Origin of the sequence: Sphingobacterium faecium, assembly GCF_003054045.1 — a bacterium.
Taxonomy (GTDB): domain Bacteria; phylum Bacteroidota; class Bacteroidia; order Sphingobacteriales; family Sphingobacteriaceae; genus Sphingobacterium; species Sphingobacterium faecium.
Genome location: NZ_QBKH01000007.1, coordinates 115,344 through 173,014, shown reverse-complemented (window position 1 = coordinate 173,014; position 57,671 = coordinate 115,344). Strand labels below are relative to the sequence as shown.

Sequence of the window (57,671 nt, the reverse complement as noted above, 5' to 3'; positions counted from 1 at the left end):
TTGCTGATGATATCTTTATTGGTTTCGATATTGCTCACCATATTTCTGTAGATATGGTATTGGTCTACAATCTTGCCTAAATCTTTGTATTCTTTATTTAATTTAGCAAAACGCTTCATATCTTTGATGGTATCTGGATTGCCTAATTCAGCCTCCACTTCTTCCCATCTTTCTTTTATCGCCTGTAATTTTTCTAACATAATTCACATTATTCAAACCCAGCGTCATGCGCATGAGCTTTTAAGCTTACAAAAGTAAAGAAATTTTGTCGTTTTTATAATAGTTCTATCGCTTAATGTGAAGAAACTGCCTTCAAGCCTACAATAGATGCGATAAGAGTGAAAATGAAGAATATGCGCCAGAAATCTGCTGGTTCTTTAAAGAAAAATATACCAATTAATACGGTTCCTACGGCACCGATTCCTGTCCACACGGCATAAGCTGTACCTAGTGGTAAGGTTTGCGTTGCTTTGATTAATAATCCCATGCTTAAAAATAAAGAAAGTACAAATCCAAAGTACCAAAGGTACATGGCAGAGCCTTCACTCTGTTTCGCTTTTCCTAAGCAAGTCGTAAATCCAATTTCGAATAGTCCGCCTAATATTAATAATATCCAGTTCATAACCTTATTTTTTTACAAAGATGGCTACAATTGATGAAATTATTTTTTACCAATGTTAAAAAATTAACGAATGGAAGCTCGAATACGACTTAGGGTTACTTGAGAAATGCCTAAATAGGATGCGATATAACCCAATTTGATGCGGTTGATATAAGTCGGGTATTTGGATAGGAGATCCATATATCTACTTTGAGCAGTATTAAAAAGTTTGGACATTGCTCTTTGTTCGATTTTGATGAATTCATATTCCGCGATTTTTCTTCCCAGATTAGCAATTCGGATATTTTCTTCATATAGCTTAAATAGTGCTGTAGAATTTATTTTGAATAAAATAGCATCTTCCACTATAGCGATATTCTCATAGCCAGGTTCATTACGTGCATACGTATTGATGGACATGAGCATGCATCCGGCATCATTAAAATCTAATGTTATTTCGCGATTAGGTACTTCATAGTAAACACGAGCTAATCCAGAAGATAGGAGGTAGATATCATGTTGTAGCTTGTCTTGTTGGATGATGATCGTATTGCGAGGGATATTCACTTCAGTAGTGATTGCTTCGATAGCATCGATATCCTCTTCCTCAAGCGGATAGTAACTCAACAAACAATCGCGTAAACTTTTTTTTAATCCGTCCATTTTTCAAGTAGGAGTTCGTGACCATTCCAAACGGCATACGTATGCTCATTCATCCATTCGCCCAAATTTAAAACACGGCTTTCTTCGGAAAGTTTCCTGTCATAGGGTAAATGACGGTGACCGAATATATAAAAATCATGGTGCTGTTTGGCTTCTATCTCCTGAGCATAACCAATTAACCATTCTTTATCTTCGCCTAAAAATTGTTCATCTTCGTGATTAGCAAGTCGGCTGTGCTTTGACCAACGGGAGGCGATACCAATACCTAAATTGGGGTGTAGACGAGCAAAAAGCCATTGACAGATGGTACTTCGGAAAAATCTTTTTAAGATTTTATACTTATAGTCGCCTGCTCCTAAACCATCGCCGTGATGAATGTAGAATGATTTGTTATCTCGTGTTATCAGGAGTTCATCATCAATGATAGTAGCTTGTAGTTCTTCTTTAAAGTAATCGAACATCCACATATCATGATTACCTTTAAAAATGGTTAATTTGATTCCTAAATCAACTAACTCTGCCAGTTTTCCAAGAAAACGTATATACCCTTTTGGAACGACGGTTCTGTATTCAAACCAAAAGTCAAAAATATCGCCCACCAAATAAAGTTCTGATGCATCTGCTTTAATATGGTCGAGCCATGATATGATCAGACGCTCTCTTTCTTTAGATTTACTTTGGGGATAAGAACCCAAATGAAAATCCGAAGCGAAATAGATATTTTTTGCTGTTGACATGTGGTCAAAACTACCTAAATCACTTCGGATTTCAAACTGAGATCTGTCTGTTTATTTACAATTGACGTGACAGGGTCTGTGAAAACACGTGCATTCGTTTTAGTTTTTTACTCGATACTTCACAAGGCTATAGGTGCGATCCATGTATCCTGACTATGCAGACGTCGTTTGCAGTGGAAGTACCGAAATGTAAATCTTCTTTTTACGAATTGTTTTTAAGTTTTTTGATCAACGTGGCTAAATATATTTTTGCCTCTGAATCGAGAGCAGCAATGGAGCGGTCTAATTTTGATGGCGCTAATTTTTTAATCGCATATAAGGAAGCACTTATGACAGCATATGATTGTTCTTTCAATCCCTTCTCAATTACGGCTAAATTTTTTTGATTTCCACTGTTCCCCAAAGCAAATATGGCAGATGCACGAACTTTTGTTTTACTATCCTGCTGCGCCATGGCTATAATCTTTGTTTCCACCATTTTCTTGATGATAGGATCAGATAAATCCAAGCCCTGAATAGCAACTGCTCGAATATCTTCCTCTTGATCATTTAATGCTGATACCAATAGTTGTGTTGTCTCCGGATTTTTATGGTATAAGGCATAATCGATTGCTTTGCTTCGGTTGTAATAGGTCGGTGCATTTTTATATTGATAGCAATAATCAGCTTGTGTTTTATTGTCCTGAACTTCGCCTACTAATATCTTTGCGGGGTCAAAATCTATAAAATCTGGTTTTTGAGCAAAAGGGAAGCTAAATTCCTGAGCACGTTGATTCATCACAATAGCCTTAGTCTCTTTGCCATTTGCAGTATAAAAATCAATATGTAAAGGTAAAGTGAACGTTTGTACTGTACTATCTTGCACCTGTTTTATTGCTATTTTTTGCATGCCATGTTCATAGGTGTATTGAATGTCAAGGATGGGGTGGCCACCTTGATAATACCATTGATTAAAATAGGGACTCCAATCTTTTCCTGTGATTTCTTCCATGGCGAGTCTTAGCTGATGTGTTTCTCCTGTTTTATGCGCATTGTCTGTCAAATATTTTTGTAGCGATTGATAAAAAGCGGCATCACCCATCTGATTTTTTAATGCATATAAAATTACAGAACCTTTAGAATAAGAAACATTATCAAACATATCCTCTTTATCATGATAATAAAAACGTGCCAGTGTTTGACTTTTACCATTTTTAGAAGATCTTAAATAGCTTTGCAGTTTTTCAAAACGTGATTTATCTTCTTTGTCCTGACCTCCATCATGACCATGCCAGATGACCTCACCAAAGGTTGCAAAAGATTCATTCATCGTGAGATTTGACCATGACTCAGCTGTCACAAGATCACCAAACCATTGATGAAAGAGTTCATGTGCAATGGTTCCTTCTTCATTATCATCTAATAATTCTCGGGTTGTCTTTTGAACAGGTTCACCATGTAATGTGGCGGTTGTATTTTCCATTGCTCCAGAAACATAATCCCGAGCGACTACTTGTGCATATTTATTCCAGGGGTATTCTACGCCTAAAACTTGGCTGTAGTAAGCCATCATGGCTGGTGTTTTTCCAAATATTTCTTTAGCATATGGGGCATACTTTGGTTCCAAATAATAGTCTACAGGAATCGATTTGTAATGGTCATTTGTGATTTTGAAATCACCAACAGCCATCATAAATAAGTATGGAGCATGAGCTTGTGTCATTATCCACGTATCTGTTCGCGTTCCATCCGCATGCTTTTGCTGGTTTGTTAATGCACCATTGGATAATGTGGTATATTGATCTTGGACAGTAATCGAAATATCCGATGTCGTTTTTTGAGCCGGCTTATCTATTGTAGGAAACCATGCGGATGAAGCTTCTGTTTCTCCTTGTGTCCATATCTGGATCGGTTTATTGGGATCTTTTCCATCTGGATTAATAAAGTAAAGACCTTTGGCATCACTAATGGCAGCACTTCCTTTTGCTTTTAGTTCATCCGGTTTAGCTACATATGATATGTAGATCGTGTATTGATCTGTGGATTGAAATGTTTTTCCTAGATTGATCAGTATCGACTCACCATCATAGGCATATTTTAAGGCTGTTTTTTGCTGATCATGCAGTAAAGAAACTTCTTTAATATCCATTCCTTTTGCATCCAAGCGGAGAGAATCTGTTGGATAAAAGTGCGGTTTTAGTGTTACCCATTCTTGTCCATACAGGTAACGTTTGGCATAGTCAAACTTAACATCCAGTTTGGTGTGAATCAAATCATTGATTTTTGTTTCTGTAACTCGGTATTGATGGATGGGTAACGCTGTATGACTTTGTGCATATGTTGTCGTGACTTGGATACTAGCCCATAAGCTTAGCGTAAAAAATAATTTATGTATCATTCGGTATTTCGTTTTTGCTTCCGTAAAATCGGGTATTTTTTGCAATAAACGAATTTAGATTGTAAAAAGTTTGAAGAATCTAATTCTTTTTTAATCAGGCTAAACATGTGATAAATTTATTAAATTTGTTTATAACCTCATTTCAAAAAATATGAATAAAAAACTGAGTTTAATTTTAACAGTAATCGCTATGTCGTCCGCACATCTAGGAAATGCCCAAGAACTGAAATATCCCGAAACAAAGAAAGGTCAAGTAGTCGATCAGTATTTTGGAGAATCAGTTCCTGATCCTTACCGTTGGTTAGAAGATGATTTGGCTAGTGACACCAAATCTTGGGTTGTTGCACAGAATAAATTGACCTACGATTATTTGGCTCAGATTCCTTATCGTGATCAGTTGAAAAAACAATTGACAGATATCTGGAATTACGAAAAAGTGGGTACACCATTTGTAGAGGGCGCTTATACCTATTTCTATAAAAATGATGGTTTACAGCAACATGCTGTCTTATATAGGAAATCAAATAAAGGTGGTCAAGAAGAAATTTTCTTAAACCCGAATACATTTTCTAAAGATGGGTCAACATCGTTATCGGATGTGAGTTTTTCAAAAGATGGGAGCTTGATGGCCTATTCGATTTCAGAAGGTGGTTCTGATTGGAGAAAAGTCATCATCTTGAATACCGCAGACAAAAAACAGATCGGTGAGACTTTGATCGATATTAAATTTTCAGGTATCTCGTGGAAAGGAAATACCGGTTTTTATTATTCTAGCTATGATAAGCCTAAAGGCTCGGAATTGTCTGAAAAAACAGATCAGCATAAGGTATACTTCCATCAATTGGGGACTGCACAGTCTACGGATAAAATGATTTTCGGAGGTACAGAAGTTCCCCGTCGTTATATAGGGGCATATCTGACTGATGATGAGAAATTTTTAATTATTTCAGCTGCCAATACAACTACGGGCAACGAACTGTATGTACAGGATCTATCTAAGCCGGGCAGTAAAATTGTGAATATCTTAAGTGGTTTTGGGAGTAGTACCAATATCATCGATAATGATGGGGAGACTTTTTATGTACAGACGAATTTAAATGCACCTAACAATAAATTGGTGAAAATGAATATTCGTCAACCGGAATCTAAAAACTGGGTTGATGTGATTCCGGAGACGGAGCATGTATTAAATGTATCTACCGGAGGTGGATATTTATTTGCGAATTATCTAAAAGATGCGATTTCAGTTATTGAGCAATACGATTACACAGGTAAAAAGATCCGTGAGATTCAATTACCCGGTGTAGGTAGTGCTGGTGGATTTTCTGGTAAGAAAAAAGAGAAAACGATTTATTATGGTTTCTCTAATTATATCACCCCATCGACAAGCTTTAAATTTAATGTGGACAATGGACAATCTGAGGTTTATATTAAGCCAAAAGTAAAGTTTAATTCGGATGAATTTGAGTCTAAACAGGTGTTCTATACGTCAAAAGATGGCACTAAGATACCGATGATCATCACTTATAAAAAAGGTTTAAAGCTTGATGGAAAAAATCCAACTATTGTCTATGGTTACGGTGGGTTTAATATCAGTTTGACTCCTGCGTTTAGTGTATCAACAGCCAACTGGATTCAAAATGGGGGCGTCTATGCTGTTGCTAATTTACGTGGCGGTGGTGAATATGGGCAAAAATGGCATGATGGTGGTCGCCAGTTCAACAAGTTAAATGTATTTAATGATTTCATTGCTGCGGCTCAATATCTGCAAAGTAATGGTTATACATCACCAGATTATACCGCTTTATCTGGCGGATCAAATGGCGGATTGCTTGTCGGTGCTACGATAACGTTAAATCCTACGATTGCAAAAGTAGCGTTACCGGCAGTAGGGGTATTGGATATGCTTCGTTACCATACTTTTACTGCAGGTGCAGGATGGGGTTATGATTACGGGACTGCTCAGGATAGTAAAGAGATGTTTGATTACTTAAAAGGTTATTCGCCGGTCCACAATGTAAAAGATGGCATTTGCTATCCCGCAACATTGGTTACAACTGGAGATCACGATGACCGCGTAGTCCCTGCCCATTCTTATAAATTTGTCTCCGAACTACAGGCAAAACAAAAATGTGACCGTCCTGTGTTGATTCGGATCGAAACGAAGGCTGGACACGGTGCAGGACGCTCCACAGAGGTGGTGATTAACGAAACTGCCGATAAATATGCATTTACCTTGTGGAATATGGGTGTCAAAACACTGAAATAAATATCATATCAAAGTAAATCCACTCTCAACAGGAGTGGATTTTTTATGAAAAGCTTTATTTTTACTTAAAATAGAAGAGCATGAGTACAAAAGCATATGCAGCCTTTTCAGAGGCTGAAGATTTAAAACCACATCAAATCCAACGTCGCGATTTGCAGGATAAAGATGTTTTTATTGATATTGAATATTGTGGCGTTTGCCATAGCGATATTCATACAGCAAGAGCAGAATGGGGACAACCGCATTATCCTGTGGTTCCAGGACATGAGATTATAGGTCGTGTATTGGAGGTTGGTCCAAAGGTAACCAAGTATAAGGTCGGAGATCTTGTTGGTGTTGGCTGTATGGTCGAGTCTTGTAAGCATTGTCATCCATGTGATGAAGGATTGGAACAATACTGTGAAAGTGGTATGATCGGCACCTATAATAGCTCTAAATCGAAGTACGGTGGTATTACTTATGGCGGATATTCGGAGAACATTGTGGTGGAAGAAGATTTCGTCTTGAGTATTCCGACAAATATTGATGTAAAAGCAGCTGCACCATTATTATGTGCGGGTATTACAACATGGTCACCTTTACGCCATTGGAATGTGAAAAAAGGGGATAAAGTTGGGGTTATTGGTCTTGGTGGATTGGGGCACATGGGCGTTAAATTTGCTAAAGCCATTGGAGCTCATGTTGTGATGATCACGACATCACCTGAAAAAGGAGAAGATGCAAAAAAATTAGGTGCTGATGAGGTGTTGATATCAAAAGATGCGGAACAGTTAAAGGCTCATACGAATAGCTTTGATTTTTTATTAAATACGATTCCTGTCGGACATGATGTCAATCCTTATTTGAATTTGTTGAAATTGGATAAAACGATGTGTATTGTGGGAGCAGTTGAACCTCTTCCTGCTGTTCATGGTGGTTTATTGATCGGCAAGCGTAGAAACTTAGCGGGATCATTGATTGGTGGTATTCAAGAAACACAAGAAATGTTAGATTTCTGTGGTGAGCATGGAATCGTTTCGGATGTAGAAGTGATTAATATTCAAGATATCAATACAGCATATGAACGTATGATTAAGTCTGATGTGAAATATCGATTTGTAATTGATATGAAATCTTTAAAAAATAGTTAATCACGAATCAGCTTGTCATTAAAAAGGGTTGAAAATTATTTATTTTCAACCCTTTTTAATGCTTAATACAAACGCTATGATTACAATTCCCAAGTAGGAAGATCACTTTTCATTTTCGATAGTGTATCAGAATAATTATCTTGTTCGTCATCATTCGCCAGTGACAATGCTTGTTCTTGCCACTTTATCGCATTTGTTTTATCGCCCTTTTTATATAATAAGTTGGCGTAAGTATCTAAATATGCACTTCTAGCATCTTGCTCAACAGCTTTCTTACTCCATTTTAAAGCTGCATCAAGGCATGCTGCATCGGTACTATTTTCAAAGATTTCCCATGCAAAGCTATTCAATTGATTTGATGTGAGATCTTCTGATGTTAAGTAACTGTTCACGATATCTGTTAAGGATGACCAATCACGCGATTGCACATAATACTGTGCTTTCATCAGTTTGAATATAGGGTCAAAATTGATGTTGCTGTATTTGCCGGATATTTCAGCTTTTAAAGCTTCCCAATTAGGTTCTGTATTAAAGTCAATTTTTGTTCCTAATACTTCGTTGATTGCTACTGTAGCAAGTACCCGATTTGCAGAGCCATTTTTCTCTAATAAGGCATCAATTTTTTCAGGATTGTCACGCAGTAATTCAAAAGCTTTCGACCTAGATGTACGTGTATTTGCAATCAGATAGGCTGCGCATTCTTTTGTTAAATTTTCAGGTTTGGTATGGGAGATGATGATATCTTCCGCTTGTGTCACAGTGGCTTCGTCGTAAGCCGTGTTTGCTGCTCTAACCATTCGATGTGCTAGTGCTAGATCTGTTGGATTATCGTGAAATGCTTTTAATAACGAATAATACTGAGTCTCGGGTCTTAATGCGTCTTTGCTACGTTCAATAAATTCATCGGCATCACCACCTCCAACCATACGGTGGACAAGTTCTCCTTGTGGGTTGAAAATCAGGAAAGTCGGATATGCTGCTATGTTATAATCTTTAGCAAAGCGCTCTGCTTCTTCATACCAACTTTTGATTTCTTCGTTATCTTTATCCGTTTTATCCATCTGGATTTTAGTACTTACGAATTGTGCATTGAAGAAATCGCCGACTTTTTTTTGAGGGAATACAGTCGATGACATGTATTTGCACGGTCCACACCAAGTTGTAAATATATCAACGAAAATATATTTATTTTCTTTCTTTGCCTTTTCTTTAATTTGGTTCCAGTTCAGCCCCTGCTCAAATGTTATCCCTTTCTCTTGCCCTATCGCGATGAAAGGTAAAATTAGGAGGAACAATAATATCTTTTTCATAACCAATTAGTAGATAGTGTTATTAATTAATTTGTAATTATACTAAAGTTATGTAATAAAATTGTAAAAAAAATAGGTTGCAGAAATTTATTTCTGCAACCTATTTTATAATCTTCGTTTATGTGGGATTAGATCTTCATTTTAGACTTTAAATCTTTTTGAATACCGTCTTTATGAACTAAAAGTGATGTTGTTTTGTAACGAACAAATTCTTTTGTTACGTACAAGTAACCTTTATAATCGTTGGTTACACCCCACGAGTTTTTAACGATATAGTATTCTTTACCTGTTTGATCTTTAGCCAATCCAACGATGTGCATACCATGATCATCCGTTGTTTGGTAGTTATCAAATGCTTTTTGTCTTTCTTCAGCTGTAATTTTTGCTTCCGGTTTAGGACCAACAAACATTTCTTGTTGTTCTTGTGGAGTCATCTGCTCGTATGGTTTTGCAGGTACATATGCCACACCATTTTTCCAGCTAAAGCTTTTCTCAGAGACATCTGTTGCCCAAGCTACTGTATATCCATTATTCAATGCATTGTCAATGATATCAGTCAAATCATTGATTTGAACATTATAAAAATTATCAAATGACCAGTTATCAGGAATCAATAATACAAATTTATTGTAGTAAGGTTGATCGGTAACAGAGGCTATACCTACGTATTCGTCTGGTTTGATACCAATCACTTGATCAGCAAATGTACGAGGAGTATAGCTTTTACCTTTGTATTGGAAGTTTTTAGGGACTTCACCTAAATACGAGTCCATTGCCGCAGTATATGCCTTTTCCCAGTTTGGCGTTAATGTTTTGCTCTTTACAAAAGTAGCTAACATAGCATCCAACATATTGGTCATCTCGCCGAAGTTATTTTTATCAGATCCATAGTGTAGACCTGTGTACTCTGTCTGTGGCAAAGCACCGTAGTGACGGAATGCATTTAAAACATCATGAAATTGACCACCTTCACCTAAAGACAATCCACCGTGTAAACGAACGTAATTTTTGGCTTTACCTAAATAGGTATTACGAGCAGAGAAAATCTGTGAAATCTCAACGGGCTCTTTTCCCATTCTGATCATTTCTGACTCTAAAAACGAGTTGCCCGAGTAAGACCAACATGTACCGGAAGAACCTTGATTTTTAACAGAAGTATTTTTTAAATTAATGATTTCAGTAAAAGTAAATCCTGCTTTACTGTTATCATTTTGATTTGTTTTTAGGGCATTAATTAAATTGTCCTGAGCCTGTACTACTTGTAATGAAGCCGCAAATAGGGATGCTGCTAATACGAGTGATTTATTCCAATTCATTTTTTAAATGTTAATGATTTTATAATGCTAAATTAAAAATAAATTCAGTTATCAGTGTGCGAATCGTTCAAATTGATTGTAATAAAATTGTGCTGAACAAACAACGGGGCTTTTAAAGCCCCGTTGTTTGTTAATTTTCTATTTTGAGATCTTGTTTCTTCGGAAACATTAAGGATGCAACTACGCTAATCACTAAAATGCTAACGATGATGATCAACGAATGGGATGTGGAGAAACCAATTTGTACTAGCCAATGGTGAAGTAACATTTTCAAACCGATAAATATTAATAAAAATGCTAATCCTACCTTTAAGTAATGGAACTTGTGGATGATATTGACCAATAAGAAGAACATAGAACGTAAACCCAGTACCGCAAAGATATTGGAGAAAAATACGACGTAAGCATCTTTTGTCACGGAGAAGATTGCAGGGATTGAATCTACTGCGAAGATCAAATCTGTAAATTCGATCACCAGTAAAACCAAGAATAATGGAGTCATATATTTCACTCCGTTTTCTACGTGGAAGAAGTGTCCTCCATCTAGTTTTGGTGTTACTTTAAAATATTTCGAGGCAAATTTTACAACAGGGTGATTTTGTGGATCTACTTCATCTTCTTGATTTCTATTTAAGAACATCTTGATGCCGGTAATCAATAAGAATCCACCGAAGATGTATAAGATCCAACCAAATTTTGTTATCAAGGCAGCGCCTAGGAAAATGAAGATAAAGCGCATGAGTACGGCTCCAATAACTCCCCATACCAATACTTTATGGTAGTAACGCTCTGGTATACCGAAAGATGAAAATAGGAGTACCATGACGAAGATATTATCAACAGATAGTGCATATTCGACCACATAGCCTGTGATAAATTCTAAAGCAAGGTTATTATTATATAATGCGATGCTTCCCTCTAGATCCCCAGGAATGATTTTAACATCATGTAGATGGGCTTTGATGACTTGTTGTAAGTGATCTAAATCATGAATATTGTGCAGTTCGTGGCCATAGTGACGTAATACCCAGTAAAATCCTAAGGCTAAGAGTACCCAGATAAAACTCATGATGGCGGCACTTTTTAGGGATACAGTTTTGTCTCCTTTTGAAAACACACCTAAATCGATCGCTAACATTAAAATAATGAAGATTAAAAATCCTCCAAAAAACATGATCTCGTGACTCATTTTCTATTTTTTTCTTTCAGTTGTAAATTTGACAAGTTCTAGTAATCCTGTTTTATATTGATTATCAGGAAATTCATCTAATATTTTAAAAGCATCTTTTTGGTAATCCAACATTTTTTCAGTTGCATATTCCAATCCTCCACTTTGTCTTACGAAGGCAATGACTTCTGCTACTTTTTTGTTGTCTTCACTATGGTTTTTTACCAAATTGATAATTCTTCTTTTTTCCGATTTATCGGATTGATTCAAAGCATATATGAGCGGCAAAGTCATTTTTTTCTCCTTGATATCATTACCGAGTGGTTTGCCTACATCATCTATTCCAAAATCAAATAAATCATCTTTTATCTGAAAAGCGATTCCGATTTTTTCACCAAAAGTATGGAGCTTTTTTACTGTTTCTGCATCAGCTCCAGAAGAAGAAGCTCCGCAAGCACAACAGGACGCAATCAATGAGGCTGTCTTTTGACGGATGACTTCAAAATAAATTGACTCTTCGATATCTAGTTTTCGTGCTTTTTCAATCTGTAATAATTCGCCTTCACTCATTTGTTCGACAGCCTCTGAAACAATTTTTAGCAAATCGTATTCCTGATGTTTTACCGAAAGTAGTAATCCTTTTGAAAGTAAAAAATCTCCAACCAATACGGATACTTTGTTTTTCCAAAGCGCATTTACAGAAAAGAAGCCTCTACGTTCATTGGCATTGTCCACGACGTCATCATGTACTAATGAAGCGGTATGCAGTAATTCGACTAATGAAGCACCACGATAGGTTGAGTCTTTTATACCGTTACAGAGACCTGCCGAAAAGAAAACAAACATTGGACGCATCTGTTTTCCTTTGGTTTTTACAATATATCCTGTAATACGATCTAACAGAGGAATGGAACTTTTCATTGAAGCTTTAAATTCAGTTTCAAAAGTTGCCAATTCCTTGAGGATGGGACGTTGTATTTCTTTTAATTTCAGCATGAAAGATGGTTAAAAACCACTGTTATCTCCTTAAATGTCTATAAATATAAGCAATAGATTATAATGAATCTACGGCATTTTCTAATTTTTGGTACCATTCGTCACCATACTCGCGGATCAATGGATCTTTAAGGAACTTGTACACAGGGACCTGTAGCTCTTTGCCGAATGTACAAGCGTCTTTGCAAATATGCCATCTGTCATAATGAAGTACATCAAATTCAGGATAGTTGGTCGTACGGATAGGGTAGAGGTGACATGAAATTGGTTTTTTCCAATTGATATCTCCTAGCTCATAGGCTTTCTCGATGGCACATTTTGTAATTCCGTTTTCCCATGTGACATACGCACATTCTTTATTTCCATCCACACATGGCGTGGTTAAATCACCATCCATATCGATCACATGTGTCCCTTGCTCTTCTATTGCCTCTATGCCTTTAGCTGTCATATAAGGTTTTACTTTTGGATAGATCTCCTCGAGTATAGCCAGCTCATTTTGTTTCAATGGAGCGCCAGAATCCCCTTCTATACAGCAAATGCCTTTGCATTTGGAAAGATTGCATACGAAATCATTGTTAATCAAATCTTCGTGCACTAATACATTTCCTACTTCTATCATGATATTATTTATTTTGAATAACTCGCCCTTTGGCCAAGTTTATGTTTCAAGCCATCGGCTTGTATAAGTTCTAATGTTACAGAGCCTATCAAAATGTCTACGTTAGCTTTTACCGGAATACGGTTTCCATCATTGGTGACCCAAAGATATAACTTACTGTTTTTCTTGAAAATTCTGCCTGGTTTTATCTCCGGACTGAATTTAAGACATTCTAAAGATCCTAAATCTGTTTTTATGGTTTCAACACCAATATATTTGATCCCTAAAGTTGCAATCTCGTCATTTAAGAAATAGGTTAATTTAAAAGAATCTCCTGCTTTGACAGATGAGAGATCCAAGTTTCTTGCAAAATAATAGGCTGATAATAAATCAAAAGTTTGTGAAACTGTACTTTTAAAGTCGCCCTTGTTTCCACTTACTGCTCTTGTTTTCTGATCGAACGTTACCTTGTCATTACGTCTGTATCCGCCTTCTCTTATATTTTCGGTATAGTAATAAGGGAGGTAGGACTTGCCATCAATATATGAATTGTATTCATTTTTTACGGTGTACAAAGCAAAAGCTCCCGCTGTCTTGCCTGTTGCATACAATCTGAATGCAGGTGCACCATTACCACTTTTAGTATCTGTTACCGTTAATAAACCTGTGGCTGCAGATAAAAATCCGTATTTCAACTTATATTGCAATTTTTCACCGCCTTTAAATGCAGATTCTTTTAAATGAGGGAGTTCTTGAGCAAATATCTGACCGCAGAAACTGAGCACTAAGAGTGTTAACGAGACTAGCTTTTTCATATACGTAAGAATACAAAAATATTTTGAAATTACGAATACCGCTATTTACGTTTAAACACGGGAACGGTAGAACAGGGTTCTCCATACATGATACTTTTAGCTACTTTGGCCAAGCTCGTAGAAAATTGTACAAAGGCAGATTCAGGAATTTTGATATCGCCACAACCTTTCACGACCACCCGTTGGTCTGTATATGCTGTCATATCGATTTCAGCAATAGATTTGGCATATAGGATGCGTTCTAACTCATCCAGATCTCCAAATACTACAGTTGTTGCAAATGGTTCTAATTTGGTTGCCAATAGCATATATGCCCAAGTTTGAACGATTGCATCAGAAGAACATGTAATGGCTACATGTTTACCTGTATAGGCCGCCCAGTCGTGGGTTTTGATAAAATCTCTAAAGTCTTTCTCTTTTAAGATCAAGCCATGAAAAAGATTATCCTTGATATCATACTCGACAAGTTCACCTGTCGGTTTGAATTTTGCCAGATCAACGGTGATGATACCACTTTGAGCAACTTTATTTACAATGTCAGTTTGAATATCCATATCAAATAATAAAAAAGCCGGACGATATACTCGTCCGGCTACAAAGTTAATTAAAAATATCTTAAAAGAATTTCACGCGATTGTCAGTGATTTCTGATTTATCTTGTAAAGCTTTGAAAATAGAAGCCCATGAACGTTGAAGTTTTCCAGCTAAAATTTGTTTTTTCTGAGCATTTAAATCAGGAATAGCAGCAGGGTTAACAAAGCCATTCACTTGAACAGCGTATACACCTTGTGCACCTTCAATGGCTTTAGATGGTTTGTTTGGTTGTAAACCAAATACAGTACCTACCACTTTGTTTTCTAAAGATACTCCAGGGATAACTGGATTTGCCAATACGATATTTTCAACAGCTACTGGAGTTTTACCTAATTTTTGCCCTACCTGATCAAGAGAAGCAGCTCCACTTAACGCAGCATTCATTTTTTCTGTTAGTAATTTTGCTTTTACGGCATTTTTAACCGCAGGCTCAATATCTTTTTTCACAGCTGCCAAAGGTAAAACACCTTTAGGTTGAACGTCTACAAGATGTGCTAAGATATAAGATTGTTCTGTTTCAAAAACGCGATCCGAGATCTCTCCTTTTTTAGCTTCGAAAGCCCATTTGATCAATTCTCTAGGAGCTTCATTACCATCTAATGTGTTGTCCATCGCTAACACACGAGAAGCCGTTGCTGCTTTTAAACCTAATTTTTGAGCTTCTTGAGCGAAGTTTTGTTCTGTAGCAACTGTTAAGAATGCATTGGCTTTACTATGCGCATTGCTTAAAGTTTCTTTGCCGCTGATAATCGCCTTATCTACGATTGCCGCTTTAACGTATTTTGCAGAACCAATTTGATTTTCGATTTTGATGATATGTACACCAAATTGTGATTCCACTACTTTGATATCACCTGTTTTTCCATTAAAAACTGCATTGTCAAAAACAGGGACCATACGGCCACGTGCAAAAGTTCCTAATTCTCCACCATTTATTTTACTACCCTCGTCAGTACTAAATTGAACTGCTAGTGAAGAGAAGCTCTCCCCTTTAGCCAATAAACCTTTGATCGAGTCAGCTTTTGCTAATGCTTTCTGAACACCGCCTTCTGCAGTCGCATTCAATAGGATGTGACTTGCTTTTACCGAATCTGGACCTACAGTCGTTTGTGCAACTTTTGCAATTTCAAATAAACCATTAGATTCATAAGGACCTACAATTGTTCCAGCAGGAACATTGAAAAGAACAGAGTCTAAAGCAGGACTTAATTGACCTTTCTTAACAAAAGTATATGGGTATTTATTATCGGAGTTGATCGAAGCAAATAATGAATCGTTTGTAGAAGTCGCTAATTCTGCTTTTAATTTGTTGATCGTCTCTTTTGCAAAATTGATATCTTTTGCTGTTGGGCGAGCATCAACTACTACATATTGTACAGTGCGTGTTTCTTCTTGATTTTTGAATGAGTTTTTATGCTCATCGTAATAAGCTTGGTAGTCAGCATCCGTGATTTTGATTTCACTATCTTTAACTGATGCATAATCCAATAATACGTATTTGAAATTTGCTAATTTATTGCGTTGTTGATATTCATCGTTAGCCTCTAAAGAAGTGACGTATACACTGTTGTTTAATAAACTTGTGTATTTGTTGTTTAGACGTTCTTCTTTAACAGCAGCTAATAACATTTCCCATTGTTGAGCAGCCTGAGCATTACCAGAGGTATTTACTTGTGAAATGAATGTGACAAGCTGGTTGCGATTAAATTGTCCCGTTTGCGGATCTGTAAAAGCTTGAACGATTTGATTGGAAGGATTCTTACCCGTTACTAAATCATTCAATTCATTTTTACTAACCTCTAAACCGATTTTTTCGATTTCACCTTTTAGGATTTCTTTTTGCAACAGTTGATTCCATACCTGTTGTACAGCATATGATTTCATTTGAGGAGTCAAGTTTCCACCCATTTGTTGTTTAAACATTTCTGCTGTTTGATCAACTTGTTGGTTGAATTCTTGTACATCGATTTTCTCTCCGTTTATTTCTCCTACGCGATTTTGGTTTTTAGCCCAAAACGGAGTTCCAGATTTGACAACATCTCCTAATAAAAATGCTAGAATTGCCACAGCCATAGCTCCTGTTAATATGAAACCAGCTCGGTTGCGCAAAAAGCTCATTAATCCCATAGTCTGTTTATTGTGTTTATTATTGTTTAAATACTTGTTAATACCATTATTTAGGAAATAGTATGCCTAAATGCGGTGCAAGATACAATTTTTATAAAAAAAAGAGTAATAATTTCTGATTAAGCGAAACTTATTTCATTCAAATTTGTTTTGATCGGATTTTATTGACCAAATGAAGGGAACATACTATTGTCTTTGACGATCATCACTCCGGTTGAATTTTGGATATTTATTTTCTTAAAATCCTTATCTGAGGTGAATGACGAGCCTTGTAGATTTCCTCTATTGTCTTTGAAATAAGCCGTTATCGGCATGTGATTGTAAAAAGATTCGTTTGCTTCATCGTAGATGATTTCATCTGTTTTGATGATGGATCCATCTGCCATTGTTACGACAACATTCTTTTTAAAGGTTGTTGTCTTTGCAGCTTCATGTTGAATGGCATAATCGGAGGTGATCCTTTGGGTCTCGCGTACATCTTTGTCGTAGAATATGATTTTTATTCCCTGCGGAAATTCATAGACTTGTGTACTGTCATGTTTGATCCGCATTTCCGGTGCGCTCATCTCTGCTTTTACGACAGTAGAATCGCTGTAGATCACATTGACATGACGGGAAATATCTACAGCCTCTTCTTTTTTAAGATTTGCAATGCGATCCACTTCCTTGAGATCGGGTTCACATGCTGTAAAGAATATTGCCCCTACTGCAAGAAGGAGCAGTAGAGGCAATGTATAATGCTTTTTTGAGGCAATTGTATGCGTTGCCATAACTATCTCTTGATTAATCAATTGAATTCTTTCTAAACCAACGGTCATTCAAGGTGAAACCAACATTCAAGTTTACGTATCTTTCTCTGATCAAGCTGTTATTGATCGTTCCCATTTGTCCCAATTCTGCGGAGATATTGATTTTGGAAAAAGCTCCTGAATATGGGTTTCTTGCTAATGGAAGTCCCACACCAAAGGTAATCGCCATATCATTGATATCTTGCTTGTTGATAAAATATTGGGTTTTATTGTAACGGAAGCCTATACGGTAATCCATTAAGTTTGTGTATTTAAAGGAAGTTGGATCTGGTGTGATCTGTCCACCAATAGCAAAGCCATAGTTTGTTTTTAAGTTTGCTTCACCTTTTCTGACTTGAAACTTAGACCAATCTGCATATTTAAATTCAGCCCCTACTAACCAACGGTTCGTTTTTGCAAATGTAATCCCGACGTTATGTTTCAATGGAAGGTTTAGATCTCTTCTAACGCGATCGGTGCTATAAATGGTATCTAATGCAATATTTGAGTCTTCGCTATTCGCCGACGGTGCTATACGCGTGGTATAAGATGTGGTGCGGTCATGGATGGCATTGTTAAGTGATCCAGAGTAACCAATTGTTAATGAATACTCTTTTTTGATGGTTGCATAGTACTGTGCTCCGTAATCAAAACTAACACCTTGGATCTCGCGTTTATCTTGAAGTTGAACATTCAGAGCTCCATAGTTATAAGGGAATTCTGTTCGGCTAAAATCATTTAATGTTCCAAATAAATAAGAAATATTAGCACCCACGCTCAAGTTTTTGGTCACATTAACACCGTAACCGAAGTATGCTTTGGTAATACCACCTTCTCCTGTGAACACTTTTCTATAATTGATAGAATCTAACTTTTGTACACTATTTGAGTTGTATCCTAAATCAGAATAAGGTAAAAGCCCCATACTGATACCGCCCGCTTTTTTCATCGGGAAAGTCATTGTTATATGACTGAAAGCAAAATCTGCGGTATTATCAGACTTGTTACTGCTGCTCAATTGTGTATAGTTACCATATAATCCGGCATCGAAAGTACTGAACTGAGCTGCAGAATAAGAAGCCGGATTGCTTGGATTGGTATTGTATACTGATCCAAAATAGCGAATAGCAGTTGATAAACCACCCATAGCGCGTTGTTGCGGGAGTAAATCTTCACGCATTTGGCCAAAGCCGAACTGTGAATAAGGAGATGCAGACGTCGACTTCTGCGCAAATGCTGCTGACGAGCTGTATAATAAGCCTAAAGTCAATAACACTTGAGGTACTTTATTTGTAATGGAGCTTAAAAAGCGTTTCTGCATGATTATAGATTAAAGTTGCGAAACTTATATTTTATTTAAATGATATATTAATTTTTGTGTTCAAAGATTCTAAATATATGCGAAAGACCGTTAAAATGGGTCAAAAATCGATTCCAATTTATAATTTATGATGATCTTCTCAGCATACAAAACTATTTAATTTTTGCGACCTTGTAGAGTTGATTTTGTTAAAAAAGGTTAAACTACTGATTCCTAAAATTTTAGAAAAATTGAAAATACAATATTGTTAAAATAATGATCGTATATACACTTTCAAAAACCCACTTTTTCTTAGCATGTGTGAAATAGTAAGCCATATAAATTGCTAAGGGTGGAGCACATAATAGAAAATGTGTTTCTGTTATTTGCTTGTTCCAATAGAATGAACCTAAGGCTAATATTAACATGAAAAATAAGAGCTGAAATGATTTTCGAATATGTACAACACTCTTGAAAAAATTATCTTTTAGAATAAATAGAAAAAGAATCAAATTGAATAGAATGGGAATCAACACAAAATAATCATGGATTTCCATTTCAACTGTTGTTGGAAATGTTTTGGTCAAAGGGAGCCAGATGCTATAGAAATCCTGGATACGTCCTAACCAAAGGTAAATGACGGCAAGAATAAAATAGATGGTGGCAAATCCCAGTAAGGGTGAAACCCACTCTCGCCAATTGAACGGTCTGAAAATAATCAAACTAATCCAGAGCAAGAGAAACATGATGATAAAAGGGAAATAAATTAAGCTACCAATCGCGACGATCATACCTAAATCAAACATGAGCGCTTTGATATCATGCTGCCGATATAGACTCAGTAATTTGCTTAACATCCATACGGAAATGAAATTACAGATGAGTGTAGGAGATATGACTAGAAACGGTAAAAATAGACTTGCTAATGTCAAATACATAAGAGCCACCAAAAAACTAGGTTTGCCCAATAAGTTGAAGTGGCCGATGATACGATTCAGTATGGTCGCCTGAATAATTGTCAAACCTAATGTGACGAGCACATTCATTTGAGGTGATAGGGTATTGATCGCATCTTTGCCCAATAAGTTTCCTAATGCAGGTTCAAATAGGATTGGAGTAAGTTTTTCAGGGAGGTGAATGAATACGCCAAAGCATAAGAAAAACCCGATAAGGATAAGAAGAACGATATTAATGGGTGTGTATTTCCTAAATTGACTGATAATCATGTATACCCTTTTTCATTTATTACCTACAATATTACTATTTTAATTTCGAATTGGAATTGTTAAAACCAACAATGCCATCATATTTCCCATATGATAGCATTGCTTTAAAGATCTTGAGCTGCTCTTATTTTTGATCTTGTTTCTTCTCCAATTTGGTTATTTTTCTATCCAAGATAAATAAATAACTGGCTACTCCGAAAAATAGAACGAGCATGACCAAAACAACCACATATATTTTACCTGAACTTCTTAGCCCCGTCGCCATATCAATATCGCTTTGAGCAAATATATTCAGTGTTGACATTAATACTAAAGCGATAGACAGTGATAACTTTTTCATATCAAGTGTAATAAATTTTAAAAATTAATTAATTTCATTTTGTTTGCTCTCGATGAGACGCATACGATAGCGCAATGAGAGCATCCAAGTACCGATTAAAATCCAACCTATAACAGCCGTGTAAAATACGGGTCTTAATTGATTGTTCATATCCAAATTACCAAAAGTCGAATTTCCACCACTTCCAGGATGTAAAGAATCTGTTAATTTCGGCAATATATAGAGCAAAACGATCATGATCGGGAAGGAGAAAATATTATATACAGCAGATATTTTTGCTCTTTTTTGTTCTTCTTCAAGGGCATTTCTTAATACTAGGTAGGCCAAATACATCAATGTAGCAATGGCAGATCCGTTTAATTTCGGATCGTTAGGCCAAGGATCCCCCCATGTTATATTTGCCCATAGCATACCGGTAGCTAGACCCATGAAACAAAAGGTAATTCCTGTGTTTACAGCCTCTACGGCCATAAAATCATACTCTTGCTTTCCCGTATTGAGGTATTTGATACTGTAGATGACGGAGATGAAATATAGGACAAGCATAGCGGTCCACATCGGGACATGGAAGTATACATTTCGGATACTTTCATGAAGAATAGGCAAGACAGGTACAGGGGCAAGTAGACCTGCGATTATGACTAATGAAATTAAGACTACTGCCAAAATTTTCCACCAACTTTTTCTCATTATAATGAATATTTAAAAACTGTAATTGAGCAATTAATCACGCCAAAGGTAAGGAAATAACAATAAAGAAACAGTGATTGTGATGATATTAATTGCAATTAAAACGACGATTTCATTGATACTTTGTGTCCTATCTATTCCTTGCATGGCATTTTGTGAGAGCTTAATCAACACAATGAGTAAGGGGATAATAACTGGAAAACTTAAGATGGCCATTAGGGTGCTATTGTTTCCAGCTTTTGAAGTAATACCGGATACCATCGTGAATACTGAAGCGAAACTAATACTGCCTAGGATGACCGTAAAAAAATATAAAGAAGGATCACCTAATGGATTTCTGAAAACTACAGAATAAGTTAAAAATGCAATAACAGCCAAAAATGCCATTAAACACATATTGTAGAAAATCTTGGAGAGGATGATTGCTCTAGGGTTGACGATGGAATAATAATAGAGCTGGCGCTGTTGACTTTCTTGGATAAAGCTTTTATTTATTGCATTGACTGATGCAAATAGCATAATGATCCAAAAGAGCGCATTCCATATGGTAGCATCTACAGATTTGAATGCTTGGTAGCAAACAAATACTGTAGATATTACATATAGTAAAATGCTATTGATGGCATATTTTGATCGCCATTCTAGAATAGCATCTTTATAGACTAAAGTTTTTACCTGTTGTAGTAAATTCATACAGCACAAAGATACAAATGAAATGTAATATGCTGCGTGAATACTGCAATGAGGAAGTAAATTTTAAAAAGTATTAAGCTTTATCAACTTTACTTTTTGCTGCATCAACAGCATCGTCAACGTGATCAGCTAATTTATGCGCTGCTCCATTAGTATTGTTCAATGCTTCTTTACCTGCTTCTTTTGCTTTATATTTTAAAGAATCTAATTCGTCTGAAGCTTTATCTTTCAACGAGTCAAAACTTTCTGATGCTTTGTTTTTTAAAGCATGTAATTCTTCAGATGCTTGATTTGCTAATTTACGTGCTCTTTTAGCTTCTCTTTTTGATACGTCTTTTAAAGAACGAGTTAGATCTTTAATACCGTCATTAGCACGACTTAATTGTTTTTTACCGTCATCAGTACCTAATAAATACCATGCTGCAGCACCTGCTGCTAAACCTACTAACGCAAATGCTACTAATCCATTTTTATTTTTCATATCGCTCATATTTTATATTCTTCTCATTTAGTTCATTCAACTATGATACCAAATAAACAGCTGAGTAAGAGAAAAGTTTTAAAGGGATACTGAATTAACAAATTTTTACATTTGAATCTTTTGTTTTGACTGTAAGGAGTACAGATGATGGTAAAGTCCACTGCCTTTGCTCATCAGTTCAATATGATTACCGGATTCTGATACGGTACCATTTTCGATTACCATAATTTGATCAGAGTCCACAATTGTAGACAATCGATGTGCGATGATGATGGAAGTGCGACCTCTCATCAGTTCTTCCAGTGCCATCTGAACTTGTCTTTCTGATTCAGAATCTAGTGACGAGGTTGCTTCATCTAAGATTAAAATAGCTGGGTCTTTTAATAATGCACGGGCGATGGCGATCCGTTGGCGTTGGCCGCCAGATAATTTAACCCCTCTTTCACCTACTAATGTGTCATAACCTTCTGGAAAGTTCATGATAAATTCGTGGGCATTAGCTCGTTTTGAAGCGGTAATGATATGATCTGCTTCGGCATCCAATCGGCCATAGGCAATATTTTCACGGATAGTACCACCAAATAAAAGAACATCTTGGGGTACAATAGCGACTTGGTTACGGATGTCGGATAATAGGTAATCTTCACTGGTCATGCCATCATATAGAATTTCACCACCATCCGGTTTATAAAACTGGAGCACCAATGATGCGATGGTTGACTTTCCAATACCACTTGGACCGACGATAGCAATCTTTTGTCCCGCTTTGGCATGAAAGGTAATATTTTTTAAAATTTTAATATCTGGCCTACTTGGGTAAGAAAAGGATACGTTGTTGAAGGTAAGGTCTCCATGGAAATGTTTTCTGATTTCCTTAGAAGTTTCATCAATCGTGATCGGTTCTTGTTCCTCACTTAAGATTTCCAAAACCCGTTCACTTGATCCCAGTGCTTTTTGGATGTTAGCATAGAGTTCTGGAAAACTTCCCATCGAACCAGCAACAAACATCGAATATAAAATATAGGTCGTCAAGTCTCCGACAGACATTTCGCCTAGAAATACAAGTGTCGAACCATACCAAATGACGGCAATGACTGCTCCAAATATGCAGAAGATAATAAAAGAAGCAAATGCGCCACGATAAGTAGCTCCTTTAACTGCTAATGTGACAACTGCGTCAAGCTTATTCGCATATCTCTTGGTTTCATAATATTCATTTACAAAAGCTTTTACATTACTAATGCCCTGTAAGGTTTCTTGAACAATGGTATTTGATTCAGCTAATTTATCTTGAGCTTGACGTGAGAGATTACGGATAAATTTACCAAAGACAATAGCGGTAATAACCAGTATGGGTAATATGCAGAGATTCATTAAAGCCAACTTAGGAGATACAAAAACCAATAAAGCAACGCCAAATGATAGACTGATACATTGTCTTAAAATTTCAGCCAGCGTTGTGGTCATGGTATCCTGTATTTGGGCCAAATCTGCAGAGAGTCTGCTGTTGAGTTCACCCACGCGTCTGTTTGCGAAAAACTCCATGGGAAGAGACATTAATTTCTGGTAAGAATCTCTTCGTATACAAGCTAGGGATTTCTCCGCTATTTCAACGAATAAGCGAATTCTAAAAAAAGAAACAATTGAAGTAAAGGTGAGAATTGCGAAAGCGATTGAACCGATTTCGAATACGTTTGCAGGAAGCCATTTGTAGGTTTGCCTACCTTCCGCTGCGTCGATCATAGCACCCAAAAGTGCAGGGAACGTCAGCATCGCTAAACTAGAAAGCGCTAAAAATAGCATGCCTAACAAAAACTTTGTTCTATAAGGTTTTAGATATGAAAGTATTTGTGCCGCTTTTTTAAATAATTCCTTATTAAGTTTCGGTTTTGGTAGTTCTTCTTCTTGTTTATTTCCGCTGTTAAATCCTCTTGCCATAGCACCATCAATTTAATATTGAGACCTGCAAAAATAAGCACTCTAGGTCAATCACTTATCATCCTTTAGTAATTTTTTGGTTTTGATAAAGCAAATATCCCAGTACGGCTATGATACCGAGGGCGATATATAGAAAAATATTTGTGCTTTTATCACCAGAATCTATGTTATTGAGTTCTTTTTTGAGCTTTTCATTCTCTTTTTGCAGCTTATTGATAGTTGCCATATAAGCTGAAACCTGTTTGTCATATTCAGAAGCTAGGTTTTGGAATTTCTGTTTTTCATCATCTTTGATGCTGATAAGCCTACGTGTTTCAAGAAAGATATTATTATCGGTGATGACGATATTTTTTAAGATATCGATCGTCTTTTGCATATCATCTTTTGATTTAAACAGTCCAAATATTCCTGTTTTCTTCTCCAAACTCATATCATATTCTCCAAATTTTACCTTTCGGTCTTCAATGAGTTTATTGACACGCATTCGTTGTGCTTCAAAGGAAGTGGAGTCTGCATTTTGAGCAGAGGCAGATAAGCTTATTAAAAAGAGAAAAAGAATAGAAAGTCGCTTTAATGACTGCATATTAAGATATTTTTAAAACCTTCGATAAGACAAATGAATAGTCAAAAAGTTTAATTATTGGTCTAGAAACTAATTGTGGAATTCGATCCGGATGATATGTGATTCATCATCAAATAAACCTAAGAGCTGACTTGCATTGGCTTTATTCATGGCAATTTCCAGAAAATTGCTAATTCCAAAAAGGCAGAGTTTCTCTCCTTCGGTTACTTCATTATAATTCCAAGAAAGATTGGTGATGGTTTCACTTCTTTTAAAGTATAACGTGAAGCTTCTTCCTTTTTGAACACGGTTGAAAAGTTCTTTAGAAATATTTGTGATTGCATTTCCAAAAGCATCGACATAGACTACATTTCCACGAATAGTGTCGTTGTCAAATATCGGTTGTAAAGTTACTTTTTCTACGGTTTGGTCAATTGTATTGCCAATGGCGGTTAACTTACCTCCTTTTGCAATATGACAAGCTGATTTGGTCAAGATGTCTGCCAGTGGGAAATGCAGGTATCGAAGATCCTGAATTAAGTTAATTTCAACAAGTTCCTGAGGTTGTTGTCCGTTTAAGAGCAGACTAAATATTCCATTATCAGCACCAACAAAAAAATGATCGTTGTATTTCATCGCTACATAACGGGAGCCTTCATGAAATAAAGTGTTAATTCCGATAATATGAACCGTTTTCTTAGGGAAATAATGATAGGCGTTAGCCAATACAAATGCCGCTCTCGGAATATTGAAGGCAGGTATCTCATGCGTAATATCAACAATTCGGACATCGGGGAGTTCCGATATCAAACTGCCTTTTAATGCTGCCTGATAGAAATCTTTATGTCCTAAATCTGTTGTTAATGTAATAACTCCCATTCTTGTTTATTTCCCTTTATGATATACCCTGTATTTCTTTTTGTTATGGATTTAATCTATCAACCAAAACCTCAAAATTAATGTAAAATTAACTCAAAAAAAAGAAAAGGTATACAAAAGTACGTAATGTCTTCTGATAAAAATAAATAGATTCATCATATTCGATACCGTCCATTTAAGAACGGAGTTTTTAATCTTGATAGCCACCAATATAAAAATAAATAATGAACTCTTTTTTTTATTTTTATTCTATATTCTGCTGTCAGAATTCATATTAATACTGTATTTTTGAATATTGGTTGATGGTCGTTGGGATGTTACCATTACGGAAATAATTCACCTTAAATTGAATGATTTGAACGAATTACAAATTACATTGGATGATGTCAATCTAGCGATACTTTGGGGGTCTCAAAATGAGCACTTTGACTATATGAAAAAGCAATATCCCAAATTGAGGATTGTCGCTAGAGGTAATGAGATGAAAGTATTGGGGGATGAAAAACAACTCGAATCTTTTAAAAATTCCTTCAACGATGTTATCAGCCACTTGGAAAAGTATAACAAACTTTCTTTGATGGATTTGGAAAATCTGATGCAGGCAACCTCGGGATCTGCAGAACAAGAGGAAAAGTTGCTGGCAGAAAAAGCGGCATCGATCGGTGCAGAACCTATTGTATATGGTCCAAATGGTATTATTGTTCGTGCACGTACACCTAATCAAAGAAAGATGGTGGATAGCATTTCTAAAAGCGATATTCTATTTGCTATTGGTCCTGCGGGTACAGGAAAAACTTATACTGCTGTTGCCTTAGCTGTTCGTGCGTTGCGCAACAAGGAGATCAAACGCATCATCCTGACTCGTCCGGCAGTAGAAGCTGGTGAAAATTTAGGGTTTTTACCAGGAGATTTGAAGGAAAAAGTGGATCCCTATCTTCGTCCATTGTATGATGCACTTGATGATATGATTCCTCCTGAAAAATTAAAAGGATATCTGGAAAACAGGACGATTGAAGTTGCTCCATTGGCATTTATGCGGGGTCGTACTTTGGATAACTGTTTTGTGATATTGGATGAGGCTCAAAATGCGACAGATATGCAGCTTAAAATGTTTTTGACCCGAATGGGGCCCACTGCAAAATTCATTGTGACAGGTGATGTAACACAAATCGATTTACCAAGAAAAAACCAATCAGGATTGGCGACAGCCGTTCGGTTGCTGGATAATATTGAAGGAATCGATATTGTGCATTTAAGTGGGGCAGATGTCGTACGTCATAAATTGGTAAAACGTATTTTAGAAGCATACGGAGATATTTAATAGTCAATAATAAAAATGAGATAGTGAAAGACTATCTACTCATAATATGAACGCAATACAAGAAACAAATTTTAATTTCGAAGATCAAACCGCTTTTTATAGAGGTAAAGTACGTGATGTGTATACCATTGCACATAAATATTTGGCGATGGTTGCTTCCGACCGTATATCGGCATTTGATGTCGTGTTGCCCAAGCCTATTCCCTACAAGGGTCAGGTCTTGAACCAAATTGCAGCTAAATTTTTGAAAGCAACTGAAGATATTATCCCAAATTGGGTAGTTTCTGTTCCAGATCCAAGTGTGACTATTGGTAAAATGTGTGAGCCTTTCAAAGTAGAGATGGTGATCCGTGGTTATTTATCTGGTCATGCATGGCGTGAGTATAGTGCAGGTAAGCGTTCGGTATGTGGTGAAACATTGCCAGAAGGACTCAAAGAAAACGATAAATTGCCTGAACCTATTATCACACCGACTACCAAAGCGGCAGTGGGTCATGATGAGGATATTTCAAGAACAGCTATTTTAGCTCAGGGAATCGTAAGCGAAGCTGATTATATCCAGTTGGAAAAATATACAAAAGCATTGTTTCAACGTGGTACAGAGATCGCTGCAGAAAGAGGGTTGATCTTAGTCGATACGAAATATGAATTTGGAAAAAAAGATGGCGAAATCATCTTGATTGATGAAATTCATACGCCTGATTCGTCGCGTTATTTTTATGCGGAAGGTTATGCTGAACGTCAGGCAAGTGGTGAGCCACAAAAGCAGTTGTCCAAAGAGTTTGTTCGTAAGTGGTTAATTGAAAATGGATTTCAGGGTAAGGATGGACAACAAGTGCCAGAAATGACTGATGAAATAATAAAATCAATTTCTGAGCGATATATCGAACTTTATGAGCATATTGTGGGCGAGAAGTTTGTCTATCCAGATCAGGAAGACGTTTTAAACCGTGTTGAACGTCATGTTTCACAGGCTTTAAAAGAATTGAAGTATTAATTGAAAGAATCTAAATTATGAAATATACGATTGATAAGCATGACCGTTATATTGTGATAGAACCTCTTTGTGATAACTTAGATGCAGAGAAAGCGGTGAAGTTGAAGGGTGAGTTTTTGCTGAGAAATACGGTTGGTCAGCGTAATATCATTTTAGATCTATCCAATGTGCGAAAAATAGACGAAAGCAGTATTCGTTTGGCGCTATTGGCGAATCGTCTTTGTGATTCAAGTGGTGGACTTTTTATTCTTGCAAATTTAGATTCAGAAGTTCTTGATGTGCTGGAAATGTCGCATTTGCAAACCAAATTTATCCTTGTTAATTCGGTTAAGGATGCCGAAGATCGTGTTTTTGCACATGAGCTAGAATTGGATTATAGAGGCGAGAAAGAAAAATAATATGCGTTTTGAAGTTTTGATTTTAGGAAACAGCTCGGCCACGCCTATGTACGATAGGCATCCAACGAGTCAAGTGATAAACTTCAATGAACAATTGTTTTTAGTTGATTGTGGTGAGGGTACTCAGATGCAACTGACTCGCTATGGAATTAAAAGCAATAAGATTAATCATATTTTTATCAGTCACTTGCATGGAGATCATTATCTCGGTTTAGTCGGGCTATTGTCCTCCATGCACTTGATAGGGCGTAAGAGTAATCTACATCTATACGGACCAAAAGGTTTAGATGAGATACTAGCCGTCCAGTTCAAATATTCGGAAACCATACTGCGTTACGATTTAATCTTTCATGAAACTTCTGCTGAAGAACCACAGGTGATTTTTGAAAATCGATCCATCAAAGTAAGCACTTTTCCGTTGACCCACCGTATTGCATGTACGGGATTTCGTTTTGATGAAGGACCACGTTCGAGGCACCTTCTGGTAGACGAAATCGAAAAAGCAAAAATACCGGTAGCCTATTATCAACTGTTAAAAAATGGGGTAGACTATGTCCGTGAAGATGGACAGGTATTCAAAGCTGATGCTTTTACTTTACCAGCACCATTATCCAGAAGTTATGTATATTGTTCTGACACTGTTCGTACAGCCAACTACCTGCCTTATATTCAGTATGCGACATTGATTTATCACGAATCTACCTTTCTCCATGAAATGGTTGATCGTGCAAAAGAAACCTTTCATACTACAGCTTTGGAGGCAGGAGAAATCGCAAAAGAAACTCATGCCCATAAATTGTTGCTAGGACATTATTCTGCACGATATAAAGATCTACAACCCTTATTATTGGAAGCGCAGTCCATTTTCCCAGATACTATGCTATCTCAAGAAGGAAAATGGTTCAGCGTATAAATGATATTTGTAGATTTTCGATCCATGAAAAATCTCAAAAGCCTAGGGAAATATCATCATTACAGAACATACAAGAAGACATATTAAATAGATATGCTAACGAATAATTTTACTTGGATGCGCAAAATAGGATTGTGTATCTAAGCAAATTTATCTAAGTTTACGATTTAAAATTTAATAAATTAATGGATACTCCATTCAACTTAACGAAACTATTACGGGAAAATATTAAAAATCTCGTACCTTATTCTTCTGCTAGAGATGAATTCAAGGGGGAAGCGTCGATATTAATCGATGCCAATGAAAACGCTTTTGGTTCTCCTTTAGCGCATAACTACAACCGTTATCCTGATCCTCTTCAACATCAAGTAAAGCATAAGTTGTCACAGATCAAAGGTGTTCCTGCAGCCAATATGTTTTTAGGTAATGGAAGCGATGAAGCCATCGATATCCTGTTTCGTGCATTTTGTAATCCTGGGGTCGATAATGTGATTTTGGTGCCACCAACATACGGTATGTATGAAGTATCAGCCAACATTAACGATGTTGCCTTTCGCAAGATCAATTTGACACGTGATTATCAATTAGATCTTCCGGCCATAGCAGAAGCAGTTGATGAGCATACCAAATTGATTTTTATTTGTTCACCAAATAATCCTACGGGAAATAGTATCAACCGTCATGATATTGAAACCATCTTGAATAATTTTGATGGTTTGGTCGTCGTAGACGAAGCTTATATCAATTTCTCGCAAACAAAATCATTTACTCAAGAATTAGCTGAATATGAAAATTTGGTAGTTTTGCAAACCCTTTCAAAAGCTTGGGGATTAGCTGCTTTGCGGTTAGGGATGGCTTTTGCCAGTGTTGAAATTATTGCTGTGTTCAATAAAATAAAACCACCTTATAACATCAATCAAGCGACTCAAGATATCGTCCTAGAAGCATTAGAAAATGTCGATCAAGTCAACAGCTGGATTAAGCAAACTGTAGAAGAACGGGAGAAATTGGTGCAAGCATTGCAACAATTGGAAATGGTGCAACATATTACGCCTTCAGATGCAAACTTTGTCTTAGTAAAAATGAATGATCCAAGAGGTGTGTATACGCATTTGGTGGATCAAGGTATTATCGTTCGTGACCGTTCGAAGGTAGAACTCTGTGAAGGATGTCTGCGCATTACAATCGGTACACCAGAAGAAAATCAAATATTATTAGAAAAATTAACCACAATCAATATTTAAAAAATGCCTAATCAGCTCAAACGTGTATTGTTTATCGACCGCGATGGTACTTTAATTTTGGAACCAGAGGATCAACAAATTGATTCTTTTGCTAAACTTAAATTTTACCCAGGTGCATTGCAATACCTTCCACGTATCGCGAAAGAATTAGATTTCGACTTCGTATTAGTATCCAATCAAGATGGTCTAGGTACTGATGTACATCCAGAGGAAAATTTTTGGCCTGTCCATCAATTTATCATAGACACTTTTGCAGCAGAAGGAGTTGTTTTTTCAAATGAGCATATCGACCGTACATTTCCACATGAAAATGCGGCAACACGTAAACCTGGCATTGGTATGTTATTGGATTATTTTGATCCTTCACAATATAATTTAGCGCAGTCTTTTGTTATCGGAGATCGTGTAAATGATGTGAAATTGGCTCAAAATTTGGGAGCCAAAGCTATTTGGTTGCGTAATAATGATGACCTAGGTATTTTAGAAAATGTACTGATCGATAGCGAAACAGTAGGTTTGGAGACAACCGATTGGAAGTCTATCTATGAATATCTGAAATTGGGTACACGTACTGGAGAACATCATCGTAAAACGAATGAAACTGATATTTATATCAAATTGAATTTAGATGGTTCAGGAAAAGCTGATATAGAAACGGGATTACCTTTTTTTGATCATATGTTAGATCAAATAGCACGACATGGTGCGATCGACTTGACCGTTAAAGCAAAAGGAGATCTACATATTGATGAACATCATACGATAGAAGATACGGGTATAGCTCTAGGTGAAATATTTTTAAAGGTATTGGGTGATAAACGTGGTATTGAGCGTTATTCCTACACTTTGCCGATGGATGATTGCCTAGCACAAGTTGCATTGGATTTTGGTGGACGTAACTGGATTGTTTGGGATGCAGCGTTCAAGCGGGAGAAAATTGGTGATATGCCGACAGAGATGTTTTTCCATTTTTTCAAATCGTTCTCCGATGCTTCCAAGTCAAACTTGAATATTAAAGCTGAAGGTGACAATGAGCATCATAAAATTGAAGCGATCTTTAAGGCTTTTGCCAAATCAATAAAGAAAGCTGTACGACGTGATGCTGACAATATGGAGCTTCCGAGTACTAAAGGAGTTTTATAGAAAGTGGGGAGAGCTGATGGATTTGAGTCTAATCAATCCACTCTAAAAACGATAAAAATGATAGGAATTATAAATTACGGAGCTGGTAATATTTTTTCATTGACAGCAGCTTTAGAACGTGTGGGGCTTACTTATGGTATGGTTAATCGGGAAGAAGAGTTAGATCAGTACGACCGCATCATCATTCCTGGAGTAGGGCATGCAGGAGCAGCTATGCAAAAGTTACAAGCTTCTGGATTGGCTGAATGTATACATACGATTCAAAAACCAGTATTAGGTATTTGTGTTGGTATGCAATTATTGACCGATTTTTCAGAGGAAGGAAATGCAGATCTACTATCCATTATTCCTTTAAAGACTTTACACTTTGATCAAAAAATCAAGGAGAAAGTTCCGCATATGGGATGGAATAGCGTATCGATTAGAAATGACAATCCATTATTCAGCAATATAGAAGATAATGCTTATTTTTACTTTGTGCATTCCTATTTCATTGAATATGATACAGCATATACTGCTGCGATGTGTGCATATGGATTACCCTTTTCGGCTGCAATATCCAAGGACAATTTTTACGGTGTACAATTCCACCCTGAAAAATCTGGAAAAGCAGGTGAGCAGTTATTATTAAATTTTTCAAAATTAAGTTAGCAAATAAAAAAAGTTTACAATGTATATTATACCCGCTATTGACGTATTAGATAAGAAAGTTGTTCGTTTGAGAGAAGGAAACTACGATGACGTGACTACTTATGAAATCAGTTTAGAAGAGCAGATCGAGAAGTATCATGCAAATGGTACTGAATTGGTACATATCATTGATCTTAATGGTGCAAAAGGTGATTTTAGTAATCAGGAATATTTATTTGACATCATCCAAAAAACAGAGATGAAGATTCAATACGGTGGCGGTGTTCGCAGTATTGAAAAAGTTAAGGAATTAGTTGATGCTGGTATCTACCGAGTTATTGTGGGTACACAAGCGATTACTAATCCATCATTTTTGGAAGAGTTGAGCACCTTGAACGAAGGCAAAGTAAAATATGCCGATCATATTGTGATCGCAATTGATGTATTGGACGAGGTGATTAAATATTCAGGTTGGTTAGAGTCATCACCGATCAAATTAATTGAGTATATCGATAAGTGTCTTGCATTAGGCTTTTACCGATTCTTATGTACTGATATTAGTAAGGATGGCAAATTAGGTGGTGCAGGAGTTGAGTTATATAAGAAATTATTAGATCACTCCCCAATTATCAAATTAATTGGATCTGGAGGTATCAGTTCTATGGAAGATATCAGCAATTTAAAGGCATTAGGGTCTATGGAATCTGTTGTCGTTGGAAAAGCGATATATGAAAATAGAATTACCATTGAAGAAATCAAAGATTGGAATCTGAAATCGTTAATTAACTTCTAAGGATGTTAGCTAAACGCATAATTCCTTGCCTCGATGTTAAAGATGGGCGTACAGTAAAGGGAGTCAATTTTGTTGACTTACGCGATGCTGGTGACCCTGTTGAACTGGCTTGGCAATATTCTGAGCAAGGAGCAGATGAATTAGTCTTTTTAGATATTGCAGCTACTCATGAAGGTCGTAAAACAACGATTGATTTGGTGAAAGCTGTGGCTCGTCAAGTGAATATTCCATTTACAATAGGGGGTGGAATTAATGAAATGAAAGATGCCGAGATCTTATTGAATGCTGGAGCGGATAAGATTTCGATCAATTCGGCTGCTGTTCGCAATCCGCAATTAATTAATGATCTGGCAGCAGCTTTTGGAGCACAATTTGTAGTTGTTGCAATTGATACGCGCTATTTAGAAGGACAAAATTTTGTCCATTTAAGTGGAGGACGCATCAAAACAGAAATAAAAACTGAGGAATGGGTTCGTGAGGCTCAAGAGCGAGGTGCTGGCGAGATTTTATTGACCTCTATGGATCATGATGGTACTAAAAATGGATTTGATAATGGATTACTGAAAAAAATCAATGATTCTATTACGATTCCATTAATTGCGTCAGGTGGAGCTGGTAATCAACAGCATTTTGTGGATGTCTTTCAACAAGCGAATGTTGATGCTGCTTTGGCTGCTTCTGTCTTTCATTATGGGGAAATATTGATCCCAGAATTAAAAAATACTTTAAGGAGTAATGGCCTTGTGGTAAGATAAGGTTAGAGGGTGAGAAGGTTAGAAGGTTAGATCGTTAGGGAAGTTAAATCGTTAGTAGGTTAGAGCATGAGTGATATGAAGTTGACCTACTCTAGACTTCCATACAATATAAAAATAGAAATGTTAGATTTTTCAAAAAGTGACGGACTTGTCCCAGTGATTGTACAAGACGCCCAAACATTGGAAGTGTTGATGCTCGGCTATATGAATGAAGAAGCATGGCAAAAGACACAAGCCGAAAAGCGCGTTACTTTTTTTTCGAGAAGTAAAAATCGATTATGGACTAAGGGTGAAGAAAGTGGTAACTTTCTGGAAGTTGTGGGTCTACATATTGATTGTGACCAAGATACGGTATTAATTAAGGCAAGACCTGCTGGACCAACTTGCCATACGGGTAGTCGCAGTTGTTTTAATACGGAATTCAACCAAAATTTCGTGCTGGAGTTAGAGCGTATTATTAAACATCGCTACGAATTTCCTTCTGACGAATCTTACGTCAATCGTTTACGTTCAAAAGGGATTAATAAAATTGCTCAAAAAGTAGGTGAAGAGGCTGTGGAAACTGTTATTGCAGCATTGGCTGAAACTGAACATGACTTTATCAATGAAACCTCAGATTTATTTTTCCATCTTTTGGTTTTATTGAGAGAGAAGGGTATTTCTTTGGAGACTATCGCTAAAAATTTAGAGAGTAGACATCAGTAATGCGCTTATAATTAATAGGATGCATTCCATTTCCACCATACGATTTACTCAAAAAATCAGTGGGGAATTAGGATAATAAAGGTGCGCTTTGGTGTGCCTTCAGAAAATAATAGATCAATTTACTTTCATAACATCATCCGGATATGAAAGTAAATTGATCTCAATTTGTATAGGGGAATTATGATTATGGATAAATTTGAAATAGAGCTAGCAGCAACATTAACAGGGCATCAAAATCCAATATTCGCTTTAGAAAAAGGGTATTTTGCGCATACATTTTTTTCTGGAGGAAATGATAAAGGTGTTGTTGAATGGGATTTGCAAAGTAGAACATTCAAACGTATTTTATGTGCAGTTAGTTCTTCGATTTATGCATTACATTTAATACCCAATACGTCTTATCTGGCTATCGCACTTCGTGAGGGGAAGGTCATGATTGTTGATGTTGAGAACCAAAAGTTGATCGCTAATCTGCTGGTCTCAAGCAAAGCTATTTTTGCACTTCAGAGTATTCCTGCTAAAAATGAATTGGTGGCTGTAGGAGAGGATGGTGTCGCGAGTGTATGGTGCTTGAAAGATTATAAGAAAATATATGAATTTGCCATCTCATCGAATACTATTCGTACCATTGCTTTATCGCATGATCAAAAGAAAATTGCATTTGGAGATAAAAATGGAGATATATTTTTATTTTCTGCAGAAGACTATCATTTCTTGTTAGCGAATCAAAAGCACAGCATGCCGATTACTAGTCTTATCTTCTCGCGTAATAACCTCAAACTTATTAGTGGAGCTAGAGATGCTGCTATCAAAATATCGGAGGTAGCAAGCTTGAAAGAGCAGTATAGTTTTGTGCCGCATATGTTTACCGTATATGGGATCTATCCACATCCCAATTATCCTATTTTTGCCACAGTAAGCCGTGACAAATCATTCAAAATTTGGGATGAGGAAACATTAGCTTTGCTAAAAGTTATTAACCGTGATAAATTTTATGATTCCCATACGCTATCGATCAATACCGGACTTTGGATGGATGCTGGTCAATATTTCTTGACAGCGGGTGATGATAAACTCATCAAGGTCTGGGAACTTAAATTATCTTAATCTGTTTCAGATAGTAAAGAGACGATTTCGGTTAAATATTGAGCATCGATATCATCGAATGCATTTAGCTCATCGCTGTCCACATCCAAAATGCCAATGATGTTCTTGTTTTTATAAATCGGAATAACGATTTCTGATTTTGAAAGTGAACTACAAGCTATATGCCCAGGGAATTCATCCACATTGGGTACGATTATGGTTTTATTTTCTTTCCAAGAAGTGCCGCAAACTCCACGCCCGTATTGAATGCGTGTACAGGCTACAGGTCCTTGAAATGGACCGAGTACGAGCTGCTCACCTTCGATCAGGTAAAAACCTACCCAAAAGAAATTGAATTGCTCCTTCAATGCTGCTGCGATATTTGCCAGATTAGCAATTTGGTTTGTTTCTCCTGTGACCAAACCTTTGATTTGGGGAACTAGACCGATATATTGATCTTCTTTTGTTCCTTTGTTTATCGTTAAATCTTCTGCCATAAAAAAAAGCGCTATTATGCTGTTCAAAGTTAACAGAATAATAGCGCTTGTAAAATATTAAAATTCTTTCTTTGGCAGATTACAATTTCTTTAAAGCCAATTTGATCATACCTTCTACTGTCAGATTTGGATCTGTTTGAATAACAGCATTTAATACTTTTTCCGAAGTGGCTTTGTTGAAACCTAACATGACTAAGGCAGATAGTGCTTCGTCTGGTAAAGACTGTGCCATCGGAATCGTTGAAAGGGATTCTACACCTTGTTTTTTCAATTTATCTTGCAATTCTAAAATCAAGCGTTGTGCTGTTTTAGGACCAATACCTTTTATTTTCTGAATGAGTGTCACCTGTCCATTGACTATGGCAGATTGAATTTCTTCTGGAGTATTGGATGAAAGAATCATACGTCCTGTATTTGGACCGATGCCAGATACCGAAATCAGATTTTCAAATAACTTCTTTTCTCCTTCAGTTGCAAAACCGTAAAGCGTATGTGCATCTTCCCTTACCTGAAAAGAGATGAATAGCTTACACTGTTCCTGGTCTTTTATTAAGGAAAATGTATTTAAGGAAATGTGGATATAATAGCCAATTCCACCCACATCGAGAACGACGTGAGTGGGAGCTTTATGTGCTAATTTCCCGTTAAAATATGCATACATAGCGATACGGAAAAAGAATTAATTACCTTGTTTTTCGTGTGACTGTACATCGACTACAGCGATCGTTACCATATTCACGATTTCGCGAACGGAACTATCTAATTGTAATACGTGCACAGGTTTGTTCATACCCAATAAGATTGGACCGACAGCTTCAGCGTTACCTACTTCTTGTAATAATTTGTATGCAATATTACCCGATTCTAAATTCGGGAATACCAAAGTATTTGCTGGTTGTCCTTTCAATGTACTGAATGGGAAATTTGCTTCTAACAAATCACTATTAAGTGCAAAGTTTGCTTGTAGATCACCATCTGCTACAATTTCTGGATGCTCTTTGTGAACGATTTTAATCGCTTCGCGTACTTTTGTCGGTGTATTTCCTTCGTTAGAACCGAAGTTAGAATAAGAAAGTAAAGCAATACGAGGGCTTACATTCATTTTTCTAACGGCTTTATCCAGCAATACGGTAATATCCGCTAATTCTTTTGCAGAAGGCTCTTTGTTAACGGTTGTATCACCTAAGAAAATAGGACCTTTTTTGGTTAACATCATGTACATACCTGCAATACGGCTACCTTCTTTAGCTCCAATGACATGGATGGCAGGTTTAATGGTATTGGCATAGTTTTTTGTTAATCCTGAGATCAACGTGTCAGCATCTCCAAATTGAACCATACTTGCTCCGAAGTAATTGCGATCAATTAAAAGTTTTTTAGCATCTAATTTAGAAAGACCACGGCGTTGTCTTTTCACAAATAAATGTTCGACATACTCATTGACACGCTCTGATTCCATTTCTTCCACTGGATCAATAATTTGTACGTCAGCTAATTCAAATCCGTATTCATTAATTAAGGCATTGATTTTACCTTTTTTACCTAATAAAATAGGAATTGCAATACCTTCTTCTTTGACGATTTGTGCTGCACGAAGTGTTTTATAATTATCTGCTTCAGCAAATACAACGCGTTTAGGATTACGTTTTGCTGCCATTGTCAAATTGCGCATGATGGCATCATCTTGTCCTAATCTCTTGCGAAGTGTCTCTCTGTATTTATCCCAATCTTCGATGGTATGTTTTGCAACACCCGATGCAATTGCCGCTTTCGCTACTGCTACCGAAACTTCAGTGATCAAACGTGGATCATTTGGTTTTGGAATAATATAATCGGCAGAGAATTTAAGATTATTGGTATTATAAGCTAGATTAACTTCCTCAGGAACGGGTTGCTTAGCAAGGTCCGCAATCGCTTTAGTTGCTGCAACTTTCATTTCTTCATTGATTGCTGTCGCACGTACGTCTAAAGCACCACGGAAGATATAAGGGAAACCTAATACGTTGTTTACTTGGTTTGGATAATCCGAACGTCCAGTGCCCATGATCACGTCGTTACGTGTTGCAATTGCTAAATCGTAGGCGATCTCTGGATTAGGATTGGCCATTGCTAATACAATTGGCTGATTAGCCATCGTCAATAACATTTCTGCTGTCAATACGTCTGCTGCAGAAAGTCCGATAAATACATCAGCACCATTAACCGCATCAGCAAGAGTATGGATATCACGATCAGTAGCATAAGTTGCTTTCATCGCATCCAATGTTTCACGGTCACGACGGATAACCCCTTTACTGTCTAACATGACAATATTTTCTTTTCTAGCACCAGCAGAAACGTACATTCCTGTACATGAAATTGCAGCTGCACCAGCACCGTTTACAACGATTTTTACATCCTCGATATTTTTATTGATCAGTTCACAAGCGTTGATCAATGCGGCGCAGGAGATAATAGCTGTACCATGTTGATCATCGTGCATCACTGGAATATTCATTTCAGCTTTCAAGCGTCTTTCAATTTCAAAACACTCTGGAGCTTTAATATCTTCTAGGTTGATACCTCCAAATGTAGGTTCCATTGCTTTCACAATGTTGACAAACTCATCTACATTTTTAGTATCAAGTTCAATGTCAAAAACATCGATATCAGCGAAGATCTTAAATAATAAACCTTTACCTTCCATAACTGGTTTACCAGCTACAGCACCGATATCACCAAGACCTAATACGGCTGTACCATTACTAATTACCGCAACTAAATTACCTTTTGCGGTATATTTGTAAGCGTCTTCATTGTTTGCAGCGATAGCTAAACAAGGCTCAGCAACACCTGGCGAATAAGCTAGCGATAAGTCTCTTTGAGAATTTGTTGGCTTTGTCGGCACAACAGCTATTTTACCAGGTCTACCCATTGAGTGGTAGTCTAATGCCGCTTGTTTACGATTTACATTACTCATTTTAATTCTTTTATATAGTGCTAGTTTGTTAAACTAAGGTTACAAATGTATCATTCTTTTTTTGAGAAAGAAATGATAACTAGTCAAAAATTTATTCTGAAGGGTCAATTTATTTTAAGACATCAAGTAGAGTGAACATTCGTTTGCGCATGGCGGTGCTTGATCCGGAATAATTGTTGACCAAGAGGGTAAAGGTAAATTTCTCTCCTGAACTGTTATTCTGAATACCTGTATAGCCCAATGCACCTCCGATCGTACCACTTTTCATTTTCATATTATTGTATTCTGGTAAACTTTTATAAAATTCGGGAAACCAAGATTGTGATTGTGCATATTGCATAATTTTGGCCATTGCTGCTGTCGTAACTCGATTTTGAGGAGAAAGACCAGATCCATCTTGATTGTTAAGCTCGCTGCTATTGATCTTTAATTTGTTTTCCCAATATTTCTGTATAAAAGATGCACCCTCACTCGTTTCTGTTTTTTGTGCAGTTTGATAGGCAATTGCTTTTAAAAGTGCTTCACCATAAAGATTGATGCTCTTTTGATTGAACCAATAAACTATAGCGGCCAGATCTGGAGATTCATGGGTATCTAGATGATGTTTTATGATTGTTGTTCCAGCAAGAGCTTGACCATTACTTGGTGATGCTGCAGTTTTAATACCCACATGCTCCAGTGCTTTTCCTAATTGGAAGGCAACATCGTACGCTGGGTCAGGAACGGAAATCTCAATTGTCTTTTTAAGATCTAATCCATAAGTGCCACGGATGTAGATCGTGGAAGCGTATGGGCCCGAATAGGCATATACTTGATCACCGGATCCATTTTTACCGGTTGTCACTTCATTTATAATTTTGAGATAAGGAAGATCTGCGGTCAATTTTTTTATAGGAGCTGGCTTTCCGATTGTCTCATTGGGTGAGAAGACTACACCTACTGCATTCTCTCTCCAGTTGAGCGAGGAGACGCCAGCGCCATAGTAATTTCCGATATCAGACCAGATCCAACCTCCAGGAACTTTATACCCTTGATAGCGTGTGTCATCACCTATGATACGACCTTTTATTTCTTTAATACCTGCATTCTGGATGACATATATCCATTTATTAATGACTTGTTCTTCTGTTGACTCGGGATAACGGCTACTTCCTAAAGTAGGATCTCCAGATCCTTCAATAATGATATCACCTTCCAATACACCATCTGCCTGAATAGTTCCTGTATAAGATAGATTTGTTTGGAATTTGAAATCCTTTCCCAAAATATCAAATGCAGTAGCTGCGGTAATGACTTTCATCGTTGACGCAGTAGCCAAGCCTACTTCTTGATTATGTTGGAAAATGGGCATTCCTGTATTTGCATCTAATACTGTCAGAGAAGCTGTGGCATTTTTTAAAGACGGATCATTTTCAAATTGACGATAAGCTTCTTCAATTCTGGATTTTGATGGAGATTGTGAGAATGCGGATGTATGGAGTAACGGGAATAAACAAATACTAAGAAGGGTTAGGGTTTTACTGGTTTTCATTAATAATAATCTTTCTGTTTTCATAAAGGTACTATTGTTTGGTCAGAAATGTTTAATATGAAAGTCAAAAATTGACATTTAATCTCTCCATTTTTGTCTGTAAATCTTACTTAGATCTAATTCTATATTTTCATCAAATAAATAAAACCGAGATTGTTCTACTTGATCTAAAAATTGATATTCAAGATGTTCAGGTATTCTTGAAAACGATTGATGGTATTTTACGATACTTCAGGTTTCAATAGCAACGTGTACAATTTATCGCAAAGTTTTAATCATTCTTCTTATACATTCCTGTATATCATTAACTTGAATTAATAATAAGTTAATTTTTAATTGTTCATGTTTTTATTTAAGGTTTCTTGATAGCTAAATTTATCATGCCGTGTCTTTGATGATGATGACCATATCAATATTGATATGGTTATGCATGATAAGTGCGATAGCGTTCCATAAATCTAGTTATTTGCTCTAAATTTAATTTCCTAATAACCTGATTACTAAGGATTGATAGTACATTTAAATGATTATTGTAGATGTTTTTAGTTTGTTTTTTTTATTGTTTTGATAAAAAAGCTTAATAAAATATTAAAAATTCATTAACCTTATGTTATTTTTGGAGCGTTAATTTTGAGCGTTGATTTAGGATATCAACCTCGTATTGGGTATTATATTAATTTAAGTAGATGAGAAAGAACTGGCTTTATTTGCTAGGGTGCGTGGCTTTAATGTTTTCTTCATGCCGTAAGGAAACTGACCTAATTTCAAAGAATACCTCCAATCAGGTATATTTTTCAAGTAAAATTGCGGGTCTTCCGCAAACAAGAGTGCAAGGTACTCAGTGGAGTGCTCATGATGCCATTGGAATTTTTATGTTCCAGAATGGTGTTGCTTTAGATGAAACGTCGATTATAAACAAGGGTTTTAACCAACCTTACACAACAAATGGTAATGGCAATTTTTCCCCTCAAAATGAACAGGCTTCGCTAGAATTTCCAATGGGAAGTAAGGTGAGCTTTGTGGCGTATTATCCTTATCAAGAACAGGGTACACTTACACCTTCACTAAATATTGCGAACCAGGAGAATCAAGCTCTGCTCGATTTTATGGTAGCCAGAAACACGACAGGGTTGACTTCTGGTCAAGGTCCGGTAGCCTTATCGTTTGATCGACAAATGACTAAAGTGGAACTTAAAATTAAGGGATCAGATTTAAATGGGTTAAGGGTCCATTTTATGGCATTGCCCTCGATCGCGAGCTTCAATCTTTCTTCGGGACAATGGGCACAAGTTAATACCAACACAGATATTCCTGCTCGGGTATCGCAAAATGCTTCAAATGAAACAATTGTTGAATGGACGATTTATCCAGGTACACTTACTGCTCAAAATAAAATCGTATTTACAAAGATGGATGGAAAATCCTACACTTGGAATATAGGGGAGGGGACAACCTATGAAAAAGGTTACCGATATCAGTATGACATCACACTGGGGAAAGATGGAAGTGTTAATCCTCAGCCTACAACATCTTATATGGAGTTGCCGGTTATCTCTGAAAGTGCTACTCTGAAGTACAATATCAACATGTCGTCTTCTACGAGGAGAAATTATTCTATGTTGTATGATACTGAATATAAGGTGGCTTATTGGGTAGCTTACCCATTAAGTAAGGATTATCTCGGAAGCCAGAAACGGACAGATGTCTGGGCCTACGACCCGGCATTCTCATCGAGTTTTCAAGCAAATCTAGAACGGGGATATCCTAATAACGCTACGTTATTGCTCGACCGTGGTCATCAGCTACCGAGCGGAGACCGTACGTACAATTTCGCGGAAAATGCATCTACTTTCTATTATACAAATATGACGCCGCAGAATAGATCCTTAAATCAGGGTTTATGGGCTGATCTTGAAAATAAAGTCCGTACCTGGACTACTCAGTCCGGAGTAGATACGATGTATGTGGTGACGGGTGCTATGGTGACGACTGCAACAGACAAGGTCGTCGATTATGTGAAGGACAATTCAGGGAAAGATGTAGCAAAACCCAAATATTATTACAAAGTATTGGCTATGAAAAGAGGTTCGGATTATTATACTATAGGATTTCGTATGAACAATGTGACGCCGACTAATACAGATTACATGAGCTATACGGTGACGGTTGAATCTCTGGAGAAAGAAACTGGATTTACATTTTTCCCTGCATTAGATCAGGAAACTAAATCGACTATCAATACACAGATATGGCGTAAATAGCTATATGATCATACATTATTAAATCAATTATTCATAAACAAAACATGAAAAAGAACCAATTTCTAGGTGCTGCATTAGCACTGATTGTTTTAGGACATTCTTGTAAAAGCGATGATTATCGCGATTTGGGAACAAATGATAATGCACAAGTGCAATTTACTTCTTCGATTGTGGGTGGTGTAACTACTCGTGTCACAGGTAATGCCTGGGATGCTGACGATGCTATAGGTGTATTTATGAAGCAAGGTAATGGATTGTCTAATCCATTAGCCGCCAATAAAAAATATAGTACTGGCGGTAATGGTAATTTCTCTGGACAAGGAGCAGATATCATCAACTATCCACAGACAGGATCAGTAGATTTTATTGCATACTATCCATATACAACAAATCTTGAAGGAGCAATATTGCCTGTTGCCGTTGAAAATCAGAGTGTTCCAGCTGCTATTGACGTGCTTTACTCCAATAATGCAACAGCATTGACAAAAGCTAGCGGAGCTGCAAATCTTACTTTTAGTCATAAACTGAGTAAAGTGGAATTGACTGTTAAACCAGGAAATGGTTTGACAGATGTGAATGGACTACAGGTGGTATACAACAATGTAAATACTGCTGCAACGTTAGATTTAGCGACTGGTATATTAAGCGGAGCTTCCGCTGCGCAGGATGTTACAGCAAAAACTACTGCACACACGGGAGTACAGCTGGTAGAAGCAATCTTGCTTCCTGGTGATTTTTCTGCTAAAGAGGTGGTCTTCACATTAGCATCAGGAACATTTAAATGGACTTTGCCTGCTAATACGACGTATGAAGCGGGCAAAAAATATACATACGATATTGTTTTATTGAAAAATGATGCTGGTCATGAAGTCGCAGTAACAGGTATGGGTACTATTACAGACTGGACAACAGTACCGGGCGGATCTGTTAACGTTGATATTGATGGCGGTCAGACTCCTACTAATCCTGGAAAAGAAGAAACACTTTTCTTTGAAACTTTTGGTGAACTTGATGCATCGAAAAAAGAAAGAATAGGAACTTACACCGGATATAGTGCAACTGGGCTGACGTATTCGGATCTGTATACGGCTACTTATGCAGATATACGTGCAACTTCAAAAATAAATGCACATGTGTGGCTGCCAGCTAACAAAGATACCGGGTTTAAAATTGAAGGAATTAATGCTACTGGAGCGACCAATCTGAAGTTATCTTATAAGTTGGCTGGTAATGCAGCAAGCCTACCAACAGCAGGAGTAAAAGTTCGTGTTAATGGTATAGAACTGGCTGTTCCTACAGGAGTACTGGAGGCTGAGGCAAATACATATGCTACTATTGATATCTCCGAAATTGCTCATAGTAATCGTATTACGCTCGAATTCTATAGCACAGAAACAGGAAATACAAATGGTTACCGTATAGATGATATCAAACTTGTCGGCACAAAATAATAGGGTCGATTAATCCATAAAGTTGTAAACAAGAAGAGAATCCTTTTCTCTTCTTGTTTATTCCTATTTAGCTATTCTGATTATTTTCCTACCTGAATCTATTTCATAAATGATTTATATTAGATTTTATTTTATCGTCATACATGCGTGATTTAAATTTTTTATATAGTTGTATTATCTTGCTTTTTGTCACGAGTTGTGCCCAGAAAGATGATGATACCGTTGCTCCGATAACTTCTCGTACAGTGATGGTCTATATGGCCGCAAACAATAGCTTATCTGCTGATGCTTATAAAAATCTTAATCAGATGGAAGAAGGATTTGTGGGTATCGATGGTAAATTGTTGGTCTATGCCAGGCTATTTGGTCAGCAGCCCAAAATATATGAAATTCAGCACGATACTAGTCCAGAGATTAAAAGTAAGGTTCTTAAAACATATAGCGATCATGACTCTTCCGATCCAGAGATGATGAAAATCATATTTGCGGATATGAAAAGTCTCTCTGTGTCGCATGGGTATGGAGCTATTTTATGGTCTCATGCAACCAACTGGGCTCCTGCAAATCTTGGCCAATGGAGTACTAGATCTTTTGGAGATGATCATTTTAGACGTATGGATGTACAACAACTTCAATCAGCCTTACCTCAAGGATTGGATTTTCTTATTTTTGATGCTTGTTCTATGGCATCTGTAGAAGTGTTATATGAACTTCGAGATGTTGCGCCCTATATTCTCGCATCTCCCACTGAAGTATTGAGTGTCGGCATGCCTTACCATCAGATCAACTCTTTATTATTTGATGAAGATGTTAAACATGGATTGACCGCAATCGCAAATGCATATATGGCGTATTATCAACAAAAAAAAGGTTTAGAGCAGTCTGCTACTTTTTCACTGGTAGATACTAGGCAACTTTCTGCCCTCGCACATGAGACAGCGCAATTGTTGTCTCGAAACCCATCGTTCATCTCCGAGATTAACAGAAATAACGTACAGCGCTTGGATCTAGATCCTAGTAGTCCTGTTAAAGCATATGATTTTTTAGATCTATTTGAGAAACATCTTCCATCGGAAGAGTTAATGCCTTTAAAGTCTGCAGTCAGCAAGGCTGTCATATTTAAAGCGAATACCCCCACTTTTTTAGGTAAGCCCATTACTAATTTTTCAGGACTGTCTAGCTATATTCCTGCCCAAGAAGAAAGTCACCTTTTCCCTTTTTACCGCACGCTCAATTGGTATCTCGATGCTGGATATGATAGCTTATTTTGATGCCATTATCGCAGACCTAAAATAAGGATTAGTGGTTTACTTCTTGAAATTTTCCTAACTTGCATGATAAAATTAGAGAAACAATGACGCATTCAGAAAAATTAGCGGCAATAAGAAGTCTGATGAAAGATCAAGGTGTTGATGGTTACATTATCCCTTCTTCTGATCCGCATATAAGTGAATATTTACCAGATCGTTATAAATGTATTGCATGGACTTCGGGTTTTACGGGTTCAGCAGGTACGTTAGTTATTACACAAGATTTTGCGGGGTTATGGACAGATACTCGTTATTTTGTTCAAGCAAATGAACAATTGGCTGGTACTGGATTTGAATTGGTAAAATTAAAAGTTCAAGGTAATGCGGAATATGCAGAATGGTTGGGCGAAAAACTAACAAAAGGATCAAAAGTTGCATTTGATGGAAATTTGGCTTCTTTGTTAGTTGCGCAATCGGTACAACAAATATTGAAACCACTTGATATTATTGTCGACGGTCATGTGGATTTACTATCACCGCTTTGGGAAGGAAGACCTGCTTTACCTACCGCAAAAGCATATCTATTGGCGGATACAACAACAGGTCAATCAACAGCATCTAAATTAGCTGCTGTACGTAATGTGCTGGCTAAGAATAGAGCGCAGGCGCATCTTATTTCTTCTTTAGATGATCTTGCTTGGTTGCTCAATATCCGTGGTCGTGATGTTCCTTGTAATCCAGTTGTTTTAGGATTTGTTTACGTAACAGCTGATGAAGCCATCTTATATATTGAGCCTGTTAAATTGGATGAAGCTACCAGAGCAAGTTTGCAAGCTTCGGGTGTACAGGTGAAACCTTATGAAGAAGTATATGCTCAGGTTGACCATTTAACGCTAGATTCTATATTGATCGATCCTAAGCGAACATGTTTTGCTATCTATGACGCTATACCAGCTGCGGTTAATATTATTGAAAAAATCAATCCTTCGACTTCATTAAAAGCAGTGAAGAATGAAGTGGAAATTGCACATACGCGTGAAACGATGATCAATGATGGTGTTGCGCTGACCAAATTTTTTAAATGGTTGGAAACAGCGGTGCCAGAGGGTGATCAATCTGAAATATCTATTGCAGCAAGGTTGCAGGAATTTAGAGAGGAGCAACCTGGCTTCAACGATATTAGTTTCAATACCATCGCAGGTTATTTAGATCACGGCGCATTGCCACATTATTCTGCAACTGTTGATAGCAACTATGCGCTAAAATCAAAAGGATTATTGCTGGTGGACTCAGGTGGCCAATATCAAACGGGTACTACTGATATCACGCGTGTTGTTTCTTTGGGTGAGATCACACAACAAGAAAAAGAAGATTATACCATTGTATTAAAAGGTACTATTGAAGGAAGTCAAGCTATTTTTCCGCAAGGATCTAAGGGGTATCAGATTGATGCCATTACCCGTCGTCCGATTTGGGCTACATTACGCAATTATGGTCATGGAACTGGACATGGTGTAGGTTTTTTCTTGAATGTGCACGAAGGACCGCAGACATTTAATTCAGCAAATATTGATGTTGCTATAGAAGTTGGAATGATTAGTTCTATTGAGCCGGGTTTATACCGCGAAGGAAAGCATGGGATCCGTATTGAAAATTTAGTGTTATCTCGAAATGCGGATTCTTCGATATTTGGTGATTTTATGGATTTTGAAACCTTAACTATTTGTTATATCGCAACAGATTTGGTTGATAAAACCTTATTAGATCAACAGCATATCAACTGGTTGAATCAGTATAATCAATGGGTTTTCGATCAATTGAAAAGCCGATTGAATGATGATGAGCAAGCTTGGTTGAAAAATAAAACAGCTGCGATTTAATGGATTGCCATAAGCGCTGTCACAAAAAAGGGGGATCACATGATCCCCCTTTTTTGTGATAAAATTGATATGCTATAACGTTTTAATTATTTGAAAATAATGTTATTTTTGCTGAAAGACCAAATCATATCATGCGTAAAATCCTATTTTTCAGTTTTATCTTCTTCTGTTCTTTATCTTCATTTGGACAGCAATATATCATTCCGATGCCTCAACATCTGGAAGTATTGCAACAGGCTTCATTTTCTTTGAAGGGCAATCTCGTGATCGGAAGGAGCACATTTGAAGCACAGTCTAAATATCTAGCTCATCAATTGGAGGGTTTGTTGCAATCAAAAGTAACCCTTAAAAAATCCGGCACGGTACGTTTCCAAAAAATAAATCATCAGGTGGCAGGTCAGCACGATTATTATGAATTAAAAATCGATGCTAAAGGAATTGTGATCTCCGCATCTACAGATGATGCTGCTTTTTATGCTGTTCAAACCTTGTTACAGCTTGTAGAAGAAAATCAAACAAAAGGTAGCATACCAGCATTATCAATAAAGGATTATGCTAAATTTACGTATAGAGGGGCACATCTTGATGTGAGTAGACATTTCTTTACTGCTGATGAGATCAAATTATTTTTAGATTATTTATCGCGTTATAAAATGAACAAGTTTCATTGGCATCTTACTGATGATCAGGGATGGCGTATAGAAATTAAAAGTCATCCAAAGCTAACTGCGATCGGTGCTTTTCGTGCGGTAACAGAAGATGTTAAAGATTCCAAATTAACGAATGATGGTCGTTATGGCGGATTTTATACACAGGAACAGGTTAAAGATGTCGTGGCTTATGCAAAAAAGCTACATATTGAAGTGATTCCTGAAATTGAGATGCCCGGTCATGCGCTGGCAGCTTTGGCTGCGTACCCTGAACTTTCTTGTACAGGTGGACCGTTTACAGTTGGAACATCTTGGGGTGTCATGGATGATATCTATTGCCCAAAGGAAGAAACCTTTGACTTATTGGAGGACGTGATTGATGAAGTCGTCACTTTGTTCCCAAGTCATTATATCCATATCGGGGGTGATGAGGCTCCGAAAACAAGATGGAAAGCCTGTGCACACTGCCAAGATCTCATTAAGAAGGAAGGTTTGAAAGATGAATTTGAATTGCAATCTTATTTCATCAAACGAATGGAGAAATATATCAATGCAAAAGATAAAAGTATCATTGGTTGGGATGAAATTTTAGAAGGTGGCTTAGCCCCGAATGCTACCGTGATGAGTTGGACAGGTGTTGAAGGTGGTATTCATGCAGCTAAGACTGGACATGATGCGATTATGACTCCAGTAAGTCATATGTATTTGGATTATTATCAAGGTAATCCACAGTCAGAACCTTTGGCTTTTAGTGCAGAATTACGTTTGGATAAGGTGTACAGTTTCAATCCAATTCCTAATGAATTGAATACGCAAGAAGCGAAACATATTTTGGGACCACAAGCAAATATGTGGACGGAATACATTACAAATTTCAAGCATGTAGAGTATATGCTTTTTCCTCGATTGTTAGCTTTAGCAGAAGTGGCTTGGGGTACTTCAAATCCTGATGAATATAAGTCCTTTGAGAAAAGAGTCATTCATGAGTTTGCTTATCTTGATCGAAAGAGCATCAACTATAGTAAAGCAATTTTTGAACTCAGCGGTAACATTGTTTCTAAAGATGGAAAGATGTATTATGAATTGTCGACGATTAAAAACGATGGAACTATCCGCTATACAATAGATGGCACGAATCCAAATATAGAAAGTCCGATTTATCAAGGTCCTATTTTGGTTGATCAAACGGTTACTATCAATGCCGCAAATTTTAGTGTTGATCGTATGATCGGATCGGTATTGAAACAGGATTTTGTCATCAGTAAATCGACTGGAAAATCGATCCAATTATCGCATGAACCCAGTGAAGCGTATTATGGAAATGGTGCAGCCACTTTGATTGATGGGGTTTATGGTAACAAGCAATATTTCAAAAAAAACTGGTTAGGTTTTAATGGTCAAGATTTAATAGCAACGATTGATCTTGGAACGGAAACTACATTTTCGAATGTTGAGTTGAATGTTGTAGATCAAAATGCGAGCTGGATCTATTATCCGAAGGCGGTCAAAGTTTATGTGTCCAAAGACAATCAAAATTTTACGCTTGTAAAAGAAGTGGGGAAAGAGGCGATTTCCGAATCAAAAGGCACAATCAAACTATCGTTTGATCAGCAGACCGCAAAATATGTAAAGGTGGAAGTTCAGCATTTGAATCAAATTCCATCAGGGTCAACAGGTGCTGGATCAGCAGCTTGGTTGTTTGTTGATGAATTGTCGGTGTACTAATTTGAATACGAAGAAATTATGATGAAGAAGTTGGTTCTTAATTGAAGCTTTGCGTTGATCGTACATTATCCATATTGATATCAAACTCAAGTTTTATATTGAAGTAAAAGAGACCAGAAAAATTTATTCTGGTCTCTTTTTATTGCAGAGCGATATCATTTATATTTATTCTGTATTAAAAAAATATTTTTTGATACCTTTCTTTTTTGTAGGCGTAGATTTATATACCTGGATTAAGATTTCGAATCAACTCGTAGAGTTTGATTTTATCGATGGGCTTTAAGAGATATCCGTCAATAAAAGGATAATGAGCGATTTGCTCCTGATCACTTCGACTGGTCGATGAACTGATGATAAATATATTCATTTGACTTAAAAAATCAGAACCATAATGTTCTAATTTATCCATCATTTCCCAGCCGGTCATAAATGGCATATTGATATCGACGAAGATAATTTCTGGAGTAATGTCTAGCTGTTGTTTTTTGTTTTCAAAGTAATCTAATGCATCGAGTGCATTTTCAAATAGATTGACTTCAAGTGGGAAATCTGGAAAGCTTTTAATCATATTGTTAAAAATAACACGTAAAATGGCGTTATCGTCCACCACTGTTATTATTCTTTTTTTTGTGCAATTAGAAGTTTTCATGTTGTTGTTGTTAGAAATCTCACTAAAAAAGTAGTGCCTTGACCTGGAGCGCTTTTAATATCTATTTTACCACCTAAAGCTTCAACTTGATATCTGGTGATAAATAGCCCGATCCCTTTAGTATCAAAACCGCGATGAAATACTTTTCGAAACATAAAAAGCTGTGACTTGAACTTAGGTAAGTCAATTCCTATGCCATTATCTTCTATACTGAATATCGTGTTGTTATCTTCCACATAAGTTCTGATATGAATTTGCGGTGCTATATTTGGATCAGTAAATTTTAAAGCATTACTGAGTAAATTATTAAAAATACTCTCGAGATATTTAGTAGGATAGTGTATATTTTTAACTTTGAAATCCGTGGTTAGTATAGCATTTTTGCTTTGTATCTCTCCAATAAATTGACTATAGATCTTTTTGTAGATCAAAGAAAAATTACAGTTATCTTTTAAAATATTTTTATTTTCTCTCAGTTCCAATATCTCCGATAATTCTTCTAATGTATCCGTCAAACTATCATTACTGGTTTTCAAAAGATCTAAATATTCGTTTTTAATGTCGATATTACTTTCATCTTTCAATTCACTTAGGAGCATATGTATATTGCTAACAGGCCCTCTTAGGTTATGTGCAACAATTTGATTGAAATCTTCGAGCTGCTTTACTTTGGTTTCCAATTCAATTTTTACGAGTTCAAGTTCATGCTTTTGTCGTTCGAGAATCTCTCGGTTTTTCTTAGCATCAGATATGTCCTGTAGCTGAACAATAAAAAAAGAGAGTTCATTAAATTGATTATGAACTGCTGAAATCGTAACTGAACACCAAATGTAATGGCCTAGCTTGTGTTGGTAGCGTTTCTCTAATGTAAAGCTATCAATTTCTCCTTTGGCAAGTTTTTGTCTTTGTTTGTAATCAAATTCAAGATCATCGGGGTGTGTATAATCTAAGAAATTAATGGTTGAAAGTTCCTCTTGCGAAAATCCCAGGATTTTACTAAGGGTCTTATTTGCTTCAATGCAGTTACCTTTTAAATTGGTAAGTGAAATGCCTAAGCCAGAGAAATGGAATGCTTGATTAAATTTATGCTGGTTAAATCTTATTTTTTCTAGTGATTCTACTTTTTCAGAAATGTCGGATACCACAATGGCAACACGATCCTTGGTCAAATGAATGGGCATTATTTTCATTTTGTACCATTTACCTTTATGGGTATCAAAGTTGGAAATAAATTCCATTTTGCAAACCTTATTAAAGGTAAGAGCTTTGTCAATCAATTCTAAGGTTCGCTCAGAAATCGCTAATGGAAATAAATCACTTAGGTTTTTATTTAGAAATTCATCGGGTTTGTAAAATAATAGATCTGAATTACTCGTCCAATAATTGATGAATACCCCATCTTTACTCACTTCAAATACCAGATCGTCGAGCGATGCGACTAGAAGCTGAAGTTGTTTTTTTTTCTCAAGCAAGTCTTTATTTTCGTTAATCAATTTGGTTACATCGGAAATGGCTATAATCATATGCATATCAGATCTTTCAGGGACTAATTTGGAACTAAAGGAGAGCCATTTAAAATCTCCTTCTTCTGTCATTAGGCCATAATTATGATCAATCTGTTTTTCACCTGTTTGTAATGTGTTATAAAAAGAGAGTTCTTCAATAGGGATGATACTTTGATCTTCCACGCGGTAAAAAATCAAGGCATCTTGAAATTTTTTATTACCTATTTTTTCAATTGGTAATAAAAGTTTGATTTGCTCATTGTAAGATAGGATATGACCTTCTTCATCAAGCGCTAATAAGCCCTCAACCCCTAAAGTTATAGGATAGGAGTACTGTTCGTTCAATGCGTGGTAGTGAGGTTCCATTCGCGGATCAAGTTAGAAAGCCTTTTTAATATTGAAGCATGCAAAAGTGCACATTTTATTCAATTTAATGATTAAAATTGAGCAATTCCCTATTAAATTTAGATGTTGTATTGATTTTTTTAATCATTCTTTTCTATCCAGATGCTATTCAGCCAAAGCGGTTTACTTCCATTTTTCTGGAATGTTATCTTTTGTCGTCCAATATGATCGATTTTAATGACTCCCAAATTGGTGTTGACAAATTCATCGGTATAGTTGTTTTCATTAGGTTCAACCACCATTTTTCCATTGGGGTTTAGTTTTCCAGATACGGATTGAGAACCTATTTGAATGGAAATATTGGCCACGACTTGGTCTGGATTATGTGCAGATAAATCCACTTTATACATACCTATTTCAGGAAAATCGATCTCCCATTCGATCTGTCCGTCTTTCGTATGAATATGCTGTGGTTTCTTTCCGTCGTATTTGGTTATTTGTAATTGATCCTGGTTAATCGCATTTGTACCATTTAATGCAAAGCCTCCAAATGTAGATTCGGCTACGATGTCTTTATCCAGTTGTAAAGGTCCATCATAAGTAAGTGAAATCGTCGATACAAAAGGATTAGTTTGTTTCGCTGGTAACTTTATATGTAATATTCCACTCTTTTGTTCAAATTTTAAGTTTGTTTCGGTTGCGCCTATGCGAGTTGAAATATGGGATGGTCTTGATTTTATTCCAGATATCCGTAATATCCGATCAAGAGGCCAATTAAAGACCTGTGCGTACACTTGTGTTTCTTTTCCAAGTGTCTTTGTTGTGAGGTAGCCCCAATCGTGTTGATTGGCCCGTAAATCCAAGCCTGTTGCGCCATAAATACCCTCACCATGGTTTTCTAGCCATTTACCTACATCTTCAAGTCTGGAGATACTCTCATAGGGTATTGTTCCATCAGCGCGTGGTCCTATATTTAAGGTGAAACCACCGTTGAGGCTGACATTTGATATTAATGAATTAAAGATCTGACTTGTGGATTTCCACTCATTTTCTTGGCCGTTGTAACCCCAAGAGTGGGCGATTGTACCTGGAGTTTCCCATGGATGGTGCACGTAGGAAGTGCCAAACTGATTATCACCGAAAGTTTCAAAATCTATATTTTTTTCATCTGTTGGTAAACCTAGTCTAGAATTGATTAAGCAGTTAGGTTGTAAGGTATGAATAAGTTGAACAACTTGTTCCAGCTGTTCCTTTTTAATAATTGATTTTTCATATGGAATCCACATATCAAACCACATCAATGAAACATCGCCATAATTGGTTAATAGCTCACGCAATTGGGGGATTACTTTTTCCTGCCAATATTGGTTATACTGCTTGTCGTTGACATGGCCGGTTAATTCTTGGTTATGATTCCAAGCATAAGGATGTTCCCAATCTATCCAATGGGAATAATAAAATCCTAGCTTCATGCCATGTTTTTTACATGCTACAGCCAATTCTTTAATGATATCCCGATTGTTTCCACTTAATTTATTGAGGCTGTAATCTCCTATCTTAGTATCCCATATGGCTACTCCATCATGATGTTTGGCCGTCATGATGATGTATTTCATTCCAGCTTTTTTGGCGAGTAATACCCATTCTTCAGGGTTGATCTGATTCCATACAAAGCGCTTTGCTAGTTCACCATACTCCTCTTTTGATATGCGGTTGCGATAGCGTATCCATTCTGCATAATTGTTGACATAGCGAAGTTTTTCTCCTTTCCACAATCCTTCTGCTGCACTATAAAGTCCCCAATGGATAAACATACCAAAACGGTCGTGGCTAAACCATTGTGTTTTAGAATTTTGCTGTGCAAAAAGTGCAGTTGTACAAATGAAACATAGACAAAAAGCAAATAAAATTCTTTTAAAGGACTTCATCATAGCGGTTACGGTCTTAAGATAGACCTAAGATAGTAAAAATATTCTACGTAGCGCAAAACGGTTTTTAAGTTATTTTATATCATAATAGGTGAATGAATTAAGTGTCAGCGTAAATTGTTAATCTTAGAATTGGTTAGATGAACAATTGATTCCATATAGAGATCTCATTTCGTATTTTGATTTCTATAGGATCATGTATGAGAGATAGATTGGATTGATGTGGTCCTTAATTTAGTTATGATAGCTATGCTTTAGGTATCATAACTAAATTTTGCCCGATCAATAGTGACTCTGATGCTGATACAACCTTATAATCGTAATATGTTTTTAGGTGCTAGTCCAGATTTTAGATTGCAAATGCACCGATGATGGTCGTTGGATGTAATTCTTTATGATTTAGCAATATAAATCTGTCAGCTATTGTTCCATAATATTCAATACTCATGGCTACAATAGCTGACTGGGCTTGGCTTGCCTTACAGTCAATTAAAAATTGATATTTGTCCTGTACTATCGGTGCTTTGATAAGATCAAGATCCAGATGCTTTTCTACGATATTGAAGAGCGTATGTGTGTCGAAGTTATAGATTCCAACTCCTATTTTGAAACGAATGGAATGGGTGTAAGGAGGTCGGAAGAGATCATTTTTCGTGTTAAAGCTCGGGAATTGTATCTGTAACTGATGATCAGTTTGCATATTCAAGGTGGGATCAAAATAGAGAAAATCATGCATATGGCACTTTTCATTAAATTGGAAGTCCACCAGGCGATCTAGTTTTCCTAGATGTATAGTTTTTTGCCCCAGGTATTGCCCATTTGCACGCATGACACGTTTGAGATGAGTAATGAGGCGGTTATGCATATTACTGTCATGGAATCCCATATGGAGCCCCTTGAATGTGCGTCTTATTAATGAACCCGCTTTGCTGGCTTTGCCAAAGTCAACTGAAGCCGCTACTGTCCACCTGCTTTGCTTGGTTCTGGAGCTGCTTTTAGTTTGAACGATATTTTTGTTATTTACTTTGCGGTGTACGAGTCCTCCGAGTGATCCGCGGAGATAGCCGTCATCAATATATCCCATAATTATAGCTAATAAAATGATTCATATCGATGAAGTTAATGAAATAAATAATTAAAAATGAGCCTTTTAATTATTTTTATGAAAATTAAAATGGTAAAGTACTAGTCATTTTTAAATTTATAAATAGAGAGTTCTGTCCATTATGAAATTTTTAATGTAGCTCCTTTTATTATTAGTCAGTGCAAATGCAATATTGGGATATCCCAATATTCAATATTGCTGAATATACAGTATCAAATGTTGGGGTTAATATCATGATGGTACTAAGGAAAAGTACGATCTAGTCATTAGACATGCAAGATCACTCCGTACTATATGCGTATTAGATCCGTAGTAAGTCCGAGTTAGAGATAGAAATAATACGTTTACATCATTCTTTAAAGATTCAAATACCTACTCTTACGTACCAAGAGGATATATAATATCATTGATTTTATGTTAAATATGTATTGAATATGTACATGAAACACGGATGTTATATGGTTTAAATACTTTAATGTGAATAATTGATGTATAATTTGATTTAATAGCTATACTTATATATGTTAATTCTATATAATTTATTTTTTATATTCCATATTATTTTTACATTTGTATAGTAAATCTATACATTTTATTTAGTTATAAAATCTTAATTATGGAACTTAACACTCAGTTTTTAGTTGATCGATTGGTTCAGCGGATGGACTTAGATCGTATTTTTTTGTTTCAATTTTTGGATGACGGCCGTAAAAGTCCACATCTACTGTTAGTTGTAAACCCTATCAAAGGTGTTTCTGTCAGAAGCGTTGCGCCTATTATCCATCTGTGTATGGCGGATATGCCAGAAATTCCTTTTACTGTTATATGGACTAGTGATTGGGTCAGTCAATTGAAAAAGGGAAGTTTATATTATACCTATGCTTCGCTGCCTTCGCATCAGCTTTATCAATCGGGAAAGAAAGGCTATCCAACTGTATCCAATAAGCTCGTAAATAGTTTAATGGAAATGTTTGTGTTGGATTATGCTCAAGGAAAAAAGGTGTCCGACGAGTTTATGGTTGCTTGTTATTCTTTTAGATCAAAGATGGACTTTTTTCAGGCCACTGCTATGTTGCATCAGTTTGTCATGTTGCGGTTAAAGGGGTTTCAAAGCATGGTCGGAGTAGCTGTTGGCAAGTCGCAAAATCTGGAACATATTCTGAAAGTGCTTCTTGGAGCAGTGCCCGGGCTTTTCGAAATTTTTACCTATGATGTCCATAGTACACGTTTGCTCAGACTACTGGATAGCAGTTACGCTTATTCGAAGAAAAAAGATCGTATCGATATCTTGGAAGAGGAATTTGAGTTTTTATTGGTTCACTGTCAAGCATTAGGAAAGGCTATGGATGATATGGTTGATTTTATGAATGATGGCGTAGCTACCTATCGCAAGAAGCAAAACGATCGAGTTGTTCAAGCTGTTCAGAATGGGGGAAGTGTTGATAAAATTTCCGTTGTTGTAGATCCCAAGCACAGTAAGACAATAGTTGCTGGTCCTCCTATCCGGGAAGATTTTTCGGGTTTTCCTTGGCCACAAAAGTATAAGGATGATGCGAATATAGTACTAGATAAAATTTATTCAAGTTATCGTCCGGAACAGATTTTACTGGTCAATTATCAAATGGGAGTATTATCCAAGGGAAATCCTTTTGAAGTCGAAGCTGTTGATCAAACGGATGGTGTCAAAATCCAGCTTTATTTGGTTGTCCTAACAAAGAAGAACTTGCCATTTTCTTTTCGGCAGAGAAATTTTGGGGATGTTGGTGCCTGTATGGTCTTTTTGGATTTACCTTATGTAGAAAAGCATTTGGCATTGGGAAGTCGATTTGTAAATATTGTCTGGAAAAAATCTTGGATTTTGAGGCAAAAGTCTACTTTCCATGTGCAGCTAATGCCCCGGGAAATAGACTGGAGCTGTAAATTGGAACGGATTAAATTGTGTTCTGAAAATGCTAGATCTGTTATGCAGAACCTATTGATGACTATGACAGGAGCCCCTCTACTAATGCCTGACACGGCATTGCTACTGCTGCGTGAGCTTTATAGTATCGGCATACAAACTTATCTGCAATGTGCCGTTGGATTTATCCCTAAAGATATGGATCTCTCAGCTCTCCTTGACTGGTCTGCTATTGCAAGTACAGATGTATTGGATGGTCTTTTGAATACGCATGATCTGAATAAGTTGATTCTTTCTATCATTTTAAAACCGCAAGATATATGGTGGAAAAGTGCTGCAATGAATATGGATGAAAAACATAAGGATTTAATAATCAGTCAAGCTCGCGCTGTCGCTGAATTGTACGAACGACTGCTTAAAGGGCTTATTCTATCTATTGAACAACGAAT

General features: G+C 36.6%; 50 protein-coding genes (2 of these 50 cut by a window edge). 19 read left to right on the top strand and 31 right to left on the bottom strand.

Annotation, left to right across the window (positions count from 1 at the left end; all coding sequences use genetic code 11):
• From prfA to C8N37_RS19540, 5 genes are all read right to left on the bottom strand, one after another.
• Positions 1–200, bottom strand: partial view of a peptide chain release factor 1 gene (gene prfA, locus C8N37_RS19560; RefSeq protein WP_108160507.1) — the start only. Its footprint begins 874 nt before the window's first position; 200 of the gene's 1,074 nt are visible here — the first part of the coding sequence; the start codon lies at positions 198–200; the stop codon falls past the left edge of the window.
• A gap of 92 nt (positions 201–292) precedes the next feature.
• Positions 293–622 carry a DMT family transporter gene (locus C8N37_RS19555; RefSeq protein ID WP_021189301.1) on the bottom strand — a complete coding sequence of 110 codons (330 nt, stop codon included), beginning with the start codon at positions 620–622 and terminating at the stop codon, positions 293–295.
• A 63-nt stretch (positions 623–685) separates the two neighbouring features.
• On the bottom strand, positions 686–1,264 hold the full coding sequence (locus C8N37_RS19550; protein WP_108160506.1) for a Crp/Fnr family transcriptional regulator: 579 nt from the start codon (positions 1,262–1,264) through the stop codon (positions 686–688).
• Entirely contained in the window at positions 1,252–2,001 is a 750-nt protein-coding gene (locus C8N37_RS19545; RefSeq protein ID WP_108160505.1) for a UDP-2,3-diacylglucosamine diphosphatase, read from the bottom strand. Before C8N37_RS19545 ends, C8N37_RS19550 begins: the two co-directional genes overlap by 13 nt.
• A gap of 202 nt (positions 2,002–2,203) precedes the next feature.
• Entirely contained in the window at positions 2,204–4,378 is a 2,175-nt protein-coding gene (locus C8N37_RS19540) for a M1 family aminopeptidase (RefSeq protein ID WP_108160542.1), read from the bottom strand.
• A 151-nt stretch (positions 4,379–4,529) separates the two neighbouring features.
• Here C8N37_RS19540 and C8N37_RS19535 point away from each other — a divergent pair, with 151 nt between their 5' ends.
• Positions 4,530–6,647, top strand: a complete 2,118-nt coding sequence (locus tag C8N37_RS19535; RefSeq protein WP_108160504.1) for a prolyl oligopeptidase family serine peptidase — start codon at positions 4,530–4,532, stop codon at positions 6,645–6,647.
• Positions 6,648–6,727: 80 nt separating this feature from the next.
• On the top strand, positions 6,728–7,777 hold the full coding sequence (locus C8N37_RS19530; protein ID WP_108160503.1) for an NAD(P)-dependent alcohol dehydrogenase: 1,050 nt from the start codon (positions 6,728–6,730) through the stop codon (positions 7,775–7,777).
• An 80-nt stretch (positions 7,778–7,857) separates the two neighbouring features.
• Here the strand turns inward: C8N37_RS19530 and C8N37_RS19525 are convergent, their stop codons facing one another.
• The 18 genes from C8N37_RS19525 to C8N37_RS19440 form a co-directional block, all read right to left on the bottom strand.
• A complete protein-coding gene (locus C8N37_RS19525; protein ID WP_228115793.1) occupies positions 7,858–9,087 on the bottom strand; it encodes a thioredoxin family protein in 1,230 nt (409 codons plus the stop codon).
• A gap of 128 nt (positions 9,088–9,215) precedes the next feature.
• Positions 9,216–10,403 (bottom strand): C1 family peptidase, encoded by a 1,188-nt coding sequence (locus C8N37_RS19520; RefSeq protein WP_108160501.1) that lies wholly within the window; start codon positions 10,401–10,403, stop codon positions 9,216–9,218.
• A 130-nt stretch (positions 10,404–10,533) separates the two neighbouring features.
• The gene (locus C8N37_RS19515; RefSeq protein ID WP_108160500.1) at positions 10,534–11,592 is read right to left on the bottom strand and encodes a TerC/Alx family metal homeostasis membrane protein; all 1,059 of its coding nucleotides are present in this window, start codon (positions 11,590–11,592) and stop codon (positions 10,534–10,536) included.
• Between the two features lie 3 nt (positions 11,593–11,595).
• Positions 11,596–12,567 carry a polyprenyl synthetase family protein gene (locus C8N37_RS19510; RefSeq protein ID WP_108160499.1) on the bottom strand — a complete coding sequence of 324 codons (972 nt, stop codon included), beginning with the start codon at positions 12,565–12,567 and terminating at the stop codon, positions 11,596–11,598.
• A 58-nt stretch (positions 12,568–12,625) separates the two neighbouring features.
• Positions 12,626–13,189: a DUF3109 family protein gene (locus tag C8N37_RS19505; RefSeq protein ID WP_108160498.1), complete on the bottom strand. Its 564-nt coding sequence runs from the start codon at positions 13,187–13,189 to the stop codon at positions 12,626–12,628.
• A gap of 8 nt (positions 13,190–13,197) precedes the next feature.
• Positions 13,198–13,983 carry a DUF3108 domain-containing protein gene (locus tag C8N37_RS19500; protein WP_108160497.1) on the bottom strand — a complete coding sequence of 262 codons (786 nt, stop codon included), beginning with the start codon at positions 13,981–13,983 and terminating at the stop codon, positions 13,198–13,200.
• Between the two features lie 41 nt (positions 13,984–14,024).
• Positions 14,025–14,537 (bottom strand): DUF2480 family protein, encoded by a 513-nt coding sequence (locus tag C8N37_RS19495; protein ID WP_108160496.1) that lies wholly within the window; start codon positions 14,535–14,537, stop codon positions 14,025–14,027.
• Positions 14,538–14,598: 61 nt separating this feature from the next.
• Positions 14,599–16,704 carry a SurA N-terminal domain-containing protein gene (locus C8N37_RS19490; RefSeq protein ID WP_108160495.1) on the bottom strand — a complete coding sequence of 702 codons (2,106 nt, stop codon included), beginning with the start codon at positions 16,702–16,704 and terminating at the stop codon, positions 14,599–14,601.
• Positions 16,705–16,865: 161 nt separating this feature from the next.
• Positions 16,866–17,474, bottom strand: a complete 609-nt coding sequence (gene lptC, locus C8N37_RS19485) for an LPS export ABC transporter periplasmic protein LptC (RefSeq protein WP_108160541.1) — start codon at positions 17,472–17,474, stop codon at positions 16,866–16,868.
• Between the two features lie 13 nt (positions 17,475–17,487).
• Complete coding sequence (locus C8N37_RS19480; protein WP_108160494.1) at positions 17,488–18,813, bottom strand: hypothetical protein; 1,326 nt, start codon at positions 18,811–18,813, stop codon at positions 17,488–17,490.
• A gap of 221 nt (positions 18,814–19,034) precedes the next feature.
• Positions 19,035–20,018: a DUF6427 family protein gene (locus tag C8N37_RS19475; protein WP_108160493.1), complete on the bottom strand. Its 984-nt coding sequence runs from the start codon at positions 20,016–20,018 to the stop codon at positions 19,035–19,037.
• Between the two features lie 124 nt (positions 20,019–20,142).
• Positions 20,143–20,358, bottom strand: a complete 216-nt coding sequence (locus C8N37_RS19470; RefSeq protein ID WP_108160492.1) for a CcmD family protein — start codon at positions 20,356–20,358, stop codon at positions 20,143–20,145.
• 24 nt (positions 20,359–20,382) lie between these two features.
• Positions 20,383–21,048: a cytochrome c biogenesis protein CcsA gene (gene ccsA / locus C8N37_RS19465; protein WP_108160491.1), complete on the bottom strand. Its 666-nt coding sequence runs from the start codon at positions 21,046–21,048 to the stop codon at positions 20,383–20,385.
• A gap of 33 nt (positions 21,049–21,081) precedes the next feature.
• Positions 21,082–21,741, bottom strand: coding sequence for a heme exporter protein CcmB (locus tag C8N37_RS19460; protein ID WP_108160490.1), 660 nt, complete (start codon positions 21,739–21,741; stop codon positions 21,082–21,084).
• A 73-nt stretch (positions 21,742–21,814) separates the two neighbouring features.
• The gene (locus C8N37_RS19455) at positions 21,815–22,222 is read right to left on the bottom strand and encodes a hypothetical protein (RefSeq protein ID WP_108160540.1); all 408 of its coding nucleotides are present in this window, start codon (positions 22,220–22,222) and stop codon (positions 21,815–21,817) included.
• A gap of 105 nt (positions 22,223–22,327) precedes the next feature.
• On the bottom strand, positions 22,328–24,160 hold the full coding sequence (locus C8N37_RS19450; RefSeq protein WP_108160489.1) for an ABC transporter ATP-binding protein: 1,833 nt from the start codon (positions 24,158–24,160) through the stop codon (positions 22,328–22,330).
• Positions 24,161–24,218: 58 nt separating this feature from the next.
• Complete coding sequence (locus tag C8N37_RS19445; RefSeq protein ID WP_108160488.1) at positions 24,219–24,743, bottom strand: hypothetical protein; 525 nt, start codon at positions 24,741–24,743, stop codon at positions 24,219–24,221.
• A gap of 69 nt (positions 24,744–24,812) precedes the next feature.
• A complete protein-coding gene (locus C8N37_RS19440) occupies positions 24,813–25,601 on the bottom strand; it encodes an SAM hydrolase/SAM-dependent halogenase family protein (protein ID WP_108160487.1) in 789 nt (262 codons plus the stop codon).
• A gap of 355 nt (positions 25,602–25,956) precedes the next feature.
• Here C8N37_RS19440 and C8N37_RS19435 point away from each other — a divergent pair, with 355 nt between their 5' ends.
• The 11 genes from C8N37_RS19435 to C8N37_RS19385 all read left to right on the top strand — a co-directional run bounded on the left by C8N37_RS19435 (position 25,957) and on the right by C8N37_RS19385 (position 35,607).
• Positions 25,957–26,922: a PhoH family protein gene (locus C8N37_RS19435; RefSeq protein WP_108160539.1), complete on the top strand. Its 966-nt coding sequence runs from the start codon at positions 25,957–25,959 to the stop codon at positions 26,920–26,922.
• A gap of 46 nt (positions 26,923–26,968) precedes the next feature.
• The gene (locus C8N37_RS19430) at positions 26,969–27,919 is read left to right on the top strand and encodes a phosphoribosylaminoimidazolesuccinocarboxamide synthase (RefSeq protein ID WP_108160486.1); all 951 of its coding nucleotides are present in this window, start codon (positions 26,969–26,971) and stop codon (positions 27,917–27,919) included.
• A gap of 17 nt (positions 27,920–27,936) precedes the next feature.
• Positions 27,937–28,317: an STAS domain-containing protein gene (locus C8N37_RS19425; protein WP_108160485.1), complete on the top strand. Its 381-nt coding sequence runs from the start codon at positions 27,937–27,939 to the stop codon at positions 28,315–28,317.
• A 1-nt stretch (position 28,318) separates the two neighbouring features.
• Positions 28,319–29,230, top strand: a complete 912-nt coding sequence (locus tag C8N37_RS19420) for a ribonuclease Z (protein ID WP_108160484.1) — start codon at positions 28,319–28,321, stop codon at positions 29,228–29,230.
• A gap of 185 nt (positions 29,231–29,415) precedes the next feature.
• Positions 29,416–30,474 (top strand): histidinol-phosphate transaminase, encoded by a 1,059-nt coding sequence (gene hisC, locus C8N37_RS19415; RefSeq protein WP_108160483.1) that lies wholly within the window; start codon positions 29,416–29,418, stop codon positions 30,472–30,474.
• Between the two features lie 3 nt (positions 30,475–30,477).
• Complete coding sequence (gene hisB / locus C8N37_RS19410; protein ID WP_108160482.1) at positions 30,478–31,617, top strand: bifunctional histidinol-phosphatase/imidazoleglycerol-phosphate dehydratase HisB; 1,140 nt, start codon at positions 30,478–30,480, stop codon at positions 31,615–31,617.
• A gap of 57 nt (positions 31,618–31,674) precedes the next feature.
• The gene (gene hisH, locus C8N37_RS19405; RefSeq protein WP_108160481.1) at positions 31,675–32,268 is read left to right on the top strand and encodes an imidazole glycerol phosphate synthase subunit HisH; all 594 of its coding nucleotides are present in this window, start codon (positions 31,675–31,677) and stop codon (positions 32,266–32,268) included.
• A gap of 19 nt (positions 32,269–32,287) precedes the next feature.
• Positions 32,288–33,040 (top strand): 1-(5-phosphoribosyl)-5-[(5-phosphoribosylamino)methylideneamino]imidazole-4-carboxamide isomerase, encoded by a 753-nt coding sequence (locus tag C8N37_RS19400; protein ID WP_108160480.1) that lies wholly within the window; start codon positions 32,288–32,290, stop codon positions 33,038–33,040.
• A gap of 2 nt (positions 33,041–33,042) precedes the next feature.
• The gene (gene hisF / locus C8N37_RS19395; protein WP_108160479.1) at positions 33,043–33,795 is read left to right on the top strand and encodes an imidazole glycerol phosphate synthase subunit HisF; all 753 of its coding nucleotides are present in this window, start codon (positions 33,043–33,045) and stop codon (positions 33,793–33,795) included.
• Positions 33,796–33,915: 120 nt separating this feature from the next.
• The gene (hisIE, locus tag C8N37_RS19390) at positions 33,916–34,500 is read left to right on the top strand and encodes a bifunctional phosphoribosyl-AMP cyclohydrolase/phosphoribosyl-ATP diphosphatase HisIE (protein ID WP_108160538.1); all 585 of its coding nucleotides are present in this window, start codon (positions 33,916–33,918) and stop codon (positions 34,498–34,500) included.
• A gap of 186 nt (positions 34,501–34,686) precedes the next feature.
• Positions 34,687–35,607, top strand: coding sequence for a WD40 repeat domain-containing protein (locus tag C8N37_RS19385; protein WP_108160478.1), 921 nt, complete (start codon positions 34,687–34,689; stop codon positions 35,605–35,607).
• On the opposite strand, the gene C8N37_RS19380 is transcribed toward C8N37_RS19385, so the two are convergent.
• From C8N37_RS19380 to dacB, 4 genes are all read right to left on the bottom strand, one after another.
• Positions 35,604–36,083 (bottom strand): GAF domain-containing protein, encoded by a 480-nt coding sequence (locus C8N37_RS19380; RefSeq protein WP_108160477.1) that lies wholly within the window; start codon positions 36,081–36,083, stop codon positions 35,604–35,606. The genes C8N37_RS19385 and C8N37_RS19380 overlap by 4 nt on opposite strands.
• Before the next feature lie 79 nt (positions 36,084–36,162).
• The gene (gene ruvA, locus C8N37_RS19375) at positions 36,163–36,744 is read right to left on the bottom strand and encodes a Holliday junction branch migration protein RuvA (protein ID WP_045752642.1); all 582 of its coding nucleotides are present in this window, start codon (positions 36,742–36,744) and stop codon (positions 36,163–36,165) included.
• Positions 36,745–36,762: 18 nt separating this feature from the next.
• Positions 36,763–39,042 carry an NADP-dependent malic enzyme gene (locus C8N37_RS19370; protein ID WP_108160476.1) on the bottom strand — a complete coding sequence of 760 codons (2,280 nt, stop codon included), beginning with the start codon at positions 39,040–39,042 and terminating at the stop codon, positions 36,763–36,765.
• A gap of 109 nt (positions 39,043–39,151) precedes the next feature.
• Positions 39,152–40,597 (bottom strand): D-alanyl-D-alanine carboxypeptidase/D-alanyl-D-alanine endopeptidase, encoded by a 1,446-nt coding sequence (dacB, locus tag C8N37_RS19365; protein WP_244914483.1) that lies wholly within the window; start codon positions 40,595–40,597, stop codon positions 39,152–39,154.
• Positions 40,598–41,259: 662 nt separating this feature from the next.
• On the opposite strand from dacB, the gene C8N37_RS19360 reads away from it, so the two are divergent.
• From C8N37_RS19360 to C8N37_RS19340, 5 genes are all read left to right on the top strand, one after another.
• Positions 41,260–42,834, top strand: a complete 1,575-nt coding sequence (locus tag C8N37_RS19360; RefSeq protein ID WP_108160475.1) for a DNA/RNA non-specific endonuclease — start codon at positions 41,260–41,262, stop codon at positions 42,832–42,834.
• A 44-nt stretch (positions 42,835–42,878) separates the two neighbouring features.
• Positions 42,879–44,285, top strand: a complete 1,407-nt coding sequence (locus tag C8N37_RS19355) for a fimbrillin family protein (protein ID WP_108160474.1) — start codon at positions 42,879–42,881, stop codon at positions 44,283–44,285.
• A gap of 143 nt (positions 44,286–44,428) precedes the next feature.
• Positions 44,429–45,556, top strand: a complete 1,128-nt coding sequence (locus C8N37_RS19350; RefSeq protein WP_108160473.1) for a clostripain-related cysteine peptidase — start codon at positions 44,429–44,431, stop codon at positions 45,554–45,556.
• An 83-nt stretch (positions 45,557–45,639) separates the two neighbouring features.
• Complete coding sequence (locus C8N37_RS19345; RefSeq protein ID WP_108160472.1) at positions 45,640–47,415, top strand: aminopeptidase P family protein; 1,776 nt, start codon at positions 45,640–45,642, stop codon at positions 47,413–47,415.
• 131 nt (positions 47,416–47,546) lie between these two features.
• On the top strand, positions 47,547–49,790 hold the full coding sequence (locus tag C8N37_RS19340) for a glycoside hydrolase family 20 protein (RefSeq protein WP_108160471.1): 2,244 nt from the start codon (positions 47,547–47,549) through the stop codon (positions 49,788–49,790).
• A gap of 220 nt (positions 49,791–50,010) precedes the next feature.
• Here the strand turns inward: C8N37_RS19340 and C8N37_RS19335 are convergent, their stop codons facing one another.
• From C8N37_RS19335 to C8N37_RS19320, 4 genes are all read right to left on the bottom strand, one after another.
• Positions 50,011–50,439, bottom strand: a complete 429-nt coding sequence (locus C8N37_RS19335) for a response regulator (RefSeq protein ID WP_108160470.1) — start codon at positions 50,437–50,439, stop codon at positions 50,011–50,013.
• On the bottom strand, positions 50,436–52,310 hold the full coding sequence (locus tag C8N37_RS19330; protein WP_108160469.1) for a PAS domain-containing sensor histidine kinase: 1,875 nt from the start codon (positions 52,308–52,310) through the stop codon (positions 50,436–50,438). The genes C8N37_RS19335 and C8N37_RS19330 overlap by 4 nt, the downstream gene beginning before the upstream one ends.
• Positions 52,311–52,429: 119 nt before the next feature.
• The gene (locus C8N37_RS19325) at positions 52,430–54,220 is read right to left on the bottom strand and encodes an alpha-L-fucosidase (protein ID WP_244914482.1); all 1,791 of its coding nucleotides are present in this window, start codon (positions 54,218–54,220) and stop codon (positions 52,430–52,432) included.
• 346 nt (positions 54,221–54,566) lie between these two features.
• Entirely contained in the window at positions 54,567–55,301 is a 735-nt protein-coding gene (locus C8N37_RS19320) for a hypothetical protein (RefSeq protein WP_108160467.1), read from the bottom strand.
• A 637-nt stretch (positions 55,302–55,938) separates the two neighbouring features.
• Here C8N37_RS19320 and C8N37_RS19315 point away from each other — a divergent pair.
• Positions 55,939–57,671, top strand: partial view of a hypothetical protein gene (locus C8N37_RS19315; RefSeq protein WP_108160466.1) — the 5' portion only. Its footprint extends 16 nt past the window's final position; 1,733 of the gene's 1,749 nt are visible here — the first part of the coding sequence; its start codon is at positions 55,939–55,941; its stop codon lies beyond the right edge, outside the window.

Excerpts from the sequence above, each read along its gene's own strand:
- C8N37_RS19555 (WP_021189301.1), bottom strand. The coding sequence starts at position 622 with ATGAACTGGATATTATTAATATTAGGCGGACTATTCGAAATTGGATTT.
- C8N37_RS19550 (WP_108160506.1), bottom strand. The coding sequence starts at position 1,264 with ATGGACGGATTAAAAAAAAGTTTACGCGATTGTTTGTTGAGTTACTAT.
- C8N37_RS19545 (WP_108160505.1), bottom strand. The coding sequence starts at position 2,001 with ATGTCAACAGCAAAAAATATCTATTTCGCTTCGGATTTTCATTTGGGT.
- C8N37_RS19540 (WP_108160542.1), bottom strand. The coding sequence starts at position 4,378 with ATGATACATAAATTATTTTTTACGCTAAGCTTATGGGCTAGTATCCAA.
- C8N37_RS19535 (WP_108160504.1), top strand. The coding sequence starts at position 4,530 with ATGAATAAAAAACTGAGTTTAATTTTAACAGTAATCGCTATGTCGTCC.
- C8N37_RS19530 (WP_108160503.1), top strand. The coding sequence starts at position 6,728 with ATGAGTACAAAAGCATATGCAGCCTTTTCAGAGGCTGAAGATTTAAAA.
- C8N37_RS19525 (WP_228115793.1), bottom strand. The coding sequence starts at position 9,087 with ATGAAAAAGATATTATTGTTCCTCCTAATTTTACCTTTCATCGCGATA.
- C8N37_RS19520 (WP_108160501.1), bottom strand. The coding sequence starts at position 10,403 with ATGAATTGGAATAAATCACTCGTATTAGCAGCATCCCTATTTGCGGCT.
- C8N37_RS19515 (WP_108160500.1), bottom strand. The coding sequence starts at position 11,592 with ATGAGTCACGAGATCATGTTTTTTGGAGGATTTTTAATCTTCATTATT.
- C8N37_RS19510 (WP_108160499.1), bottom strand. The coding sequence starts at position 12,567 with ATGCTGAAATTAAAAGAAATACAACGTCCCATCCTCAAGGAATTGGCA.
- C8N37_RS19505 (WP_108160498.1), bottom strand. The coding sequence starts at position 13,189 with ATGATAGAAGTAGGAAATGTATTAGTGCACGAAGATTTGATTAACAAT.
- C8N37_RS19500 (WP_108160497.1), bottom strand. The coding sequence starts at position 13,983 with ATGAAAAAGCTAGTCTCGTTAACACTCTTAGTGCTCAGTTTCTGCGGT.
- C8N37_RS19495 (WP_108160496.1), bottom strand. The coding sequence starts at position 14,537 with ATGGATATTCAAACTGACATTGTAAATAAAGTTGCTCAAAGTGGTATC.
- C8N37_RS19490 (WP_108160495.1), bottom strand. The coding sequence starts at position 16,704 with ATGGGATTAATGAGCTTTTTGCGCAACCGAGCTGGTTTCATATTAACA.
- lptC (WP_108160541.1), bottom strand. The coding sequence starts at position 17,474 with ATGGCAACGCATACAATTGCCTCAAAAAAGCATTATACATTGCCTCTA.
- C8N37_RS19480 (WP_108160494.1), bottom strand. The coding sequence starts at position 18,813 with ATGCAGAAACGCTTTTTAAGCTCCATTACAAATAAAGTACCTCAAGTG.
- C8N37_RS19475 (WP_108160493.1), bottom strand. The coding sequence starts at position 20,018 with ATGATTATCAGTCAATTTAGGAAATACACACCCATTAATATCGTTCTT.
- C8N37_RS19470 (WP_108160492.1), bottom strand. The coding sequence starts at position 20,358 with ATGAAAAAGTTATCACTGTCTATCGCTTTAGTATTAATGTCAACACTG.
- ccsA (WP_108160491.1), bottom strand. The coding sequence starts at position 21,048 with ATGAGAAAAAGTTGGTGGAAAATTTTGGCAGTAGTCTTAATTTCATTA.
- C8N37_RS19460 (WP_108160490.1), bottom strand. The coding sequence starts at position 21,741 with ATGAATTTACTACAACAGGTAAAAACTTTAGTCTATAAAGATGCTATT.
- C8N37_RS19455 (WP_108160540.1), bottom strand. The coding sequence starts at position 22,222 with ATGAAAAATAAAAATGGATTAGTAGCATTTGCGTTAGTAGGTTTAGCA.
- C8N37_RS19450 (WP_108160489.1), bottom strand. The coding sequence starts at position 24,160 with ATGGCAAGAGGATTTAACAGCGGAAATAAACAAGAAGAAGAACTACCA.
- C8N37_RS19445 (WP_108160488.1), bottom strand. The coding sequence starts at position 24,743 with ATGCAGTCATTAAAGCGACTTTCTATTCTTTTTCTCTTTTTAATAAGC.
- C8N37_RS19440 (WP_108160487.1), bottom strand. The coding sequence starts at position 25,601 with ATGGGAGTTATTACATTAACAACAGATTTAGGACATAAAGATTTCTAT.
- C8N37_RS19430 (WP_108160486.1), top strand. The coding sequence starts at position 26,969 with ATGAACGCAATACAAGAAACAAATTTTAATTTCGAAGATCAAACCGCT.
- C8N37_RS19425 (WP_108160485.1), top strand. The coding sequence starts at position 27,937 with ATGAAATATACGATTGATAAGCATGACCGTTATATTGTGATAGAACCT.
- C8N37_RS19420 (WP_108160484.1), top strand. The coding sequence starts at position 28,319 with ATGCGTTTTGAAGTTTTGATTTTAGGAAACAGCTCGGCCACGCCTATG.
- hisC (WP_108160483.1), top strand. The coding sequence starts at position 29,416 with ATGGATACTCCATTCAACTTAACGAAACTATTACGGGAAAATATTAAA.
- hisB (WP_108160482.1), top strand. The coding sequence starts at position 30,478 with ATGCCTAATCAGCTCAAACGTGTATTGTTTATCGACCGCGATGGTACT.
- hisH (WP_108160481.1), top strand. The coding sequence starts at position 31,675 with ATGATAGGAATTATAAATTACGGAGCTGGTAATATTTTTTCATTGACA.
- C8N37_RS19400 (WP_108160480.1), top strand. The coding sequence starts at position 32,288 with ATGTATATTATACCCGCTATTGACGTATTAGATAAGAAAGTTGTTCGT.
- hisF (WP_108160479.1), top strand. The coding sequence starts at position 33,043 with ATGTTAGCTAAACGCATAATTCCTTGCCTCGATGTTAAAGATGGGCGT.
- hisIE (WP_108160538.1), top strand. The coding sequence starts at position 33,916 with ATGTTAGATTTTTCAAAAAGTGACGGACTTGTCCCAGTGATTGTACAA.
- C8N37_RS19385 (WP_108160478.1), top strand. The coding sequence starts at position 34,687 with ATGGATAAATTTGAAATAGAGCTAGCAGCAACATTAACAGGGCATCAA.
- C8N37_RS19380 (WP_108160477.1), bottom strand. The coding sequence starts at position 36,083 with ATGGCAGAAGATTTAACGATAAACAAAGGAACAAAAGAAGATCAATAT.
- ruvA (WP_045752642.1), bottom strand. The coding sequence starts at position 36,744 with ATGTATGCATATTTTAACGGGAAATTAGCACATAAAGCTCCCACTCAC.
- C8N37_RS19370 (WP_108160476.1), bottom strand. The coding sequence starts at position 39,042 with ATGAGTAATGTAAATCGTAAACAAGCGGCATTAGACTACCACTCAATG.
- dacB (WP_244914483.1), bottom strand. The coding sequence starts at position 40,597 with ATGAAAACAGAAAGATTATTATTAATGAAAACCAGTAAAACCCTAACC.
- C8N37_RS19360 (WP_108160475.1), top strand. The coding sequence starts at position 41,260 with ATGAGAAAGAACTGGCTTTATTTGCTAGGGTGCGTGGCTTTAATGTTT.
- C8N37_RS19355 (WP_108160474.1), top strand. The coding sequence starts at position 42,879 with ATGAAAAAGAACCAATTTCTAGGTGCTGCATTAGCACTGATTGTTTTA.
- C8N37_RS19350 (WP_108160473.1), top strand. The coding sequence starts at position 44,429 with ATGCGTGATTTAAATTTTTTATATAGTTGTATTATCTTGCTTTTTGTC.
- C8N37_RS19345 (WP_108160472.1), top strand. The coding sequence starts at position 45,640 with ATGACGCATTCAGAAAAATTAGCGGCAATAAGAAGTCTGATGAAAGAT.
- C8N37_RS19340 (WP_108160471.1), top strand. The coding sequence starts at position 47,547 with ATGCGTAAAATCCTATTTTTCAGTTTTATCTTCTTCTGTTCTTTATCT.
- C8N37_RS19335 (WP_108160470.1), bottom strand. The coding sequence starts at position 50,439 with ATGAAAACTTCTAATTGCACAAAAAAAAGAATAATAACAGTGGTGGAC.
- C8N37_RS19330 (WP_108160469.1), bottom strand. The coding sequence starts at position 52,310 with ATGGAACCTCACTACCACGCATTGAACGAACAGTACTCCTATCCTATA.
- C8N37_RS19325 (WP_244914482.1), bottom strand. The coding sequence starts at position 54,220 with ATGATGAAGTCCTTTAAAAGAATTTTATTTGCTTTTTGTCTATGTTTC.
- C8N37_RS19320 (WP_108160467.1), bottom strand. The coding sequence starts at position 55,301 with ATGGGATATATTGATGACGGCTATCTCCGCGGATCACTCGGAGGACTC.